Origin of the sequence: Flavobacterium piscis (assembly GCF_031457575.1) — a bacterium.
Lineage (GTDB): Bacteria > Bacteroidota > Bacteroidia > Flavobacteriales > Flavobacteriaceae > Flavobacterium > Flavobacterium piscis_A.
This window is the reverse complement of record NZ_JAVDWQ010000004.1, coordinates 173,015-230,685: the sequence shown is the minus strand read 5'-3', so window position 1 is coordinate 230,685 and position 57,671 is coordinate 173,015. Positions and strand designations below refer to the sequence as shown.

53 protein-coding genes, 1 tRNA gene and 2 pseudogenes (2 of these 56 running past the window's edge) are annotated in these 57,671 nt (G+C 33.3%); 10 read left to right on the top strand and 46 right to left on the bottom strand.

The features are described 5' to 3' along the window. The 3 genes in view from J2W48_RS08085 to J2W48_RS08075 are tightly spaced (each overlapping or abutting the next) and all read right to left on the bottom strand, a layout consistent with a single transcriptional unit that may run on beyond the window. Positions 1-485, bottom strand: partial view of a lipid A deacylase LpxR family protein gene (locus tag J2W48_RS08085; RefSeq protein WP_310280180.1) — the 5' portion only. Its footprint begins 466 nt before the window's first position; only the first 485 of its 951 coding nucleotides appear in the window; its start codon is at positions 483-485; the stop codon falls past the left edge of the window. Then, a complete protein-coding gene (mtgA, locus tag J2W48_RS08080; RefSeq protein ID WP_310280379.1) occupies positions 472-1,248 on the bottom strand; it encodes a monofunctional biosynthetic peptidoglycan transglycosylase in 777 nt (258 codons plus the stop codon). The genes J2W48_RS08085 and mtgA overlap by 14 nt, the downstream gene beginning before the upstream one ends. Continuing rightward, positions 1,245-2,357, bottom strand: coding sequence for an NAD(P)/FAD-dependent oxidoreductase (locus J2W48_RS08075; protein WP_310280177.1), 1,113 nt, complete (start codon positions 2,355-2,357; stop codon positions 1,245-1,247). The genes mtgA and J2W48_RS08075 overlap by 4 nt, the downstream gene beginning before the upstream one ends. Before the next feature lie 289 nt (positions 2,358-2,646). Here J2W48_RS08075 and J2W48_RS08070 point away from each other — a divergent pair. Both J2W48_RS08070 and J2W48_RS08065 read left to right on the top strand, forming a co-directional pair. Beyond that, positions 2,647-4,548: pseudogene (locus tag J2W48_RS08070) on the top strand (S9 family peptidase). A gap of 161 nt (positions 4,549-4,709) precedes the next feature. Continuing rightward, a complete protein-coding gene (locus tag J2W48_RS08065; protein WP_310280176.1) occupies positions 4,710-7,151 on the top strand; it encodes a hybrid sensor histidine kinase/response regulator in 2,442 nt (813 codons plus the stop codon). On the opposite strand, the gene J2W48_RS08060 is transcribed toward J2W48_RS08065, so the two are convergent. The 13 genes from J2W48_RS08060 to pdxA form a co-directional block, all read right to left on the bottom strand. Further along, positions 7,148-8,485 (bottom strand): sigma-54-dependent transcriptional regulator, encoded by a 1,338-nt coding sequence (locus J2W48_RS08060; RefSeq protein WP_310280173.1) that lies wholly within the window; start codon positions 8,483-8,485, stop codon positions 7,148-7,150. The two genes, J2W48_RS08065 and J2W48_RS08060, sit on opposite strands and share 4 nt — an antisense overlap. Before the next feature lie 124 nt (positions 8,486-8,609). Beyond that, a complete protein-coding gene (locus J2W48_RS08055; protein ID WP_310280171.1) occupies positions 8,610-8,906 on the bottom strand; it encodes a hypothetical protein in 297 nt (98 codons plus the stop codon). Positions 8,907-8,928: 22 nt separating this feature from the next. Then, positions 8,929-9,225 carry a PepSY-like domain-containing protein gene (locus tag J2W48_RS08050; protein ID WP_310280169.1) on the bottom strand — a complete coding sequence of 99 codons (297 nt, stop codon included), beginning with the start codon at positions 9,223-9,225 and terminating at the stop codon, positions 8,929-8,931. A gap of 36 nt (positions 9,226-9,261) precedes the next feature. Beyond that, positions 9,262-9,552, bottom strand: a complete 291-nt coding sequence (locus J2W48_RS08045; protein ID WP_310280167.1) for a hypothetical protein — start codon at positions 9,550-9,552, stop codon at positions 9,262-9,264. 28 nt (positions 9,553-9,580) lie between these two features. After that, a complete protein-coding gene (locus tag J2W48_RS08040; RefSeq protein WP_310280165.1) occupies positions 9,581-9,877 on the bottom strand; it encodes a hypothetical protein in 297 nt (98 codons plus the stop codon). 15 nt (positions 9,878-9,892) lie between these two features. Then, positions 9,893-10,222 (bottom strand): hypothetical protein, encoded by a 330-nt coding sequence (locus J2W48_RS08035; protein WP_310280163.1) that lies wholly within the window; start codon positions 10,220-10,222, stop codon positions 9,893-9,895. Between the two features lie 72 nt (positions 10,223-10,294). Continuing rightward, a complete protein-coding gene (locus J2W48_RS08030; RefSeq protein WP_310280162.1) occupies positions 10,295-10,591 on the bottom strand; it encodes a hypothetical protein in 297 nt (98 codons plus the stop codon). A 296-nt stretch (positions 10,592-10,887) separates the two neighbouring features. After that, on the bottom strand, positions 10,888-12,234 hold the full coding sequence (gene accC / locus J2W48_RS08025; protein ID WP_310280160.1) for an acetyl-CoA carboxylase biotin carboxylase subunit: 1,347 nt from the start codon (positions 12,232-12,234) through the stop codon (positions 10,888-10,890). Between the two features lie 115 nt (positions 12,235-12,349). Continuing rightward, the gene (gene accB, locus J2W48_RS08020) at positions 12,350-12,832 is read right to left on the bottom strand and encodes an acetyl-CoA carboxylase biotin carboxyl carrier protein (protein WP_310280158.1); all 483 of its coding nucleotides are present in this window, start codon (positions 12,830-12,832) and stop codon (positions 12,350-12,352) included. Between the two features lie 23 nt (positions 12,833-12,855). Next, entirely contained in the window at positions 12,856-13,854 is a 999-nt protein-coding gene (locus J2W48_RS08015) for a beta-ketoacyl-ACP synthase III (protein WP_310280156.1), read from the bottom strand. 172 nt (positions 13,855-14,026) lie between these two features. Further along, positions 14,027-14,221, bottom strand: coding sequence for a 50S ribosomal protein L32 (gene rpmF, locus J2W48_RS08010; protein ID WP_007137315.1), 195 nt, complete (start codon positions 14,219-14,221; stop codon positions 14,027-14,029). A gap of 9 nt (positions 14,222-14,230) precedes the next feature. Further along, positions 14,231-14,773: a YceD family protein gene (locus tag J2W48_RS08005; RefSeq protein ID WP_310280154.1), complete on the bottom strand. Its 543-nt coding sequence runs from the start codon at positions 14,771-14,773 to the stop codon at positions 14,231-14,233. 106 nt (positions 14,774-14,879) lie between these two features. After that, positions 14,880-15,929, bottom strand: coding sequence for a 4-hydroxythreonine-4-phosphate dehydrogenase PdxA (gene pdxA, locus J2W48_RS08000; RefSeq protein WP_310280152.1), 1,050 nt, complete (start codon positions 15,927-15,929; stop codon positions 14,880-14,882). A gap of 57 nt (positions 15,930-15,986) precedes the next feature. On the opposite strand from pdxA, the gene J2W48_RS07995 reads away from it, so the two are divergent. Next, positions 15,987-16,577, top strand: a complete 591-nt coding sequence (locus tag J2W48_RS07995; protein WP_310280150.1) for a riboflavin synthase — start codon at positions 15,987-15,989, stop codon at positions 16,575-16,577. Between the two features lie 33 nt (positions 16,578-16,610). Here J2W48_RS07995 and J2W48_RS07990 read toward each other — a convergent pair whose 3' ends face one another. The 5 genes from J2W48_RS07990 to J2W48_RS07970 form a co-directional block, all read right to left on the bottom strand. Continuing rightward, complete coding sequence (locus tag J2W48_RS07990; RefSeq protein ID WP_310280148.1) at positions 16,611-16,820, bottom strand: hypothetical protein; 210 nt, start codon at positions 16,818-16,820, stop codon at positions 16,611-16,613. Positions 16,821-16,973: 153 nt separating this feature from the next. Continuing rightward, positions 16,974-17,047, bottom strand: a tRNA-Ile gene (locus tag J2W48_RS07985). A 145-nt stretch (positions 17,048-17,192) separates the two neighbouring features. After that, on the bottom strand, positions 17,193-17,597 hold the full coding sequence (gene mce / locus J2W48_RS07980; RefSeq protein ID WP_310280146.1) for a methylmalonyl-CoA epimerase: 405 nt from the start codon (positions 17,595-17,597) through the stop codon (positions 17,193-17,195). A 29-nt stretch (positions 17,598-17,626) separates the two neighbouring features. Continuing rightward, positions 17,627-19,984, bottom strand: a complete 2,358-nt coding sequence (locus J2W48_RS07975; protein WP_310280144.1) for a hypothetical protein — start codon at positions 19,982-19,984, stop codon at positions 17,627-17,629. After that, the gene (locus J2W48_RS07970) at positions 19,944-20,948 is read right to left on the bottom strand and encodes a hypothetical protein (RefSeq protein ID WP_310280142.1); all 1,005 of its coding nucleotides are present in this window, start codon (positions 20,946-20,948) and stop codon (positions 19,944-19,946) included. Before J2W48_RS07970 ends, J2W48_RS07975 begins: the two co-directional genes overlap by 41 nt. 186 nt (positions 20,949-21,134) lie before the next feature. Between J2W48_RS07970 and J2W48_RS07965 the strand changes: the two genes are divergently transcribed. Beyond that, a complete protein-coding gene (locus J2W48_RS07965; protein WP_310280140.1) occupies positions 21,135-22,826 on the top strand; it encodes an Ig-like domain-containing domain in 1,692 nt (563 codons plus the stop codon). Here the strand turns inward: J2W48_RS07965 and J2W48_RS07960 are convergent. Then, positions 22,823-23,593, bottom strand: coding sequence for a nitrilase family protein (locus tag J2W48_RS07960; RefSeq protein WP_310280137.1), 771 nt, complete (start codon positions 23,591-23,593; stop codon positions 22,823-22,825). The two genes, J2W48_RS07965 and J2W48_RS07960, sit on opposite strands and share 4 nt — an antisense overlap. 376 nt (positions 23,594-23,969) lie before the next feature. Here J2W48_RS07960 and J2W48_RS07955 point away from each other — a divergent pair, with 376 nt between their 5' ends. Together J2W48_RS07955 and J2W48_RS23075 are read left to right on the top strand one after the other, a co-directional pair. Then, entirely contained in the window at positions 23,970-24,683 is a 714-nt protein-coding gene (locus tag J2W48_RS07955) for a family 20 glycosylhydrolase (RefSeq protein WP_310280135.1), read from the top strand. Beyond that, positions 24,646-24,963 (top strand): annotated as a pseudogene (locus tag J2W48_RS23075) (family 20 glycosylhydrolase). The gene J2W48_RS07955 and the pseudogene J2W48_RS23075 overlap by 38 nt, the downstream one beginning before the upstream one ends. A gap of 349 nt (positions 24,964-25,312) precedes the next feature. On the opposite strand, the gene J2W48_RS07940 reads toward J2W48_RS23075, so the two are convergent. The 5 genes from J2W48_RS07940 to J2W48_RS07920 form a co-directional block, all read right to left on the bottom strand. Beyond that, a complete protein-coding gene (locus J2W48_RS07940) occupies positions 25,313-26,326 on the bottom strand; it encodes a hypothetical protein (RefSeq protein ID WP_310280131.1) in 1,014 nt (337 codons plus the stop codon). A gap of 105 nt (positions 26,327-26,431) precedes the next feature. Continuing rightward, entirely contained in the window at positions 26,432-27,178 is a 747-nt protein-coding gene (locus tag J2W48_RS07935) for a succinate dehydrogenase/fumarate reductase iron-sulfur subunit (RefSeq protein ID WP_310280129.1), read from the bottom strand. Between the two features lie 46 nt (positions 27,179-27,224). Then, positions 27,225-27,599: a four helix bundle protein gene (locus tag J2W48_RS07930; protein ID WP_310280127.1), complete on the bottom strand. Its 375-nt coding sequence runs from the start codon at positions 27,597-27,599 to the stop codon at positions 27,225-27,227. 20 nt (positions 27,600-27,619) lie between these two features. After that, complete coding sequence (locus J2W48_RS07925; RefSeq protein ID WP_310280125.1) at positions 27,620-29,620, bottom strand: fumarate reductase/succinate dehydrogenase flavoprotein subunit; 2,001 nt, start codon at positions 29,618-29,620, stop codon at positions 27,620-27,622. A gap of 11 nt (positions 29,621-29,631) precedes the next feature. Further along, the gene (locus J2W48_RS07920; RefSeq protein WP_310280122.1) at positions 29,632-30,297 is read right to left on the bottom strand and encodes a succinate dehydrogenase cytochrome b subunit; all 666 of its coding nucleotides are present in this window, start codon (positions 30,295-30,297) and stop codon (positions 29,632-29,634) included. Positions 30,298-30,657: 360 nt separating this feature from the next. Between J2W48_RS07920 and J2W48_RS07915 the strand changes: the two genes are divergently transcribed. After that, entirely contained in the window at positions 30,658-32,019 is a 1,362-nt protein-coding gene (locus tag J2W48_RS07915) for a hydroxymethylglutaryl-CoA synthase family protein (RefSeq protein WP_310280120.1), read from the top strand. A 450-nt stretch (positions 32,020-32,469) separates the two neighbouring features. On the opposite strand, the gene J2W48_RS07910 is transcribed toward J2W48_RS07915, so the two are convergent. The 7 genes from J2W48_RS07910 to J2W48_RS07880 all read right to left on the bottom strand — a co-directional run bounded on the left by J2W48_RS07910 (position 32,470) and on the right by J2W48_RS07880 (position 37,114). Next, positions 32,470-32,841: a hypothetical protein gene (locus J2W48_RS07910; RefSeq protein WP_310280118.1), complete on the bottom strand. Its 372-nt coding sequence runs from the start codon at positions 32,839-32,841 to the stop codon at positions 32,470-32,472. Between the two features lie 204 nt (positions 32,842-33,045). After that, complete coding sequence (locus J2W48_RS07905) at positions 33,046-33,399, bottom strand: SRPBCC domain-containing protein (protein ID WP_310280116.1); 354 nt, start codon at positions 33,397-33,399, stop codon at positions 33,046-33,048. A gap of 232 nt (positions 33,400-33,631) precedes the next feature. Further along, positions 33,632-34,363 (bottom strand): alpha/beta hydrolase, encoded by a 732-nt coding sequence (locus J2W48_RS07900; RefSeq protein WP_310280113.1) that lies wholly within the window; start codon positions 34,361-34,363, stop codon positions 33,632-33,634. Between the two features lie 88 nt (positions 34,364-34,451). Beyond that, on the bottom strand, positions 34,452-35,018 hold the full coding sequence (locus J2W48_RS07895) for a hypothetical protein (protein WP_310280110.1): 567 nt from the start codon (positions 35,016-35,018) through the stop codon (positions 34,452-34,454). A 107-nt stretch (positions 35,019-35,125) separates the two neighbouring features. Then, entirely contained in the window at positions 35,126-35,968 is an 843-nt protein-coding gene (locus tag J2W48_RS07890; RefSeq protein ID WP_310280109.1) for a tetratricopeptide repeat protein, read from the bottom strand. Positions 35,969-36,009: 41 nt separating this feature from the next. Beyond that, positions 36,010-36,495 (bottom strand): hypothetical protein, encoded by a 486-nt coding sequence (locus tag J2W48_RS07885; protein ID WP_310280107.1) that lies wholly within the window; start codon positions 36,493-36,495, stop codon positions 36,010-36,012. 76 nt (positions 36,496-36,571) lie between these two features. After that, complete coding sequence (locus tag J2W48_RS07880) at positions 36,572-37,114, bottom strand: hypothetical protein (RefSeq protein ID WP_310280105.1); 543 nt, start codon at positions 37,112-37,114, stop codon at positions 36,572-36,574. Between the two features lie 277 nt (positions 37,115-37,391). Between J2W48_RS07880 and J2W48_RS07875 the strand changes: the two genes are divergently transcribed. After that, positions 37,392-38,684, top strand: coding sequence for an aminopeptidase P family protein (locus J2W48_RS07875; protein ID WP_310280103.1), 1,293 nt, complete (start codon positions 37,392-37,394; stop codon positions 38,682-38,684). Positions 38,685-38,857: 173 nt separating this feature from the next. After that, positions 38,858-39,637, top strand: a complete 780-nt coding sequence (locus J2W48_RS07870; protein ID WP_310280101.1) for an alpha/beta fold hydrolase — start codon at positions 38,858-38,860, stop codon at positions 39,635-39,637. Positions 39,638-39,709: 72 nt separating this feature from the next. On the opposite strand, the gene J2W48_RS07865 is transcribed toward J2W48_RS07870, so the two are convergent. Together J2W48_RS07865 and J2W48_RS07860 are read right to left on the bottom strand one after the other, a co-directional pair. Continuing rightward, a complete protein-coding gene (locus J2W48_RS07865; RefSeq protein WP_310280100.1) occupies positions 39,710-40,084 on the bottom strand; it encodes a hypothetical protein in 375 nt (124 codons plus the stop codon). An 18-nt stretch (positions 40,085-40,102) separates the two neighbouring features. Further along, complete coding sequence (locus J2W48_RS07860) at positions 40,103-40,423, bottom strand: roadblock/LC7 domain-containing protein (protein ID WP_310280098.1); 321 nt, start codon at positions 40,421-40,423, stop codon at positions 40,103-40,105. 288 nt (positions 40,424-40,711) lie between these two features. Here J2W48_RS07860 and J2W48_RS07855 point away from each other — a divergent pair, with 288 nt between their 5' ends. After that, complete coding sequence (locus J2W48_RS07855) at positions 40,712-40,861, top strand: hypothetical protein (RefSeq protein WP_310280096.1); 150 nt, start codon at positions 40,712-40,714, stop codon at positions 40,859-40,861. A 322-nt stretch (positions 40,862-41,183) separates the two neighbouring features. On the opposite strand, the gene J2W48_RS07850 is transcribed toward J2W48_RS07855, so the two are convergent. The 10 genes from J2W48_RS07850 to J2W48_RS07805 all read right to left on the bottom strand — a co-directional run. After that, positions 41,184-43,946: a PD-(D/E)XK nuclease family protein gene (locus tag J2W48_RS07850; protein ID WP_310280095.1), complete on the bottom strand. Its 2,763-nt coding sequence runs from the start codon at positions 43,944-43,946 to the stop codon at positions 41,184-41,186. 64 nt (positions 43,947-44,010) lie between these two features. After that, a complete protein-coding gene (locus J2W48_RS07845) occupies positions 44,011-45,474 on the bottom strand; it encodes an OmpA family protein (RefSeq protein WP_310280094.1) in 1,464 nt (487 codons plus the stop codon). A 112-nt stretch (positions 45,475-45,586) separates the two neighbouring features. Then, positions 45,587-46,780, bottom strand: coding sequence for a glycine C-acetyltransferase (kbl, locus tag J2W48_RS07840; protein WP_310280092.1), 1,194 nt, complete (start codon positions 46,778-46,780; stop codon positions 45,587-45,589). A gap of 81 nt (positions 46,781-46,861) precedes the next feature. Beyond that, positions 46,862-50,017: a UvrD-helicase domain-containing protein gene (locus J2W48_RS07835; protein ID WP_310280089.1), complete on the bottom strand. Its 3,156-nt coding sequence runs from the start codon at positions 50,015-50,017 to the stop codon at positions 46,862-46,864. A gap of 82 nt (positions 50,018-50,099) precedes the next feature. After that, positions 50,100-50,696 (bottom strand): lipoprotein signal peptidase, encoded by a 597-nt coding sequence (locus tag J2W48_RS07830; protein ID WP_310280087.1) that lies wholly within the window; start codon positions 50,694-50,696, stop codon positions 50,100-50,102. An 86-nt stretch (positions 50,697-50,782) separates the two neighbouring features. After that, positions 50,783-51,163 carry a TraR/DksA family transcriptional regulator gene (locus tag J2W48_RS07825; protein ID WP_007807070.1) on the bottom strand — a complete coding sequence of 127 codons (381 nt, stop codon included), beginning with the start codon at positions 51,161-51,163 and terminating at the stop codon, positions 50,783-50,785. Between the two features lie 8 nt (positions 51,164-51,171). Further along, positions 51,172-54,573, bottom strand: coding sequence for an isoleucine--tRNA ligase (ileS, locus tag J2W48_RS07820; protein ID WP_310280082.1), 3,402 nt, complete (start codon positions 54,571-54,573; stop codon positions 51,172-51,174). A 213-nt stretch (positions 54,574-54,786) separates the two neighbouring features. Further along, positions 54,787-55,500, bottom strand: coding sequence for a hypothetical protein (locus J2W48_RS07815; RefSeq protein ID WP_310280080.1), 714 nt, complete (start codon positions 55,498-55,500; stop codon positions 54,787-54,789). 10 nt (positions 55,501-55,510) lie between these two features. After that, positions 55,511-56,707 carry a hypothetical protein gene (locus tag J2W48_RS07810; protein WP_310280078.1) on the bottom strand — a complete coding sequence of 399 codons (1,197 nt, stop codon included), beginning with the start codon at positions 56,705-56,707 and terminating at the stop codon, positions 55,511-55,513. A 52-nt stretch (positions 56,708-56,759) separates the two neighbouring features. Then, a protein-coding gene (locus J2W48_RS07805) for an outer membrane protein assembly factor BamB family protein (RefSeq protein WP_310280076.1) crosses the window boundary here: on the bottom strand, positions 56,760-57,671 show its 3' end. 981 nt of this gene lie beyond the right edge of the window; 912 of the gene's 1,893 nt are visible here — the last part of the coding sequence; its start codon lies off the right edge, out of view — the gene reads right to left on this strand; it ends in the stop codon at positions 56,760-56,762.

Below are 57,671 nucleotides of genomic sequence, written 5' to 3'. Positions count from 1 at the left end.
CCCTGAACAGCCAAAGCATTGTGAATTTGATTTTCCCAGCCATAGACCTTTTTATAACCAATAATTTTATGAAATCCCTCCTGCAATTCTTCTCCAAACGAATTTTGCCCCACATATCCCAATTGAAAGTCTGATTTTAAAACCGATTCGCTTTGGTAAAAAAAACTGCGTCCGGTTTCTGCAAAAAGATAACCTGCAAACGGCCGATTATTTATTGTAATAGCCGTTTCATTAATAAATCTGGGATTATAAAGGTACTGCCCGATTCTGAATTCGGTAATTTTTTTCTTGATTTTTTCGTTACTATTTTTAGACAAAAACCGCCAAAAAAACTCTAAACCATTGGTATAATACATATCGTTTTTAGAAGATGTGTATAAGTCATTATCAGAAATAAAACCTATTTCTGTTGTTTTTCCTTGTCCGAAAACTAAAGTCGATGCTAATATCAGAAACGCAATAGAAACTTTTTTACTTCGCATCATAGTTTATTTTTCCAACAGCACGCATTTCACGAACAATTCTTTCTTTACGCCTGTTAATATAACTGGAAGAGCCTGTCGCTTTAAACTTTCTCGGATTTGGCAGTATGGCTGCAATTCCGGCAGCCTGCATTGGTATCAGGCTCGAAGCATCACGACGGTACCAATGTTCGGTAGCGGCATAGGCCCCGTAAACGCCATCTCCCATTTCGATACTATTTAAGTATACTTCCATGATACGTTTTTTGCCCCAGATAGCTTCAATCAAAACGGTAAAATAGGCTTCTAATCCTTTACGGAAATAACTTTTGCCCTGCCACAAAAAAACATTTTTTGCCGTTTGTTGCGAAATCGTACTTCCACCACGAATTCTGCGGCCACGTTCGTTGCTTTTATACGCTTTTTGAAGCGCTTTGAAATCAAAACCATTATGCTTTAAAAAAGTTCCGTCTTCACTGGCAATAACTGCTTTTTGCAAATTCATGGAAATCTTTTCAATTGGTTCCCAGTCATGGTCAAAATAAACCTCTTTTCCTTCAAATTTATTTTCTATTGCACGAATAACCATAAGCGGTGTAAACGGTACCGGTACGTATTTAAAAAATATTACTGAGCCAATCGAAAGCCCGAAAAACCATAAAGTGGCTTTAATAAAAAACCATTTTACTTTTTCTCCAAAAGATTGTTTTGAATTCTTGGAAGTTGCCTTAGGTTTGGGTTTGGTTGTGGTTGTTTTTCTTGGTGCTGGTTTTTTGGTTGCCATTATATTAAATCTGCTAATTCTGTTCCTGTTAAACTGCCTATTGCTACTCCCATTCCGCCTAAACGTACTCCGCAAAATACGTTTTCAGACAGTTGTGTAACAACAGGATTCTTGCTGTTTCCTATTCCCATGATGCCACTCCAACGATGGGCTATCTCGAAATCACGGTTTGGTAAAATTACATTTTTAAGTAAATCTTCCAATTTATTTTGCACAATTTTGGTCTGACCGAATTCGGTTGTCGTTTCTGCTTCAAAATCGAGGTTTCTACCGCCTCCAAGCAAAATTCTGTTTCCTATATTCCTGAAATAATAATAACCTCGATCTATATGAAAAGTTCCTTTAATATCTAAATCCGGAACAGGTTCTGTTATCAACACCTGTGCCCTTGCCGGTTTTACGGCTCCATTGGTCAACGTATTTGCAAATCCGTTGGTGGCGAAAAATATCTTTTTGGAGATAAAACCAAAATCATTGAGTAGCACTTCAACCTGATTTCCTGAATCGGTATATGAAGTTACGGTTTGCTGATTCAAAATTAAAATATTAGCAGCAACAGCTTGTTTTAGCAATTCCTGCATCATATTTCCGGTATCAATTTGTGCTTCAAACGGATTAAAAATCAAATAGTCCTGAATGTTTTCAAAACCAAACCGATCTGCTTGTTTGGTAAAAACGTCTGCTTTAAAAAGTGGATTTAAAATTTCGTTGATAAAAGACAACTTCGACATACATTCGCTAAATCCGCTTTCGTCCTCTTTCAGAAACAATTCATATCCGCCATGCGGCTTAAAATCTATGATAGCATCTCCTAATCTTTTTCGGAGTAATTGTAAACCCTGCCAACGTTTTCCGATAAGCTGTACAACTTCTTCTTCTGAATGGTTTTTCAGGTCATCCATAATTTCCGAAAGACTTCCAAAACAGGCAAAACCGGCATTTTTGGTACTGGCTCCCTGTGGCAGCATTCCTTTTTCCAATACCAGAATTTTGGCTGCCGGAAACCTTTCGCGTAAGCGTAATGCAGCATGAAGTCCTACTATCCCGCTTCCAACAATCGTGTAATCAACATTTGTGAACCAATTTTTTAGTTCCCAATAACTTAATTCCATTTATCAATTTTTTATAAAAATAATGATTTTTTTTACCATTAATAAGTAATATTTCCACCATATAATATAAGTTCATTTAATTCCAGTTGTAAAACTTCAGGATAAATTACACTAATAAAATTCCAAATTCTGCAATAAAACTGGTGCTAATTTTACATAAAGAGATTCATAAAACAGAAGCGGGTTTAATGTTATGTCCCAAGTACATTAACTTATATAGTTCAAATTTTTAACATTTTCCTGCTGAAATATATTTGTACTTTTAACCCACGAAAATTAGAATTTTATTATGAAAAAAGTATTATTTACAACTTTACTAATGATGAGTATAAACGCTATCGGGCAAAATGTTATGTCACCGGAATTGTTGTGGAAATTAGGACGGGTTACTCCACTAGGAATTTCCAAAGATGAAAAAAATGTGGTTTTTAAAGTGTCAACTCCTTCAGTAGAAGAAAACAAATCACATTCTAAATATTACATTTTACCTGTAAACGGCGGGAATGCTACTGAAATCAAAGACACCAAAGAAGTTTTAAAAGACAAAAATATTTCGCCGGACGGAAAATTTTTGGTTTACAATGAAGAAGTAAAAATTGAAAAAGTTTTAGGTAAGGACTTTTATCCGAAGCTGGACAAATCCGAAGTTCAGATTTATGACGGGCTGGATTATCGCCATTGGGATACCTGGAATGAAGGGAAATTCAATCATGTTTTTTATAAAGAAAACAAATAAGGGACTACCGGAACCGATATTTTAAAAGGGGAAATATTTGATAGTCCGCAAAAACCTTTTGGTGGCGACGAAGATTATATCTGGTCACCTGACGGGAAAAGCATTTTGTATGTGTGCAAGAAAAAAGCAGGAACTGAGTATGCAGTTTCTACCAATACCAATATTTATGAATATAATTTAGAGACTCAAAAAACCATCAATAGAACCGAAGATAATTTGGGTTACGATACGGCACCACAATTTTCACCAACCGGAAATTTGACTTGGCTGCAAATGAAACGTGATGGTTACGAAGCAGACAAAAATGATATTATTGTTGAGTTTAAAGGAGTAAAAACCAACTTAACCGCAAATTGGGATGGAACTGTAGATAATTTTATCTGGAGTAAAGATGGCAGAAACGTTTATTTTGTAGCACCTGTTGACGGTACAAAACAACTTTTTGTGGTTAATTTTCCGGGACTGACAAGAATTGCAATTCAGGTTCGCCAATTGACACATGGAGATTTTGACGTAAATGATTTAGTTGGTTTTGCTGGCGATGAAATCATCGTAACGAGAAACGACATGAATCATGCTCCGGAAATCTTTTCTTTTAATTTGAAGAAAAACACCTGGAAACAACTTTCAAATGTAAATACAGATATTTACAAGACATTAGCATTAAGCAAAACAGAGAAACGTTATGTGACTACAACTGATGGTAAAAAAATGCTCGTTTGGGTAATTTTACCGCCAAATTTTGATGCTTCAAAAAAATATCCAACTTTATTATTCTGTCAGGGCGGACCACAAGCTGCATTGACACAATCGTATTCTTTCCGTTGGAATTTTCAATTAATGGCTGCTAAAGGTTATATAATTGTGGCACCAAACCGTCGCGGAATGCCGGGTCACGGTGTAGAATGGAATGAGCAAATTAGCAAGGATTGGGGCGGACAGGTTATGGATGATTACCTGTCTGCAATAGATGATGTTGCCAAAGAAAACTATGTTGACAAAAATCGTTTAGGGTGCGTGGGTGCCAGTTATGGTGGATATTCAGTATTTTATTTAGCTGGAATTCACAAAGATCGTTTCAAGACCTTTATCGCCCATGATGGTGTTTTCAATACCCAAAGCATGTTTGGAACTACGGAAGAAGTTTTCTTTAACAACTGGGATTTTGGCGGCGCATACTGGGAAAAAGACAATGTGGTTGCGCAAAAGACATACACCACTTTTAATCCGGCTACTTTAGTTGGAAACTGGAATAAACCGATTTTAATTGTTCAGGGTGGGAAAGATTTCCGCGTTCCAATCGGTCAAAGCCTGGAGGCATTTCAGGCCGCACAATTAAGAGGAATCAAAAGCAGATTGGTTTATTTCCCTGATGAAAATCACTGGGTTTTAAAACCTCAAAATGCTCAGGTCTGGCAGGGTGAATTTTTTAAATGGCTGAACGAAACACTATAATTTGCAATATCCATATTTTAGCCTAATTTTTTCAGATTAAGAACATTTAATCTTAAAATCTTAGGCTAATTTTATATTAAAAAAAGCTTCAAAATAAAGCAGGGCACATAATTTTACTTATTTTTAAGGCTAACAAAAAAATTAGTTGCAAATCCTGGCTTATGGAAAGCAAAAAAAGTTATACTCCGATTAAAGTACTCTTCAGCTACGTTGCCCTACTGGCGTTATTGGTAACTGTAGGATGGTTTTTATATTCAGAAAACGTAGTCTACAACAAATTAGAAGATAAAATTGCTTTTGAAAAAACCAAAATTCTAAGAGTCAGTAAGCTCTTTTCAAACGTATATAAAACCGAGAGTTTAGCGCGGAAAACGATTCAGACCAACTCCGAAAAAGATTTTAAAAGTTACCTTGTTGAAACTGATTCGCTGCTTTCGAGAATTGATACTTTAAAAAGCATCGTTACAACACAGTATCAAAAAACATTACTTGATAGTGTGACCTATTTTTTGTCTGAAAAAACAGAAAATATCCGACAATTAAAAATTATTAAGAATAAAGCAGACGATGAAGTTTCTGTCAACACGGCTATTGATGAGATTACCAAAATGGAGTTCAAACTTCGAAAATTAGAACTTCAGGATTTTACTAAAAGCCCTAATGATTTAGGAAGTTATCAACGAAATGTACTTCAAAAATATGTTGACTACCTTAATCAGAATATTCCTGATGACAGCACTAATACACTGAGCAAACAAGCATCTGATTCTATTCTGGCAAATTCTAAAAAACTGCTAAGCACAGTAAAAAGAGAAACAGAAAAGAAAAAAGAATCCCTTAATTTTGAAGAAAACAAACTGCTTAAAAATGAAATAGCCATTTCAGATCAACTCCGAAAAGTACTTAGGATTATCGAAAGGGAAATCATCATCAATTCGATAAAAAACAATTCATTAAAGGAAAAATCACTTAAAAAAGTCAATGATATTGTTACAGCAGCAGCTATTGTTGGGTTGTTTTTAACGGTTTTTTTCTCTATTTTAATTGTGAGCGATTACTCCAAATCGCAATTGTATAAAAAACAATTGGAAATCGCCAATTTCAAATCGAAAAACTTACTTAAAAGTCGCGAACAATTAATTTCGACAGTAAGTCACGACTTAAAAACACCATTAAGCACGATTGTAGGATATACGGAACTTTTGGGTAACTCTGACATCAATAACAAACAATCTTATTTCATCAAGAACATTAAAAATTCATCCGAATATATTAGTCAACTGGTTCAGGATTTATTGGATTTTTCTCAAATTGAAGCCGGAAAAATTACGATTGAGAAAGTACCTTTTCTGTTGCCTGAGATTATTGATGGTGTTGCTAAAAATATCCAGACAGTTTACAAACAAAAAACTATTGATCTTATTATTAACATCGATGAAAAGCTAAATCAAAAAATAGTCGGGGATCCGTTTCGCCTGAAACAAATTCTGAGCAATATTATTGGAAATGCCTATAAATTTACGGAAGAAGGATTCATAAAAATCAGTAGCTATTCTTCTGATGATAATCAATTTTTTATTGTTACGATTGAAGATTCAGGTATTGGAATCGAAAAAGAAAATCAGAAATTAGTTTTTGAAGAATTCGCCCAAGCCAATGAAAATATTGAAAAAAAATATGGAGGAACAGGTCTAGGCCTTTCTATTTGTCAAAAAATAATATCCATTTTAGGAGGAAAACTGAATCTGGAAAGCACTTTTGGAAAAGGCAGTAAATTTGAAATTACATTGCCATTATTATTTGACAGCAGTAACCGTTTAACGGAAAAAAAGATAAAGCCACTTAACCCGATTCCTAATAACCTTACTTTTATTGTTATTGACGACGATACAAATTTACTGAATTTGACGAGTGGTGCACTAACACAAGGAAATCATCGTGTCTTATCATTTAACCGGGCTATTGATGCGTTAGAAGCTGTCCAGAACACTGCTTTCGATTTTGTCATTACTGATATCCAGATGCCGGAAATGGACGGATTTCAATTTATTGAAAAAATTAAAAATTTACCTGATTCCGTTTATAAAAACCAGCCTATTATTGCCCTGACAGGCAGAACCGATTTAGATATTTCAATTTATGAGAAAGCCGGTTTTACCACAATAATTAAAAAACCTTATTCTCCAAAAATATTACTTGAGACCATTCATCATATTCTGGACAATACTTTAAGTCCAAATATTCCTGTTCAGGAAACAAAAGAAAAATCTCCCTATGCTTTATATTCATTGGAAAGTTTAAAAGAATTTTTAGGTAACGAGGATAAAGCTTTAAAAGAGGTCCTTAAATCTTTTATTACAAGTACTGAAGAAAATCTAATATCTTTAGAAAACTCTTTTATAGCAGAAAACTATGCTGAAATCAATTCTATTGCACATCGGGCAATGCCAATGTTTAAACAAGTTGAGGCAAATAAAATTGTAGAAATTCTACAAAAATTAGAAGAAGAAAATTTGAAAAATTATGATATTAAAACCCTTTTAGCAGATTTAAAAAACAAAACTGAACAGTTATTTACAACCTTGAAAAGAGAAATACTTTAGTCAATATTGTATTGCTTAAGTTTGTTATAAAGTGTTTTTCTGGTAATTTTCAGCAATTTTGCAGCTTCAGATTTATTATTTTGTGCTCTGGATAAAGCATGAATAATAGTTTCTTTCTCATTTTCGGACAATGAAAAAGTACCGCCGGAATTTTCTTTTTGTACATGAAAAAATTCTGCCGGAAGAACATCACTTTCAATAAAATCCCCTCTGGTCAGCAATGTGGCACGTTTTACGCAATTTTGAAGTTCACGCAAATTTCCCGGCCAATTGTATTTTTGAAAAATAGCAACAACTTCAGGTGAAAATCCGATAATATCCTTATTCAATTGCTGATTGGCTTTGTCTAAAAAATAATCGGCAAAAATCATTAAATCTTCTCCTCTATCTGTCAATGATGGTGACTGAATCGAAAATTCATTAATTCTATGATATAAATCCTCACGGAAATCACCGTTTTTAACTGCTTCACGTAAATCTTCATTTGTGGCTGTTATAATACGGATATCAACATTAATTTCTTTGTTGCTTCCTACAGGTTTTATTTTTCGTTCCTGAAGCGCACGCAATAACTGGATTTGATTTTCATATGAGAGATTACCAATTTCATCCAAAAAAATAGTCCCTCCGTTAGCCGCCTCAAAATAACCTATTTTATCATTTATGGCTCCGGTAAATGATCCTTTTAAATGACCAAAAAACTCGCTTGCGGCTAATTCTTTAGGAATGGCCCCACAATCTACAGCAATAAAACTATTGTTTTTTCTATTACTCTGTTGATGTATACTTTTGGCTATAATTTCTTTTCCTGTTCCGCTTTCTCCAATAATCAAAACCGACATATCTGTAGGACTGACTAATTGTATATGATCTAATAGTTTTTTAGATGCAGTAGAAATCCCTTTAACAAATTCATTTTCTACAGTAGTTCTCTTTATCGCTTTTTTGTTTTCTGCAGGAGGGGTTATAACAGGAGAGGCTTGTAAAGCATTCGTTATAACCAATAAAACCTCGTCTGGATTAAAAGGTTTTGAAATATAATCAGAAGCACCGTTTTTAATTGCTTTTACAGCAGTATTTACATCCGAGTAACCCGTCATTAGTACGATTGGAATTTCAGGATATGACATCTTAAATTCCGACATTAAAACAATTCCATCAGAATCCGGAAGCCTTAGATCTGTCAAAATCAGATCAAAAGATTCTTTTTGCATAGCTAATTTAGCTTCAGCAGCTGAAAAAGCAATGCTAACATCGTATGCTTTTTTGATTAGAAATTTTTCTAATAATTTACAAAACGAAATATCATCCTCTATCAGTAATATCTTTGGCATCTTATTTTTGAGACTTTTTGCTAAAATACCACTATTATAGTAGTATTTTCACAAAATTATGCAAAAAAAAAGAGACTGCCGAAGCAATCTCTTTTCACCAAAAACATAAATCTAATTTACCTAATTATATTTTCAACCAGTTACCTTCGGCATCTGAATAAACTGAAGCCTTTTCGCCTCCTACTGATATGTCTAATTTGTATTCATTATCTTCATTTTTATACGCTTTTTCAAGTACTGCTCCTGGATAAGCTGCTTCTAGTGCTGTTGTTACAGCAGCTGGAACCGCATCTAAGGCTATCTCAGTGAATCCAGTTTGAAAATTCGTTTCCGTTTTTATTGGATCCACATTTACATCTGTTGATGCATAAATTGACAAACTCCCTAGGATTATTGCCGCTGATAAGATTAATTTTTTCATGATATTACTTTTTTTTAATAGGTTACTTTTTAATGATATTTCCTGATGCATCCATAAAAACAGTATACTTTTTATCACCACTTGAAATCTCTAATTTGTATTCTTTCTTTTCATTTACATATGCTTTTTCAAGCTTTGTATTAGGAAAAGATTTTTCTACTGTTGATTTGACAGCAGCCGGAACTTCATCTGATTTCACTTCAGTATATTCATCCTGAATAATTAATGATTGATGGATTAGACCTGTTACCGGAATAGTGGCAGCATTTACTGATAAACTTCCTAAAATGATTGCTGCGGATAATAATAATTTTTTCATGGGACTGTTTTTTTTTTTTGAGATTAAATATTTTAATTATTTATTAAGGATATTTCCTTGAGCATCAGTGTAAACTACCGACTTCACATCTCTAACAATTATCTCAATCTTATATTCTTTTTTTTCGTTTACATATGCTTTTTCCAATTTTACACCTGGATAAGAATTATCCAACGAAGTTTTTATAGCAGCCGGAACTGCATCAACTTCTTTATATTCATCCTGAGTTATAACTAATTGATTCACAGAACCTGTAATAACTGTATTTTTTGCATGCATTGACAAACTTCCCAGAATGATAGCTGCAGATAAGATTAACTTTTTCATAGCAATTTATTTTTAAGGTTAGTCTGATTTATTTTTGAATCCAGGTACCATCAGCGTTAGCAAAAAGAGATCCTACTTTGTCTCCAACCGTAACGTCTAATTTGTATTCTGATTTAGCATTTTTATATGCTTTAGAAAGTACTGCATCAGGATATGCCTTTTTAAGAGCTTCAGAAATTGCCGCTGGCAATTCTTCAATTTTAATTTCTGTATATTCATCCTGAACAGAAATTACCTCTATTGTAGTATTTGGATTTGGAGTGGCTGAGGCAAAGGTAGTTAAACTTCCTAAAACGATTGCGCTTAATAGAAATAAATTTTTCATAATAATGTATTTTTTTTAATATTTATAAATTTTTAAAATAGATTTTATTGGATTATTTTTGAATCCAGGTCCGTCTGCATTTGCAAAAAGAGAACCTACTTTATCACTAACTGTTATATCTAATCTGTATTCTGACTTAGCCTTATATGCTTTTGAAATTAGTGCATCAGGATATGCTTTCTTAAGAGCATCTGTAATAGCACCTGGCACTTCCACAACTTTTATCTCGATATATTCATCTTGAATCGAAATTGTTTTTACGAATGAATTTGTTATTGGTAAAGTTGAAGCAAATGATGTTAAACCTCCCAAAACGATTGCGGCTGATAGAAATAAATTTTTCATCAAAATTATGTGCTAGTGTTCTTACTTTTATTTTAGTATTGCTGATTTGAATTTTCAAAACAAGAGATTTGATTATTTCTGAATCCAGGTTCCGTCTGCATTTGCAAAAAGAGAACCAACTTTATCACCAACAGTTACATCTAGTTTATATTCTGAAGCTGCATTTTTGTATGCTTTTGAAAGCACAGCATCCGGATATGCTTTTTTAAGCGCTTCTGTTACAGCAGTAGGAACTTCCTCTAATTTGATTTCAGTATATTCATCCTGAACAGAAATCATTTTTACTATATTCGTTGAAATTGGAGAAGTTGAAGCAAATGAAGTTAAACTTCCCAAAACGATTGCGGCTGATAGAAATAAATTTTTCATAGTAATGTATATTTAAATTATTTATTATTGTTTTACATATTAGATAATGAAATTATTATACCAAAACACTCAAACAAGACTTAACACATTGTAAAAGCCTGTATTTAAAGCCTTTTAACAAAACAACAATCTATAATTTACTTGTGCCAAGTGTGTAAAAACTTTAAATCAGTGTATAAAAAGTACACACTATAGTGTTATATCAACAAAAAATCCGTCAGAAATTTGAAGTCTGGCGGATTTGAAATAACATTTAAAAAACAAAAGGCTATCGATCTTCGACAGCCTTTATTTATTTATTCTATTGGATTCATTTTAAAAGTATCCATAAATGCAGTTGTATAGTCTCCTGCAATATATCTTGGATCATCCATTAATTGTCTATGGAAAGGGATTGTAGTTTTCACACCCTCAATAACGAATTCATCTAAAGCTCTTCTCATTTTGCTAATTGCTTCTTCACGGGATTGTGCAGTAGTAATTAACTTAGCAATCATGGAATCGTAATTAGGGGGAATTGTATAACCTGAATAAACATGAGTATCTAAACGAACTCCATGTCCTCCCGGCATATGAAGGGTTGTAATTTTTCCTGGGGAAGGGCGAAAATCGTTATAAGGATCTTCAGCATTAATACGACATTCGATAGCGTGCAATTCCGGTAAATAGTTTCTCCCTGAAATTGGAATTCCGGCAGCTACCATAATTTGCTCACGAATTAAATCATAATCAATAACCTGTTCCGTAATTGGATGCTCTACCTGAATACGGGTATTCATTTCCATGAAATAGAAATTTCTGTGTTTATCCACTAAAAATTCTACCGTTCCTGCTCCTTCATATTTAATGTATTCAGCAGCTTTTACAGCAGCATCTCCCATTGCAGTACGCAATTCATCTGTCATGAAAGGCGAAGGTGTTTCTTCTGTCAATTTTTGGTGACGACGTTGTACTGAACAGTCTCTTTCAGAAAGGTGACATGCTTTTCCGTAAGAATCTCCAACAACCTGAATTTCGATATGACGTGGTTCTTCAATAAGTTTCTCCATGTACATTCCGTCATTTCCAAATGCTGCGGCAGCTTCCTGGCGTGCACTTTCCCATGCCTTCAATAATTCTTCTTCTTTCCAGACAGCACGCATTCCTTTTCCACCACCACCTGCAGTTGCTTTTAGCATAACCGGGTAACCAAATTCCTTTGCTAATTGTTGTGTTTGTTCGAAAGACTCTAATAATCCGTCTGAACCTGGCACACATGGAACCCCTGCTGCTTTCATTGTCGCTTTTGCAGAAGCTTTATCTCCCATTCTGTCAATCATTTCAGGAGCAGCACCAATAAATTTGATTCCGTGTTCCTGGCAAATTTTAGAGAATTTCGCATTCTCTGAAAGAAATCCGTATCCCGGATGTATTGCGTCTGCATTAGTAATTTCTGCAGCGGCAATAATATTTGACATTTTCAAATACGATAAGTTACTCGGAGGAGGTCCGATACAAACCGCTTCATCAGCAAACTTAACATGTAAACTTTCGGCATCGGCTGTAGAGTAAACTGCTACAGTTTTAATTCCCATTTCCTTACATGTACGAATTACACGAAGTGCAATTTCTCCTCTATTCGCAATTAATATTTTTTTAAACATCTTTATTTTAATTAGATAATTAGACAATATGATAATTAGATAATTTTAGATGATTAACAAATTTTTCTCGTTGTTGTAAATCAATCTAAAATCTAAAATCTAAAATCTAAATTTTTTATGATGGATCTACTAAGAATAAAGGCTGGTCAAATTCTACCGGAGACATATCGTCTACAAGAATTTTTACAATTTTACCTGAAACTTCTGATTCGATTTCGTTGAATAATTTCATTGCTTCAATTACACAAAGAACATCACCTTTAGCAATTGTACTTCCTACTTCAGTAAAAACTGGCTTATCCGGAGATGGTTTTCTATAAAAAGTACCAATAATTGGAGACTTAATAGTAATATATTTAGAATCTTCTGATGCTGCCTGAGTTTCTGTGTTTACGTTAACAACTACAGGCGTTGCTTGTGCCGCTGTTTGTGGCAATACCTGCTGAGCAGGCAATTGCTGTACATAAGTTGTTTCAGTTGCATTTCCTTCTAAAGTTGTTCTGATGGTAATTTTTACATCATCCATTTCTAACTTTACTTCTGCAACACCCGAATTTGCTACAAATTTGATTAGGTTTTGAATTTCTTTTAAATCCATAATGATTCGTTTTTAGTTTTAATTTATTTTTTATCGTAAGCCCATTTCAGATAGATAGATCCCCAAGTGAATCCTCCACCAAAAGCGGCAAAAATAATATTATCTCCTTTTTTGAATAAATGTTCAAAGTCGCTTATTACTAATGGCAATGTCGCTGAAGTTGTATTACCATATTTTTCAATATTCATTAATACTTTTGAATCATCAAGATTCATTCTGCTTGCAGTAGCATCAATAATACGTTTGTTTGCCTGATGTGGTACTAACCAGTTAACATCTTCGTTAGTCAAACTGTTTCTTTTCACTATCAATTCGCTTGCATCAGCCATATTGGTTACAGCATATTTAAAAACAGTCTTCCCGTCCTGCATAATATTGTGCTGTCTGTTTTTTACGGTCTCTTCTGTAGTTGGTATTAGAGAACCTCCGGCAGGAATTTTTAGAAAATCGCGTCCTACACCATCGCTCCTTAGATATTCATCTTGCAAGCCTAAGCCTTCATAATTTGGTTCGAACAAAACGGCTCCCGCTCCATCTCCAAAAATAATACAAGTTGATCTGTCTGTGTAATCTACAATTGATGACATTTTATCGGCACCAATTAATAATACTTTTTTATATCTGCCTGACTGTACATATGCAGCAGCAGTTGACATTCCGTATAAAAAACTGGAACAGGCTGCCTGTAAGTCGTAGGCAAATGCGTTTGTTGCTCCAATTTCTGTAGCAACATAAACTCCTGTAGAGGCTACCGGCATATCTGGTGTAGCTGTTGCCATTATTATCATATCAATCTCTAAAGGATCAATATTAGCTTTTGCTATTAAATCTTGTGCCGCTTTTATGGCAAGAAATGAAGTTCCTTTATCAGCGTCTTTAAGAATCCTTCTTTCTTTTATTCCAGTACGGGTAGTAATCCATTCGTCATTGGTATCGACCATTGTTTCTAACACTTTGTTCGAAAGCACGAAGTCAGGAACATAAGCTCCAACAGCGGTAATTGCGGCTGTGATTGTATTCATTATATTCTATTATTTCCTTTCAAATATTGCATATCTGAAAAATTTTTAAAAGACTTGAAAATTACAAAAAAAATTCTAAACGCATTGTCGTAAATTTCCTTAAAAAGAAAAGTTATATCCAACAAAAAAACTCTCACATAGTGAGAGTTCTAATATCATTTAAAAAAACGTATTAAGCAACCGCTACAGATTTATCGATAACAACTTGCCCTCTGTAATACATTTTACCTTCATGCCAGTAAGCTCTGTGATATAAATGTGCTTCTCCAGTAATAGGACATGTAGCGATTTGAGCTACAGTAGCTTTATAATGTGTTCTTCTCTTATCTCTTCTTGTTTTCGAGATTTTTCTCTTAGGATGTGCCATTTTACTATATTATTTATCCGTTAATAGTTTTTTTAATTTGTCCCAACGCGGGTCAATATCTTCTTCTTGTTTACTCTCTTCTTTTTGTTCTTTTACAGTTAGTTCATTCAGTTTTGATAAAGCTTCCGTTTGCAAACTTCCATCTTTTACACCTGGATGAACTCGTTTTAGCGGTACCGAAAGTGCAATCATTTCATAAATGTATTGCGACAGGTCTAATTCAAATTCACCATGTGGCAAGATCAGCAACTCTTCATTATCATTATTAAATTCATCTCCAAAACGAACGATGAGTTTCATCTTTCCTTTTATTGGCAAATCAAAATCTTCGCTGGTTAAATCACAAGGCACGTTTACAGTTCCTTTGTGTTTAAAATCCAACTCCAGCATATTGCTACTCTTATCTAAAACTACGTTTACTTTGATATTCGAATTTTGAAATTCATCATAATCAAAGTTCTCAAAGAACTCCTTACTTATTTGATACTCAAAATGGTGTTTTCCTAACTTTAACCCCACAAAAGGAATTAAAAATTCTCTTATTTTGCTCATCTCAACATCAATTTGACCCATTCACATCTAAAACTCAGATATCTGAATTGGGGTGCAAAGATATAAAATTATTATAAAACTAATAATCTTATTCACCTTTTTTTGTTTATAACTGTTTTTCTTTTATTTTAAGAGGTTTTACAGTAATCTCCTCATACTGATGACGAGAACGAAAAACATCAATTGCCAGATAAACAGCTTCTTTAAATGAATTGTAATCTGCCATATCTTTTCCAGCTATGTCGTACGCTGTACCATGATCGGGTGAGGTTCTGACTTTATTCAGCCCTGCAGTGTAATTTACTCCTTTTCCAAATGACAATGTTTTAAAAGGAATTAATCCCTGATCGTGATAGGTTGCTACAATAGCATCATATTTTTCATATTGACCACTTCCAAAAAAACCATCTGCCGGAAATGGACCAAAAACCATTGTACCTTTCTCGAATATCTTTTTCAAAACCGGCTTTAGTATCAAGTCGTCTTCTTTTCCTATTACACCTCCATCACCAGCATGAGGATTTAAGCTCAAAACGGCAATTTTTGGCTTTACAATACTAAAATCCTGAATTAAGGATTTTCTGATTGTTTCGATTTTCCTTATAATTAATTCTTCTGTCAGACACGAAGAAACTTCATTCAAAGGCACATGATCCGTTAACAAACCAACTCTTAGATTATCCTGAACCATCATCATTATCGCATTCCCTTCTAATTCCTGATTTAAATAATCTGTATGGCCGGGAAATTTAAATTCTTCTGACTGGATATTATATTTATTTATTGGAGCCGTAACTAAAACATCAATCTGATCTTCTTTTAAGGCTTTGGTTGCTGCTACAAATGATTTAATTGCATACTCTCCTATCTTCTCATCATTCGCACCTAATTTAATATCAACACTCTCTTTCCAAAGATTAAAAACATTGACTTTTCCAACCACAATCTGATCTAATTTATCTATTCCATGAAACTGAACTGTAGATGTAAAACTTTTTTTTACGAAGGAAAGAATCTTAGCATTTGCAAAAATAACCGGTGTACACAATTCCAACATACGAGAATCTTCGAATGTTTTAAGTATAACTTCGCTTCCAATACCGTTTAAATCTCCAATTGAAATTCCAACAATTATATTTTCTGCTTTTTTATTCATGAGCTCAGGTTATTTATTACTAATTTTGATGTGCAAATTTAGTAAAATAAAACAACAATGTTTACAGGAATTATAGAAACCCTTGGAAGGGTTCATGAAATACAAAAAGACCAAAACAATCTTCATATTACAGTGGATTCTTCTATTACAAATGAATTAAAAATTGACCAAAGCGTTTCCCACAACGGAATATGTTTAACAGTTGTTGCAATAAAAAATTCTTTTTACACTGTAACAGCCATTGAAGAAACTATTTTAAAGACCGCTATTGGCGACTGGAAAACGGGCGATATCGTTAATTTAGAAAGAGGAATGAAACTTGGAGATCGCCTTGACGGACATATTGTACAAGGTCACGTAGATCAAACAGGAACCTGTATCAGGATCGAAGAGGCAAACGGAAGCTGGAATTACACATTTGAATACGACCAAAACCTCAACAATATCACTATAGAAAAAGGATCAATTACCGTAAACGGTGTAAGCCTTACAGTTGTAAACTCTAAAACGAATGAATTTAGCGTTTCAATAATACCTTATACTTATGAAAACACCAATTTCAAAAATTTCAAAGTCGGCACAAAAATCAACCTTGAATTTGATGTAGTAGGGAAATATATAGCAAAACTTTATTCTATAAATAAATAATTCACAACTCTCTTATAAAACAAAAGCTTCAATTTACATTGAAGCTTTTGTTTTTAATTTATATTTATATATTGCATACATACCAAAGGACGCACCCACGATTAACAAAATTACTAAGTTATCATCGATAGGCAATTCAGGAGGACCAGGAGGACACGAAGGACAAGGAGGATCCTGTGCATTAACAACAGTACTTAATAAAAAAACAACTATTATTAAAAATTTGTTCGCCATTATCTTCATACGAAATGCAATTGTTTAAATTTTACTATACAATTTTGAGAAAAACTTTGTTTTATTTTTCACAAACATAAAGTTTGCGCAAATTTATAAACTTTACCCAATAAATCACATTAAAACTAAAAAAGCTTCATAAATAATTACGAAGCTTTTCTGTGGTCCCACCTGGGCTCGAACCAGGGACCACCTGATTATGAGTCAGGTGCTCTAACCAGCTGAGCTATAGGACCGGTTTGAGGATGCAATATTACTACTATTTTTTATTCGCTCCAAATATTTTAAGCCCTGATTTTTATTTAATTTCAAATGAAGCCTTTCTCACTCTAAACACAATTGATTTTCAATGGATTATTTAAAACCCTAAAAAAGCTTTTTCTATTTAATTTCCTGGCAAAGCTCTACCAAAACCCCGTTTGTATTTTTTGGATGCAAAAAGACCACTAGTTTATTATCAGCCCCATTTTTGGGAACCTCATTAATTAGCACAAAACCTTCCTCTTTTAAACGTGCTATTTCTGCAAATATATCATCAACATCAAAGGCTATATGATGAACTCCCTCTCCTTTTTTCTCTAAAAATTTTGCAATGGGACTTTCAGGATTTGTCGCCATTAAAAGCTCTATTTTATTTATGCCTGTCTGAAAAAACGATGTCAAAACACCTTCACTTTCTACTGTTTCAGATTTATAGGAAGGAACTCCTAATAATTTTTCGAATAAAACATTGGCATCTTCAATATTTTTTACCGCAATTCCTATGTGTTCAATTTTGTTTACCATCTATTTTTATTTAAAGATATAACTACAAATCATTGATTAACATATGTATTAAAATAACCGCATTCAGCAATTACATCCTGATAATAGTTAGTATCTGAATAGTCTTTTTTCAAAGTTTTAAAACCACTCCACGCAATAAAATTAACTTTACTACCCTGAATTTCCCACCAACTATTTACTGTGTTAAATTTTTCATTATAATATTGGTTTCGCTCACATTTTGACATTAAATATAAACACTTTGCTTTTTGCTCTTTTGTGGATGCTGCTTCAAATGCTTTTTGATAGTACATTTTAGACACATCACAATTCGTTATCATTTTTTTCATCGAGTCTCTAAATGAATACGGGCTCGATCCGTATCCTACTATATTAATTTCATAAAAAGTCCTTCCGTTTCCAAAATGTGTAATATTATAAAATGCATTTCCAAGCAGCAAACTATTCGTGTACATATCTTCTTTTTGAGCCAATTTATCCTGCATGACTTTTATTGTATTTAGAAAATCAATTTGAGAATATTTCTTTTTTTGATACGCAGTATGATCACAATCATGGCAATCTTTAATGTTTCCATTAAACGGATTTCCTAAAAATTGATTATACTGTACAGAATCTGTTTCTTTCATAAAAGCAATTGCTTCCGGAATTTTATTTTTAAAAGTTGCCTTAACTGACTGAAAAACAATAATATCTTTAAGCTTCAAGCTATAAATTCCGAATGCAATTTTTTCAATTTCGGTTTTATTTGTCTTCGCTAAAAATGCTTTCATATCTAATAAATTCTTTTCATTGTCATAAAAAGAATTTCCTGAACCCCAATATCTATAAGGTGAATCGCTAAACAATTCTTCCATTACAGGATTAGATTTGTACAATGTTGCCAAATAATTTTTACTCCATTGAGCAGCATTTTGATAACGAAACTCCTGCTTTTTATATGTTTTAGGAAGTTCCTGATACAACCAATTCAAATCGACAAGAATTGTTTTTTCGTTTTTATCGGTAAGCTTATCAATCCTGCTCATATTGTTCACAAAACGAAGTAATCTTAATTGATATTTTGCCAGCTCGGTTTTAGGCATTATTTTTTCAGCTTTATCAAAATTAGTATCTGCAGCTTTAAATTCGCCTTTTAATGTTTGTAAATACCCTAAAGCAATATCCCATAAATAAGGCTTTTCTGTATTTTCTGCTGTAGCAATTTTTGATACTAAATCAACGGTTTTTTTATTAAGCTTAGCCTGATTTTCAAGTTTGTTTTCAGCAACTGTTTGTTTGACAACAGGCGCATTATAATCTGCAGATTTGTTTTTTACCTGAAATGAATTATTAATATCCTGTTCTTGCTTGTTTACCAATCTGGTCAGCAAATAATTCAAATGCTCGCTTTTAGCATCTAATTCATATATTTTTTCAATAGACTTAGCCTCGTCTTTATAATAGCCATGAATTGCCCAAAGTGCAGATTTTTCTTTATTATTTTTTGCCATTGCTAAAGATTTATTCCAATCGGCATCATTTTGTGGATGAAAACTATAGGCGGTAACAATTCTCATTTCCGGGCATTTATCAAATACCACAGCATACAAATAATTTGATTCAGCATATTTTTTCTGTTGGTATTTTATTCCTGCCACATAAGAAAGTGCGCGATAATACAATACATTTTTAGGAACCGATTGTTCGGTTTTGTTAAAAAAATCTATCGCTTTTTGTTTATTGCTACTATAAAAATAAGCTTTCAAGGCAAGAAACCAATATCTGTTTTTTAAGAATGCATCTGGAGTCGTATTATAAACATTCTCAATAGATTGAATCATTTTAAAATCATCAAAAGTTTTGGCTACAACAGGATCATAACTCCAATATTCATCCCCGATAGAGACCATTTCTATTTTTTGTGCCAAATATAAAAACTCGATAAAACTCTTGACTTTCGTATCTTTTAAATTGATTTTTTTACCCCATTTTAAAGAAGCCTGATTTTCTGTTTTTGTTTTAAAATAAACATGGAGCTGTGTAATTTCTGTTTTGTTCTGAGATTTTTTTTTATCAGAGTAATATCTTGGCGTAACATCTCCAATTAAAAAATAACTTACTGCTGAAGTATCAACTTTTGATTTCAGATATTCATTCCAGTCTGATTTGATTTTATCATTGAACCTGGAATTATGTCCTGTATCAAAACCAATTCCGTAAAAAATATCACCGGATAAAAAAAGTGGCGAATAGGATTTATCCACAAAAGTTTCTGGTGTAAAATTAGAACTGTAACCAAAATAATCCCAATCGTCTCCACCTCCGCAAGCATAAATTATACCGTAAACAAAAAGTAAAGAAGCGCTAGAAATAAGAAACAACTTGCTTAAAAATATTCTTTTCATAGTTTTTTATATTGAATTCATCTAAATCGTAAAAAATAATTTCGTTTGGTTTTTGAGGACTATTATCATTCAAATCTTCCGCCATTTCTATTAAAGATCCTGAAGAAACTGCTTCGATTTTTAACACATCGTTTTCTTCATAAAATGCTCCATTTTTATAATTAGAATACCTGACTTTAAAAAAATCAGAACTGGTTTGTTCAAAATTCTTATCCTTTCTAAGTTCTGAAACATTCAATTTTGAACGTAATCCAATTACTTTATGATTTCTGATATGAACAGCCCAGGAGTAAACAGGTAATGCAAAATCCAGATGTAAAGGATATTTTTTTAAACTTTTTAAATACCTCTCAGCAATCTTTCTCTCATAAACAGAATTTAAGGAATCTGCAGCAATTGTTCCCATATTATAATACATCAAAACTCCTGAATCAATATTTGGTATTTTAGTTTTTTTAAAATATTTCACCTGATGTAATCGAATGGTTGCTGAGAGTTTTTTATTCGAAAGTTTCTTAAATAATTCAATAAATTTCAAATAATTATCTTTGCTGGCAAGCGTCCAGTCACAGTCAATTTGGATTTCCCGACAAACAATCTTGTTTTTATAATTAATTTCTTCAACCAGTCGAAACGTTTTTTGAGCCAAATCTTCAATATTAAGATTTGATTTCAACATAACTTTATTCTTGATAAAAATTACCGGAACAATATCAAAATCATTCCTCTTTTCCTGAAAACGAATTGGAGTGATCGGGATTGGCTCCTGCGTTTTGGGATGCAGGCCAACATCAAAATACCGAATATAGATTTTACGAACATTATTATCATTCAGAACCTGTTTCTCTTTTTCAGATAATTTAAAAATGGTTTTCCAATAGTAAAATGATATTATGGGTTCCTCTTTTTTACTGCACGAAATCAGCAACAAAAACAATAACGCAACAAAAACATTCTTTTTCAAAACAGGCAAAAATTAAATTCTCGTCAAATGTAAGAAATTATATCCCGTTTATAATTCCCTCCTGTTTTCTTTTTATTAAATTTAAAAAACAAATCAGGGAACTACTTCAAAACCCAATAAAACGATAAAAAATTTCAATTAGAGGAAATATAATTGTTATTTTGTACGACAAAATCAAGAGCTGCTATGTTGAAAAACAACTTCAAATATATTTTTTTATTTCTGGTATTTTTAATGATAAGTTGTGCCAAAAGAGGCAGTATTACCGGTGGCTTAAAAGATACACTGGCTCCCGTTTTAAAGTCAAGTTATCCAAAAAATTTTAGCACCAACTTCAAAGGAGACGAAATTACATTAACATTTGATGAATATGTAAAACTGAAAAACGCCAATAAACAGCTGATTATTTCACCTCCAATGAAAAATCAGCCCATTATTACACCTTCCAACGCCAGTAAATTTATCAACATAAAAATATTAGACACTTTACAGCCTAATACAACCTATAGCCTGAATTTCGGACAGAGTATTGCCGACAACAACGAAGGCAATGCGTATAATCAGTTTAAATATATTTTTTCTACCGGCTCTTACATTGATTCACTTGTACTTGGAGGAAGAATCAAAGACGCATATAATAAAACAGCAGATAATTTTGTTTCAGTGATGTTATATGAAGTAAATGATACTTTTAAGGATTCTGTTATTTATAAAGAAAACCCGCGTTACATTACCAATACCTTAGACAGTCTGACATCATTTCGCCTGGAAAATTTAAAAGCCGGAAAATACCTTCTGGTGGCTTTAAAAGACAAAGGCAACAACTACAAATTCAACCCGAAGGATGATAAGATTGGATTCATAAAATATCCAATTACGATTCCCAATGATACTGTTTTTGAAGTAGAATTATTTAAGGAAACCCTTCCGTTAAAAGTTTTTAAACCTATTGTTGCATCCGGAAACCGATTATTGCTTCCCTACGAGGGGAAACAAAATTTCAAAGATTCAAAACCAAAAATTGTGCTTACCAACAATGATGAGATTTTAGAAACTATTGTAACCCAGTTTCCAAAAAAAGATTCTTTGCAAATTTGGTACAAACCATTGAAGGCTGATTCTCTAGCTCTTGAAGTTAGCAAAGAAAACTATAACAAAAAGTTTGCTTTTAAAATTAAAAATCAAAAAAAAGATACTCTTGGTATTACCGCATTACAAAATGGACTGCTTCACTTTAGAGACCGGTTTACTTTAGAAACAGTAACACCACTGGTAAAATTTGACAAATCGAAAATAAAGTTAATCAATAAGGACTCCGTTGCTGTTGATTTCACTACCGAATACAATGAATTTGAACAGAAATTATATCTTGATTTTAAGAAGGCCCCTTCACAGAAATATAATTTTACTCTTTTTCCCGGTGCATTGACAGATTTCTTTGAAAAATCTAATGACACTCTTTCTTACAAGCTGAGCACCAAAGAGCTGGAAGAATATGGAAATCTTGTGTTAAACTTACAGAATGTAAAACGTTTTCCTGTAATTGTAGAACTGACCAACAAAAAAGGTGATGTTGTCATTGCGAGCGAATATTCTGAAGGTAAAACTAAAATCGAATTTAATCTTCTCCAACCTGAAACATTTACAATTCGTGTGATTTACGACGATAACAAAAATAAAATGTACGATCCCGGTAATTATTTGGAAAAAAGATATGCCGAAGAAGTCAATTATTTTCAAAAACAAGTGGATGTACGTGCCAATTGGGATGTTGATCAGGTTTTCGATCTAAGTATCCAATATGATCCTGAAATTGAAAAGAAAGAAGATGAAAAGAAAAAGAAAGAAGAGCAAACGAGAAAGAAAACTGCTTTTTAGAGAGTCGTAATTTCAAACACGTCTTTATCATTCAGGAAATCTAATTTTTTTCGGGTTTCCAACATTACATTTTTATCTAATTCAACTGTAAAAATTCCTTCGCGTTCCTGTGGTTCCAAAATTGTATGACCTAAAAAATCAACCACTTGCGAATGGCCATTATATTCGTGATTATTAATATCTGTACCCACTCTGTTAACTCCAATTACATAACTCAGATTTTCGACAGCACGGGCTTTAAGCAAAATATCCCATGCATTTATGCGTACTTTTGGCCAATTGGCTACGTATAAAAGCAGGTCATAATTTTCGGTATTTCTGGCAAATACCGGAAATCGTAAATCATAACAAACCTGCAGGCAGATTTTCCATCCCAAATAGTCAACAATTTGTTTTCTGCTTCCGGCTGTATACACTTTATCTTCTCCCGCAAGGGTAAACAAATGTCTTTTATCATAAAATTGAATTTCTCCTGACGGAAAAACAAATACCATTCGGTTGTAAAATTTGTTGTTCTCCGTAACAATCAAACTTCCCGTAATCGCACAATTATGATGTTTTGCCCTTGACTGCATCCAGAGAACTGTTTCTCCCTGCATGGTTTCTGCAACATCTTCAGGACTCATAGTAAATCCTGTAGAAAACATCTCAGGAAGAATTACCAAATCAACATCTGAATCGATTTGATCCATTTGTAATCCTAATTGATTTCTATTTTTTAAAGCGTCTTCCCAATAAAGATCGGATTGAATAAGTGCAATTTTCATTTTTCATAATTTTATATAAAGATAAAAAAGAAGGCTGATTTTTATCTAAAGGCTCCTAACAAAAAATAAGCTGCATTTTTTTGCAAAAAAAAGATTCTATATAAATTAAAAATAACATTGCCCTATGAACAAAAGTCTTTTATTCATTTTCGTGTTTATATATTCGTTGGGAAATGCACAGAATTTCTCCAATAGCAATTCCATTATTCCTGCACCTAATTTTTACAAAGCAACGGGAGACAGTATTCAATTGAACGGTCGGATAAAAGTTATTTTCGAAAAACAATACATACAGTATCAAAGAACAAAAAACAGCCACTATTTTTGAATCTGCCATCAATGCAAATACATCGAATAAAAAAGCAATATTGAAGTTTTGTTTATTGCCAAAAATCCATCTGCATCTTTAAAAAAAGAAGCTTACAAAATTAGTGTTTCATCAAAAAAAATAATCATTACCGGAAGTAAAGAAGGATTATTTTATGCTGTTCAGAGTTTATTGCAGATGCTTCCGAATAGAACAAAAAATCAGGGAGTAAAATTACCTTGTGTTACCATTGAAGACCAGCCCAGATACGGTTACTGCGGATTACACTTAGATGTTTGCCGTCATTTTTTTACAGTTAATGTTATAAAATATTTTATCACAAAAATGTCTAGTTATAAAATAAATAATTCACATTGGCATTTAACCGATGATCAGGGCTGGAGAATTGAGATCAAAAAATATCCAAAATTGACAGAAATCGGATCAAAACGAGCCCAGACTTTAGTGGGGAATAAGTTCGAAAGATTCCCTTATTTTTTCGATGGAAATCCGTACGGAGTTTTTTATACGCAGGAAGAAATCAAAGACATCGTAAAATTTGCCGAAGCACATTACGTAAATATTATTCCTGAAATCGAAATGCCGGGACATGCAACAGCTGCAGTTACGGCTTATCCAAATTTATCCTGCCTTCCGGATCGTCCTTATAAAGTTGTAGAATACTGGGGCGTTTTTGAAGATATATTTTACACCGGAAAAGAGGAAACTTTTACTTTTTTAGAAGATGTTTTTGACAGAAGTTATGGCATTATTTCCGAGTAAATATATTCATATTGGTGGAGACGAATGTCCAAAAACCAGATGAAAACTTTGTCCGAATTGCCAAAAAAGAATAAAGGATTTGGGATTGAAAGACGAACACGAACTACAAAGTTACCTAACAACCCGAATTGAGAAATTTTTAAATGCAAACGGAAGACAAATCCTCGGCTGGGATGAAATGTTTGAAGGCGGACTCGTTCCAAACGCAGCCGTAATGTCGTGGAGAGGAGAATCAGGCGGAATTACTGCAGCAAGACAAAAACATGATGTAATATCATGAACCTGGAACAAGTTCTGTATTTAGAATTACAATCAGGGTTATTCACCACAAGAACCACTAACTGTTGGAAGATTGGTAACAGTTGAAAAAAATCACAACTACAATCCTACTCCTGTTGACAGTTAAACGATTGCCGAACAGAAATATATTATGGGCGTTCAATCTAATCTTTGGTCTGATTCACAAAATCAATATCAGTTATTTTGATCAGATTGGCGGAACTTCCTTAAGTTGTTTTATCAGCAGGAAGGAAAAGAAAAACAGGAGATAAATACTTCGCAGTTGTATTACGAATAAACAAAAAAGCATCAGCCGCTGGTGATGCTTTTCTATGTTTATTCTTTAGAAATTATTTACTAATAGCTTTACTCAGATCTTCAAAATCATCATCCTTTAGATTGTAAGTTGCGGCTCCATAAAAATAATAAGCTGGTGCACCCGTTTTTGCGTTTACAACTTGTAAATATTTGTTTGCGTTCATGCTCACATATCTTAAATAATAGATATCTTCATTATTTAAAATTTTCTTTTCTAAATCCTCGTCTTTTATAAACTGAAACTTATATTTATAGTCTTCAGTAAGCTTTTTAAGATTTTTTTCATCTCTAAGTTTCTCACTAATTTTCCAAGGATTATATTCCATCATATAAGCTTCAGGAATATAAAGTGTAGCTTCTTTTAAATTCTTAATTTCCGGTTTTGTAAAATCATCATAAAGCCCGCAATGTTCACCTTGACTAATAACTTTGTTTATCTGTTGAAAATAGTTTTTTAGCATTCCCAAATTAGTATTTGTAAAACTGTTTTCTGTATACATTCGAGCAAAAAGAATATCCGCTTTTTCATCTGACCTCGCTCTCATTGCATCAGCCAGGAACGCATTATTAACACATAATGGAGCTCTCGCGATATAAATTAAGTTCTCCCTGAAAAGGTCATTTAATTTTCTGTCATACTTTTTATCGTCTGCTTTTAATTTTTTAAATCCCTTATCGAACTTTTCCTTATCTAAAATTCGTATCGCAAGATTGGTATGAACAAACGTAGTTCCTTTTGAAGTTATAATTATATCACCATCAAAATTAGCAATTGAATAGGTTCCATCAGCGTAATCTAACATTTTAGAATCTTTATATTCAACAACTTTAAAAGGAGTTACGGTCCAGACTTCTTTTAAAATCTTTTCATAATCTTCCTTTTTATTTAATTGAGGTAATACAAAAATGGTAGTTGTAGCCTTAAATTTTTCTAACACTCCTTTTTCAAATGCATCGTTTGCACCACGATAGGAAGAAGTTACAGCTACCTGAGCGTAATTCTGAATGCTTAGAGCAAGCATTACAATAAGTAAAATTCTTTTCATTTAGTGTTTTTTTTGATCTATTATTTTTAGATGCCGTAAAAATAGCACAAAAAAACGCATTCAAATTAATGAATGCGTTTTTATATGAACTAAGTTGTATTCTACTTATCCTTTTAAGCTTGCCGTCAAATACTCACGATTCATACGTGCTATATTTTCAAGAGAAATTCCTTTTGGGCATTCTACTTCGCAAGCTCCGGTGTTGGTACAGTTACCAAAACCTTCTAAATCCATTTGGTGAACCATGTTTAGTACACGTTCTGTCGCTTCAACTTTTCCTTGTGGCAACAAAGCATATTGAGATACTTTTGCACCAACAAATAACATTGCTGATGAATTTTTACAAGTAGCTACACAAGCCCCACAACCAATACAGGCAGCAGCATCAAATGATTTGTCTGCGTCGTCTTTATTAATCGGAATTGTATTCGCATCAATTGTATTTCCTGAAGTATTTACCGAGATAAATCCTCCTGCATGCTGAATCCTGTCAAAAGAACTTCTGTCAACCACTAAATCTTTAATTACCGGGAAAGCTTTTGCTCTAAATGGCTCGATAAAAATCGTATCACCATCTTTAAACATACGCATGTGTAATTGACAAGTTGTTACTCCTCTATCAGGTCCGTGCGCTTCTCCGTTGATGAATAATGAACACATTCCGCAGATTCCCTCACGACAATCGTGGTCAAATGCTACTGGCTCTTCTCCTTTATTGATTAATTGTTCGTTAAGAACATCAAGCATTTCAAGGAAAGACATATCCGGTTCGATTCCGTCGATTGGGTAATCAACAATTCCCCCTTTATCCTGGGCGTTTTTCTGACGCCATATTTTTAATGTAAGTTTCATAATTTTGTTATGGGTTATAAGTTAAGAGTTAAACGTCATAGGGCTACTACTCCATTTTTGTCTTAGCTAAATAATTTATATATCCATTTAATATTGCTTTGGTTCTTTCAAACCTTTCTCTAAATTTTTGCAATAAATCTTCTTCAATATAATTCTCATCTAAAGCGGTAATTACCTGATTTAAAAATTCAGTTAATGAACCTCTGGCAATTCTGCAGAACTGAATATTTTCTTGATAATGATATCTTCCAAAACCTTCGGCAATATTATCACTAACAGATCTTGAAGATCGTTTAAGCTGACTTGTTAAGGCATATTTTTCGTCATTCGGAAATTTCGAAAGAATATTTTGAGAAACAAAGATTCTTAATTCACGTGCTGCTTTCCAACATTCTAAATCTTCGAATGACTTTAAACTCATAACCCTTAACTCTTAACTTTTTATTTATAACTACGCTGTACTAATTTAATGTTTTCGTAAACCAGAGGTTCTTTGTGTAATACGGCATCACTTGGTTTTCCTTTGTACTCCCAGGCTGCAACGTATGCAAAGTTTTCATCATCACGAAGTGCTTCCCCTTCTTCTGTCTGGTATTCTTCACGGAAGTGACCTCCACAAGATTCGTTACGGTGTAGGGCATCTTTCGCGAACAATTCTCCTAATTCAAGGAAATCGGCAACACGTGTCGCTTTCTCTAATTCCTGATTAAATTCGTTAGCGCTTCCAGGAACTTTTACGTCTCTGTAAAACTCTTCACGTAAAGCGGCAATTTCTACAATAGCTTCGTTTAAACCTTTTTCATTACGGGCCATTCCTACTTTATCCCACATGATTTTTCCTAATTTCTTATGGAAATAATCTACAGAATGCGTTCCGTTGTTATTGATAAATCTGTCGATTTGATCTTTTACATTTTTCTCAGCTTCAGCGAACTCCGGTAAATCTGTAGAAATTGGACCCATTTTAATATCCGGGGCCAAATAATCTCCAATAGTATATGGCAATACAAAATATCCATCAGCCAAACCTTGCATTAATGCAGAAGCTCCCAATCTGTTTGCTCCGTGATCAGAGAAGTTAGATTCCCCGATTGAGAAACATCCCGGAATCGTAGTCATCAAGTTATAATCAACCCATGTTCCACCCATAGTGTAGTGAACCGCAGGATAAATCATCATTGGTGTTGTATATGGATCTTCGTCAACGATTTTGTAATACATTTGGAATAAATTTCCGTATTTGCTTTTTACGATGTCAGCTCCTAATCTAGTAACCAATGTTTTGTCATTAGCATCTAAACCTTTTACAAAAGCTGCTTCTTTTCCGTAACGTTCAATTGCAGCAGCAAAATCAAGGTAAACTGCTTCACCTGTTTTGTTTACTCCAAAACCGGCATCACATCTTTCCTTTGCAGCACGGGATGCTACGTCACGAGGTACCAGGTTACCAAAAGCAGGATATCTTCTTTCTAAGAAATAATCTCTGTCAGCTTCAGATAAATCGGTTGCTTTTTTCTTTCCTTCTCGAATTGCCTGAGCATCTTCTAATTTTGCAGGAACCCAAATACGACCGTCATTACGTAACGATTCAGACATCAAAGTCAATTTTGACTGGTGATCTCCTGAAACCGGAATACAGGTTGGGTGAATTTGTGTGTAGCAAGGATTTGCAAAAAATGCTCCTTTTTTATGTATTTTCCACGCTGCTGTTGCGTTACTTCCCATAGCATTTGTTGAAAGGAAAAATACATTTCCGTATCCTCCCGAACCAATAACTACAGCATGAGCAGAATGTCTTTCTATTTCTCCGGTAATTAAGTTACGTGCAATAATACCTCTCGCTTTTCCGTCAACGATTACTAAATCAAGCATTTCGTGACGGTTGTACATTTTTACTTTTCCACGACCAATCTGACGGTTCATTGCAGAATAAGCTCCTAGCAATAATTGTTGTCCTGTTTGTCCCTGTGCATAAAAAGTACGGGAAACCAAAGTTCCTCCAAAAGAACGGTTATCCAAAAGTCCGCCATATTCACGGGCCAATGGCACCCCCTGAGCCACACACTGGTCAATAATATTTGCCGAAACTTCAGCCAAACGATGAACGTTTGCTTCACGGGCACGGTAATCTCCACCTTTTACAGTATCGTAAAACAATCTGTAAACTGAGTCACCATCCCCTTTATAGTTTTTTGCTGCATTGATACCTCCCTGTGCCGCGATAGAGTGCGCACGACGAGGTGAATCCTGAAAACAAAATGCTTTTACGTTATAACCCAATTCAGCCAAAGTTGCCGCAGCAGAACCTCCAGCCAAACCTGTACCAACGATAATAATATCTAAATTACGTTTGTTCGCAGGGTTTACTAAATTAATATGATCTTTATAATCTGTCCATTTGTCCGATATTGGGCCATGTGGAATTTTTGAATCTAATGCCATTATAATTGATATTAATTATTGAAATGATGAAATAATGCGATAATCACGAAAAGGGCTGGAACTATAACTGCAAAACCATAACCCACTTTACTTAAGAATCGGGAATATTTATTGTGCATCCCCATTGACTGAAGAGAAGATGCGAATCCGTGCCAAAGGTGAAATCCTAAAAGCACAAAAGAAATGCAGTATAATCCTGTACGGATTGGATCATGAAATTTATGAACTAACTCTCCATAATATCTGGTAGCATTTGGTGCTTCACCTGCAATATATTTGTAGGCAACTTCAGGAAACCAAAAATCATAAAAATGCAATCCTAAGAAAGCCAGGATAACCAATCCGGAAATAATCATATTTCTGGAACTCCAGGAAGCATTTGCAGCCCCGTTGTAATTTGCATACGGAATTGGTCTTGCAGCTCTGTTTTGGATAGTAAGTACAAATCCCATTATGAAGTGGAAAATTACTCCGATTGCCAAAACTGGTTGCATTACATATTGTATTAGCGGATTGTAACCCATAAAGTGAGAAGCCGTATTAAAAACGTCTTCACTAATAATAGAAACAAAATTTAAGGAAACATGCAGCGCTAAAAACGTGATTAAGAATATTCCCGAAAGAGCCATTGCCACTTTCTTTAAGATGGAAGCATTCAATTGTGCAGATTGTGCCATAAGTGTTATAAGTAGTTTGTTTTAAAAAATTAGACAAAAATAAAGCAATTAGACATCAACTACAACCATTTCGTTGTTATTTATAATCATTTTAAAATAGACTACGTATACGTACTTTTACGTATTAAAAAAGCAGATAATACAATAATTTAATATAAAAATTTTCATAAACACAAATAAGAGGTTTTATTTAAGAAAATATACAGCTCCCAAAAAATAACAAAAATTTACTAAATTATTATTTTAATCCATCATTTGATTTATAATCATCAAAAGTGCCTTGAAAAAGCAATTTTTATTGCAGCAAAAAATTGCCATTCCATTTCATAATTTTACCTTTATCGGCTTAAAATTTCAAGAATGAAAACAGGAATTGATGCTATCTCATTTGATGTAGCCAACATACACTTACCCATAAAAACTTTAGCTACTGCCCGTAACATTGAACCCGAAAAATTAGAAAAAGGTCTAGGACTAATCAAAATGACTTTGCCGGACGTTCATCAGGATGCTGTTATTTTTGGAGCCAATGCCTTGACCAAACTAATAATTGACAATCAGATAAACCTTAATGAAATCAGTCGGATTTATGTAGGCACCGAAAGCGGAATCGACAGTTCAAAACCCATCAGTTCTTTCTTAATCAGTTTAATGGAACAAAAATTTGGCGAAGATTCTCTTGCCGAATGCGATGTAGTCGATTTTACTTTTGCCTGTATCGGTGGTGTAGACGCTTTACAAAACTGTATTGATTTTGTAAAACTGAATCCAACCAAAAAAGCGATTGTGGTTACAACAGATTTTGCCAAATACGATTTAAATTCCACCGGAGAATACACACAAGGTGCCGGAGCCTTGGCAATGCTGGTCACTTCCAACCCAAGAATTATTGCTTTTGATGAAAATTGGGCAACGAGTACAAAAGGTGTTTTCGACTTTTTTAAACCGTACAGAAGTATTTCAAAAGAAGCAATTACACAAAATGAAAACAACGATCCGTGGTTTGATAATTTGGAAACCGAAATTGAAATCCATAAAGACCAGCCGGTTTTTGATGGTCAGTATTCGAATCAATGTTATATGGACCGTACACGTTCTGCTTACTTTTCATTTAAGAAACTAAAAAACACAACCGAAACTTTATACAATTCCTGGAATAGTATTATCATGCATCTTCCTTACTCTTTTCAGGGAAGAAGAATGTTATCTGAAATTTATGCTTTAGATCATGCTGATAAAATCATTTCAGAAAATATAGAACTTGCAGATTATCAGAATAAAATTAAGGAAGTTGGAAAATCGGATGAATACAAAAAATTTGTTACCGAAAAATTACAGCCTGCGGAACTGGCTTCGTCTTTAATTGGAAATTTGTACACTGGATCTATTTTCATGGGATTATTATCGACTCTGGCTCATTATTATGATACTAAGCAAGAAGTTGCCGGAACTAAATTCGGATTTCTGGCTTACGGAAGCGGATCAAAATCGAAGGTTTTCGAAGGAACAATTCAACCGGAATGGCAATCGGCTTTAGCCAAAACCAAACTTTTTGAAAATCTGGAAGAAAGTATCGAAATTGGTTTTGAAACTTACGAAAGCCTTCACAAAAAAGAACAAAAACAAAGTGTCCGAACTCCTAAAAACGAATGGGTTTTAGCCCGAATAGAAAAAGACATTCCTAATTTGATTGGGGCTAGATATTACAAATGGGTTGAATAGTTAAATTCCAATTTAAAAATTCAAAATTCCAATAACACAAAACCTTTGGCAAAAGTTTAAACTTTGGCAAAGGTTTTTTTATCCGCAATCTTGTCATTGCGAGGAACGAAGCAACCACACTAACCAGAGTACGCAATGTTATATACGAGATGAGATTGCTTCGTTCCTCGCAATGACCTTCATAATGCTTTTCAATCTTTCTTATCCTGTTGTTCTGTATGAATTTGATTTCCTTTAATAGTTCGATCCTCCATGTTTATTCCATTTGACATTCCGAGCATAAAGGCAGTCATGATTAGAATAAGTTTTCTTTTTATCCAAAGAAGTGGTCGCCTGGATTTCTCCAAACATGTTTTATTTTTGTGTTTATACATTTTGTAAATGATAAATGATTAGACATTATGGTATCATCATTATGCTTTGAATAGCATAAAGCTCAGAAAAAGATTCTTAAGCGTTGTATAAACTTTTATAAGTATTATTTGTAGTGATTGTTTCATTTATAAAAACAGACTGTCTTATAAATGAAGATAGATTTTGATGAAGTTGCTTTTGCAATTTTTGAAGAATCCGAATTTGAAGACTACAAACAACTGAAAATATTAGTAAAAGTACCGGAATTGAAAACGAAGTTTGTACAGGAGAGATGAACTGACCTAAGACATGTATTCGGGAATCCTTAAAATCTAATTCCCGTTTGAGAATTACACAGGAAGATTGGTAATAATCTGCTGATTTAGCCTGAAAACCTAAAGCACCATCATTTACAATCAGGACAAAAGCCAGAAAGAGAGAAAGAAGATATTTTAGATATTTTTTCAATTATTCTGTGTTTACAGGAATTTCCCCAAATTTACTTCTTATTGTTTAAAGTACGATTGTAATGTTTTAAATATTTTAATCAATTATGAATTTCATTTTATCATTTCATTTTTGACAACTCAATTTCGAGTTTATCAAAATTTTCTTCATTTTTATCGACTACAAAAGGTTTTAATTTATTACACTCTTCGGCAGTATCGAAAATCATTTTGAAGATGACTTTTGTAGCATTCTCAGAAACTTCATCAAAAGTAACAGCAACCTGAAAAGCGGTTTTGAAATTCGTTTCCAGACAATAAGACTCGGTTTTTCTACTATTGTAAATTCACATTCATTAAGGTAATTTCCTTTTTCGGGACCGTGCATCATAAAACTCCATTTCCCTCCGGGTCTCAGATCAAATTCGTGAAAAGTATTGGTGAATCCTTTTGGTCCCCACCAATTTTTTAAATGATCCGGATCAGACCAGGCAGCATAAACAACATCTCTTGGTTCGTTTATTATTCTGGTTGTTACAATTTCACGATCAGGTGTTGTTGAAATAATTTCTGATGCCATATTGTATGATTTAAATTAATGTATAATCTGTTTGGTATAATTATAAAAACGTCAATTCGAGTGTTTTTTGTGCAGTGAAACGAAACAAAAAATGTATCGAGAATCGTTTTTAATGATAATTTCTGTTCTCGATACAATTTTCTATCGAAAATCACTCGAACTGACGAAATCATCATCAAAAACTAACTACATCCAACGGGTTAATCTATATCAAAAAATAAAGCTAACCCATTTACCCACTTATAAATTTCAATATCTCTTCTAAAGTTTCCTTTTGCTGTTGCTCTCTGCTAATATTCGCTTTATCGTCTCCCAGCTGAAAACCGTAATAACCAAATTGCGCATGATTGGCTCCTTCAATACGTGAGAATTTTGCTGATGCAGGCAATTTTGACTTGTTCTCAAATATTGATTTTTCGTTTGCTACACCATCATTGGAACCGTAAATTTTCAAAATTGGAATTTCAACTTCCGCAAGTGAAATATCCCTGGGATGAGTAGTTCCAATCAATATCAGCTTATCTATTAATTTGGGGTTTTCATATACAAATTGCGCTGCCATTTTTCCGCCCTGAGAATGTCCTGTCAGAATATAGTTTTTGGTCACATCATTAAAAAGATGTAATTCTTTAGGCTTATTGTATCCTTTGGAAGCAAGCCGCCATGGCATTTTTATTAAATAAACCTGAATGCCGTTATCTGCTATTTTTCTGCAAAGCGGAACATAAGCTTCTGTTTCGACCATGGCTCCGGGATAAAAAATAAAAACGTTTTTGAATTCTTTTTTAGGTGTAAATAAAAAATAGTTGTCTGTATTTTCTATTGTAACCAGATTACTGTTTTGAAAAAGAGATTCATCAACGCCGTGAGATTCATAAGAATAAAACATCCAAAGTGTAAACAGCACTCCAGCCGTTATCCAAATGGTTTTTAAAACCCTCTTAAATGTATATTTCTTTTTCATATAACCTGATTGATATTTAGAAAGTTAAATATACAAATATTAATAATTACAGGGCAATGATTGCAAAATCTCGCTATCGCAAACAATTTTAAACAATTACCACTTGCCTATTTTCTTTTCTGAAAAGAAGCAACACCAGTCCCAAAGAAAAAACAAGACAACTCAACAAAATTAAAATTCCATTTTTTAATACAAAGAATGAAAAGCCTACCAACGGCGCACCAACTATTACCATTAAAGCACTTATTGTATGTGTTTTGATGAAATTTAATGCATGTACCGCCAACCCTACAAAAAGTAAAGAAGGTCCCACAATAACAAACGGAAACAAAATAGATGGTGTATTACTTAAATGTTCGCTCAACGCAGATTTTGCAGTTTCATTGTCTCCATAACTCCACATAATAAAATCGATCGTACAAAGTCCTATGTGAGCCACAACTCCAAAAGCTGTTATCACAGAAGCAACCGAATTTAAGCTGTTTTTTGGAAACACATTATTGAACGACAACAACAAACAAGCACCAATTAAATTAAACCAATGTGCAAAATCAACCGGTTTTTTGAAATACTCAAAAGCAGCACTGTTTGAAAACATAATATAACTTAGAAGAAAAAAGAACAATCCAATTAAGCAAATAGTTTTTGGTTTCATAAATTTTGGCTTGGTGTAAAGACTTGTGGGTTTGGAGTTTTGTTACTGTTGTAAATTAATCTTAAAATTTGGGCACTGATTCTAAATTCACGTTTATCAGGATTCTTTTATTGTTTCAATTCAGTCTTCATTTGTTCGGCTAAAGATTTAATTTTTTCATGACCCATCAAATATGAATTCGCTTCTGTAAACCAACTATTGAAATTTTTAATATCTTTTTTAATATAATAGGCTTGCAAAATGTTATAGGCGTTTTCAGAGTTATAGGTCTTGTCCTTACATTCTTTAAAAACTTTACGGCAAACATTCTCTGCATCCTGTAGATTGCCATTTTTAGTTTCGGCATAAATTAATTCCTTATTTGTATAGGCATCAAGTGGATCCTTCTCCAATGCAATTTTCAGAACATCAACCGCTTTTTGATATTGTTTGAGACAATTATAAGAGAAAGCCAACTCAACACGCAGCCCTTTATAATCAGGATCCATTTTATTTGCTTTTTCAAGATACTCAAGTGCTTTTTCGCATTCATTCCAGCCGTTGTACATAAAGCCCCATTTATAAAGACGCTCTATTGAATTTTCATTTGCTTTATAAAGTTTGAGCCAATCTGGTGTTTTTTGAATATGTAATTCTGTAAATTTTGATTCAGGTATGAATGCCACTAAATTATTATTTGGCTGTAGCCGATATTTCATAGAACTTGTTTTCTCTTTTTTATCCATTATAAATTTGCCGGTTTCATTGATTTTGAAAAACCCTTCATAATCCAATGTTAATCCAGCTTGTTCATCAATATATACAAAACCGAAATTATAATTACCGATACTATCAGCAGGAAAAACAACCCACTTATCTTCACTTTCAACAAATTTTTTGTCAAATTGAAGTTTTTGTGCCGAAAGATTAATTGAGATTATTAAAACAAACAGAGTAAATAGTTTATTCATAGGTGGTTTTAGTTTTGATTAAACATATTTTTAGCAAATTATTATTGTTTTGCAATATTAATTTTTGAGCTTAATATATCATATATTTTCTTTGTTTCTTTACTAACCGTTGACCATTCACCGACAGATTTGTATTCGCACATTAATGTAGTCTGCCTGTCTCGCAATTTTATTAAAACATAACCCCCGTAGCAAGTTACATATTTATCGGTAAACACTGGTTTAGTAATTATTTGGTATGTGTATTTATAAATGCTGTCACGTTCTGAAGCAGTTAAAGAAAATGTTTTTCTCTGAATTGTATCTAATCTATACTTTGCCAAAATACCATTGCCGCTAGTCTTTTTATAAATTGCCGTTTCAAATGATGCGGTATCACTTTCTTTATAAATTATAACTTTTTGAGTTTTGGTATTAATTTCAATATCATCCCAATAAACCTGTTCAGTTTTTTTCTCTCTTTCTGAAAAATTACAGGAAATTAAACAGAAAAAAGAAAGTATTATAAGTGGTTTTATGTAGTTCATTTTGATGATTTTTAGAAAAGTGTATTTTGAATCATTGCGGCACGGATTGCAAATCCGCTATCGAGTTCTTGTCATCTTAGTAAAAGTCAGTATTTAATTGATTAACAAATTCATTTTCTGTCAATTCAAAATCCTTTTGCAATAGAACTAATGTTACATAAACATCATCAATAGTTACTGAGAAACCAATATTAGAATAATGCGACCTCCTATTTTGATCTGGATTAGATTTGATAATATTAAAAGCTTTTCCAACGATATTTTTCAAATTAACAACATTCTGATATTTTTCTTTAATTTTCTGAATTTCAATCATCAGATTTAATAATGATATAGTTGGGACATCTGGCAATGCTTCTTTATCTAAATCATTTTCACAAAATGAAATTTCAGGTGCAGAATCAATCATAATGTATTCTTGCCCCCAAATGAAACCTCCCTCATCACTTTTTACCAATTCCTTTAAATCAAATACAATTTTTTTTACCGAGTTCAAATCAAAATCCGACAAATAACTTGAATTCGCTATCATAGAATCAACTACTCCAATATTTACATCTCTTTGTATCTTGTTTCCCCGACTTGGAGATTGAACAACTATTCCTTTTAAATATTTCATATGACTTCTTTAACATTTCAAGCTTTAAAAACAATATAACAAATAAGCCATTAAAAATACATTTTTTCAAATAAATAAAAACTTATTATGAAGCCTAATCTAGCGTGAGGGATTGAGGCGGTATCCTTTTATGAAGCGACAGCGTAATAAAAGATATAGCCGAAAGCCTGGCCCTTGGGACACGCCCAAACAATATGAAAACTTTAATAAACGTATTTTGTGCTACTTCTTCAAAAATTAGTAATTTTGAAAAATCAAGTCCAATATCCAACTTATTATGAAATATCATCAAATAAACAGCGCTCTTTTTGTAAAAAACCGCAGAAAATTTACGGCAGAAATGAAACCTAACAGTGTTGCCGTTTTCAATTCGAATGACATTTACCCAATTAGTGCCGACAGCACGATGCCTTTTGCACAGCACAGGGATATTTTTTATCTGAGTGGTGTGGATCAGGAAGAAAGTATTTTGCTTTTGTTTCCGGATGCGCCTTATGAAAACCAAAAAGAGATTCTGTTTTTGAAAGAAACCAGCGAGCATATTGCGATTTGGGAAGGTGAAAAACTGACTAAGGAACGTGCTTTTCAGGTTTCGGGAATCAGAACTGTTTACTGGCTGCAGGATTTTCATAAAGTTTTGAACGAAATGATGACGTATGCCGATACGATGTACATCAACACCAACGAACATTACCGTGCAGCTGTTGAAACAGAAACACGCGAGGCCCGTTTTGTAAAATGGTGGAAAGAGAAATATCCGGCACACAATGTGGCGAAAAGCAACCCGATTTTACAACGCATTCGTTCTGTAAAAGAAAGCGAAGAGATTGATTTGATTCAGAAAGCCTGTGATATTACCGAGAAAGGTTTCCGCAGATTGCTTCCGTTCGTGAAACCGAATGTTACCGAATATGAAATTGAAGCCGAATTGATTCACGAATTCATCCGTAATCGTTCTAAAGGTTTTGCTTACACCCCAATTATTGCTTCGGGAAACAATGCCAACGTTTTGCATTATATCGAAAACAACCAGCAATGTAGAGCAGGAGATTTGATTTTACTGGACGTAGCGGCAGAATATGCTAATTATTCAAGCGACATGACGAGAACGATTCCGGTTTCGGGAAAATTCTCTGACAGGCAAAAAGCGGTTTACAACGCTGTTTTAAGGGTTAAAAATGAAGCTACAAAAATACTGACACCGGGAACGCTTTGGAAACAATATCATGTTGAAGTGGGCAAGATGATGACTTCTGAATTATTAGATTTAGGTTTGATTGATAAAGCAGATGTCCAAAACGAAAATCCGGACTGGCCAGCATACAAAAAATATTTCATGCACGGAACTTCTCACCACATGGGATTGGACACGCACGATTACGGATTGCTTCACGAACCAATGAAGGCCAATATGGTTTTTACGGTAGAACCTGGAATTTATATTCCGGCAGAAGGTTTCGGAATTCGCCTGGAAGACAATGTTGTTGTACAGGAAAAAGGAGAACCTTTTAACTTAATGCGCAACATTCCGGTTGAAGTCGATGAGATTGAAACGTTGATGAATTCTTAATCAAGAAGATTATAGAAAAAAGACGGCTGGCAGAAATGCTGGCCGTTTTGTTTTTTTGCCAAGTTCATTTAATTATGAACTGAATAACTAATAACTTTAACTCGAATGAATTTATATTTTTTATATGATTTCTCAATTATTACTTTTGTATATCACACTTTAAAAACGATATTTTGAAAAACATTCTATATAAAAACACTAAAATTTCCTTCACAGATTCTGGTGAGGGCACAGCAATTGTATTTCTTCACGGTTTTCTTGAAAACAAAAAAATGTGGCAGGATTATGCTACTTTATTCTCTGAAAACTATCGCGTGATCACTATTGATTTATTGGGACACGGTGAGTCAGATTGTTTGGGTTATGTCCATTCGATGGAAGACAATGCAAATGCTGTTCACGAGGTTTTGAAACATTTGCATGTAGAAAAAACGATTGTAGTTGGACATTCGATGGGTGGCTACGTTGGTTTGGCTTTCGCCGAATTATTCCCTGCAAAAATCCAGAAATTAGTTTTGCTGAATTCAACTTCCAAAGAAGACAGTGCTGATAAAAAATTAAACAGAACCCGTGCCATCAAAGCTGTAAAACAGAATTATGTAAATTTTGTAAGCCTTTCTATTACCAATTTATTCAGTGAAGGTAACAGGATGCGTCTGGCTGCTGAAATTGAAAAGGTAAAAGAACAAGCGTTAAAAACTCCTCTTCAGGGAATTATAGCTTCACTTGAGGGAATGAAGGTCAGAAAAGACAGGGAAAGTATTTTGAAACAAAATCTTTTTCCGACTTTATTGGTTTTAGGTAAAAAGGATTCTGTTTTAAATTATGAAGAAAGCGTAAAACAAATCGAAAATACTACTGTTGAACTTATTTCATTTGAAGATGGGCACATGAGCCATATTGAAAATGAAGATGAATTAAAAAAAACACTATTGGATTTTTTCAATATTTAAAAATTATTTAAAACGAAAAAGACCGTTCATCAATTTGAAACGGTCTTTTTCTCATTATCGGGGGCAAAATTTTTATAATTTTGAAATTATATCTTTTTTAAACTTTGACAAAATCGCTCTTGTCAAACCTAGATTTGCTTTTTTAGAATCTACTGCTAAGTAAATAAAATATTTACCATCTTCTGAAACATCCAATACATGGATCTGATTGGTTAAGGTGATCAAAATATCATTGATTTTTTCGTTTAAACCCAAAGCTTTAATTGCACTTAATTTAGCTTTAACAACTTCTAAATTATAAGCAGATGCCAATTCAGGATCAAAAGCAGGATCTACAGAAAGTGAACTGTATGACATCCCTGTTTCTATTTCTGTAACTGAGACTGCAATAAAACCGGCAATATTTTCTTTCAGGTCATTTTGAAAGTTTTGTAAAAAATCTGACATAGTTGAATTATATTAAAATTAATTATTAAAAATTGTATCCATTTTACGAAGTAACAGCCCCATTTTACTTAGATCTTTAGAAAGTAAAGCAACACAATTATCATTTTGATCTTTGTTGGCTACCACAATCCCATCATCATTCTTAATCATTAATTGTTTAAGATTTCCATTATTAAGATCTTCTGACATTTCCAGACTCATTTTTAAAATCATTCCAATCATTGCAGCTACATTTCCGTCATATTCCAGATTAACAGACTCAACTAAGATACCATCAATACTAAAAACCAAACCAGAATCAGCCCCAGTCTCTTCTACCAGTGTATTTATATCAATCATAATATGTTTAATAAATCGTTTTTGGATGCGGCAAAGTTATTTTTTTTAACATAGCTACAACTTAAACACCTGTTAAAAAAAAGGGCAAATATAATGGGTCGGGTTACTTTTACCTATCTATCATTTTTTAGTAAAATTAATAATTAGATATACAAAAAAGACGAACATATTAAATGAATACCTTTAAAAATATAGCAACCCTTTCAACAAAATTTAATTATGATAATAACATTTGGGGCTAATTTCGTTTAAAGGAAGTTTTTTATAGCTTTGCAAAAAAATTATTACATGAAAACTGTAGAAGAATTAAGATTTGACCTGAATGTGAAGTTAATGAAATTTAGAAGATTCCGTTTCGAAAATGGGAGTATAAATAGTTATAAAAATAGCCCTGAAGAAAACAAAAAGAAAGGTTTCTTTAAAAGGTTATTCAGCTAATAATTCTTGTGCAAGTTTGTTAAATCCCTTTTTTGAATTAGCTCCTCCCTATCTCCCAAATGATGTGTTTTTCCATCTTTTAACAAAATCAATTTATTCGAAATTTTAATTGAAATTCCATTATTGGCATAAAATAAGTAATCACTTTTACGATACAATTCTTTAAAACCAATACTCCCTAAAAACCCAAAACTCAAAAACATTATAAAAAAATAGCCAAAGCCCCCCAATAAAACGGAAATTGAACAAACAACCAAATTGATGATCAATGTGGATTTAAAGAATTCGAATATGTTGAATAGTTTTCTGACATATTAATTCTTTAAATTTTTTCTTCAAAAGGTAAGGTATCATCCAAAATCTCATTCAACAATAAAACAATTTCATCCAAATAGCTATTCAGAATTTCTTTTGTAACAGTACTGTTCAATTGTTTATCTTCTCTAAAACCGAAAGGTAAAAAGCCGGACTTTAGATTTTTAAAAGAAATAATTCCAACTTCAACCGGAACCTCACCAGCTTCATTTTCAAACATAAAAGCATACGCCAATACCTGAATAATTTTGTCGTTTTTAAGCTCCCTGGTCAATCCTTTCCACGATTTAAGAACAACATTTGTTTTATCAACTTTACCAGTCTTATAATCGATTATTCTGATCTTTCCATTGCGGAGTTCGATCCTGTCGACATTTCCTTTAATTAAGACCGGAAATGGCAATTCCGGATGATGCAATTCACGTTCGAATGTTTTCTCTAAGGCAATAATCTTAAATACATCTCCATTTTTGAGAGAGTCAAATTCCATTTTCAAAAAATTAAAAATATTTCGCTTTGCTACTTCAAAAGCTAAAAGATTACGTCCTTTTTTAATCTCTCCTTCTTTATAAATCAATTTAAATTGTTTCAAGACCTCATCATCCAATAACTTAAAGCAATTAGAAATATCATTTTCCGAAACAAACTTATTTACAAAAGGATCATATAGTGCTTTTAAGGTTTCATGAATAATAGTCCCAAGGGTATTTAATGCAATATTTTCTTCAACCTCCTCAATTTCTCTTATTCTCAGTATTTTTTGGAAGTAAAAATCAATCGGATTTCTAATATAACTCGTTAAAGCCGAAGGAGAAAAACCTGCAACAGCAATTTCCCTTAAACGCTCCATTACCGCTTCTGATTTTGGAATTACTATAGGCTGGTAAGCCGTGGCAGGCAAAACAGGATTATAAATATCAAAAGTAAGATTGTGTTTTGGCTGTTTTTCAACTTCCAATTGCGTAATAAACCTACTTCGTTCACCGGCATCCAATCCATCATTTTCTGTATTATAAATCAGATAGATGTTTTTTGCCCTTTGCAATAAATGATAGAAATGATACGTATAAATAGCATCTTTTTCCTTGAAAGTGGGCAATCCTAATTCACGTTTTACATCATACGGAATAAATGAATTTTGAGATTTTCCAGCAGGAAATTTCCCTTCGTTCATAGAAGTTACAATTACAGTATCAAAATCAAGAACACGACTTTCCAGAACACCCATAATCTGCAAACCATTTAAAGGTTCTCCTTCAAATGAAACTTCTGCAACTTCAATAACCTGTTTGTAAATTGCATACAAAGTTTGAATATTATCTATATGCTTGTGTTGAGAATAATAATTAATCAATTTATTTATGACTTTAAAAATTGCATAAACAAACGCTTTGGCTATCTTTTCTTCTTCATTGTCATTACTTAAATTTTCTTTTATTAAAAGCAAAAGTATCGAGATGTTTTCGAGAACTGAAACAGAACCATTTTCCCATTTTTGAAACAACAAATCAAACAATTTATTTTCGTTTCCCTTCAGTTCAAGAAGCCGCTGATGCGTTATGAAAGTATAATTATTTTCATTAATTATCCTAACCACACCATTTGTTTTCGCATAAGGTTCAATTAACGGATGGGTTAAAATATCCAGAACATCCTTATAATAGAAAACATAACTTTCTCCTTTACGGGAAAGTGTATTTGTGTGCATTTTAAATAATTTAGCAATCAATATCTGTACTGGATTATTTTTCCCGGAATAACCCATAGTAATATTTAAGGCACCAACTGTTGAAGGTAATGCATATAAAACTGGCATCAGTAAATTTTCTTCCCCAAGTATAACAGCAACTTTATCGAGAGATGTTTCTGGGTTCTCGGCTATTATATTTTCAATGATACTCCCTGCTAGTTTAGCCTGACCAATAGTTTTGGGAGTTCCAATTACATGAATGTTTTTTGACTCAGAAAAATCGTCTACAATCCATTCAAATGGATTTGATTTATAATACTTCCAACTTTCTTTAAAACGACGTACGAAAAGTCCTGCATCATGATACGGATCGTTGAGAAAAGCCTGATCTGCATCCCAATAAATTTTGGCCTGATCTGTAGCCAGAAGATACTGCACAATCTTTTCTTCAGCAGCATTTAAAGCATTAAAACCTGCAAAAACAAAGATATTTTTTAAATTGCTATTTGAAAAATGAATAAGATTATTAACTGCTTCGCGATAAATTAGTCCTTGATATCCGATTCGTTTATTTAACAAATGGACGTATAAAGTATCATAATACATAGGTAACAATTTCCAGAAATCAATATAATTCTCTAAAAGCTTTGTTTTATTTTCAACCTCTATTCCCCATTTTTTTATATCTTCAATATCCTTAAGGTAGGACAAAACATGTGATGGCTCTAAAAGATAGCGATCTATTTCATTAAAATCCTGCAGGAGTGTTTTTGCCCAATTGGCAAATAATTCAAAAGATTGTTGATGTTGTTTTTCTGTTACTGACAAATAAACCTCATAAAATTCAAATAATAGTTCTATTGCATCAACAGAACGCACAGAAGCCATATCCTGAACAAACTCTTCAATAGAAATAATATTTGGAGACAGAATTGTTTTGGTAATTTTACTTTTTAATTCTTCAATCAAAAAAACTTTTGCCCTTTTATTAGGCAACACAATAATAATTTCAGAGAATCTATCTGAATAATCATTAATTATGGAAGAGGCAATTTTTTCGAGGAAAGAAGTATTTATCATTTTATAAAAATAAAAAAAGCCATTCAATTAAGAATGGCTTTTTAAAATTATTTAAAAAAGTAAATTACAATTTACCTTCGTATTTAGAACCAATATGTTTGATCTCAGTTCTTCTGTTTTGAGCTTTACCTGCAGCAGTTTTATTAGTTGCAACTGGCATAGATTCTCCAAATCCTTTAGAAACTAAGTTATCAACATTTACTCCTCTTTCGATCAAAGCATTCATAACAGCTGTTGCTCTTTCTTCAGAAAGTTTTTGGTTTAATGCATCAGAACCATCGCTATCAGTGTGTCCTTCAATGCTAAATTTAGCATTTGGATAGTTTTTAAGGATTGCTCTAATTGCATCTAATCTAGCTGGAGTTTCTTTATCTCCTGCTTTGAAAGTTGCTTTTCCTGAATTAAAGTATACCGCTCTAGCCTGAACTCTAAGTTCCTCTAAAACTTCAGTAGTTACTTCTGGACATCCTCTATTGCTAGCTGGACCAGGTACAGTAGGACAATCATCATCTTTATCAACTACACCGTCTTTATCAGCATCAAGGTAAGGACAACCACCGTTATCTCTTGGACCAGCAACTGTAGGACATTTGTCATCTTTATCAGCAACACCGTCACCGTCAGAATCTGGACAACCTTTCAAAGCTGCTAAACCAGCAACATCTGGACAAGCATCATCTTTATCAGCAATTCCATCTCCATCAGTATCAGGACATCCGTTTAATGCAGCTAAACCAAATACATCTGGACAAGCATCACTTGCATCAACAATTCCGTCCCCGTCAGTATCAGGACAACCATTGAATTGTTTCAAACCAGCAACATCCGGACAAGCATCATCTTTATCATAGATTCCGTCTCCGTCAGTATCTTTACCTCCGAATTTGAAAACTAAACCAGCAGTATGTTGAAAGTGAGATGGAGCATCTGGAGTTCCAGAAGCATCAACTCTATCACCACCAACAGCCCATTTGTATCTTGTAGCAAGTTCAAAGCCAACTGCATCAGTAAACCAGAAAGTTAAACCAGCACCTGGATTAAGCGTTCCATAACTACTATCACCGAAGAAAGTATAACCTCCACCAACAGATAACGAAGGATCGATTACATTAGATTTAATCATTTCTTTGAAGCTATATTTAATAGTAGCATCAATTCCATAATACATTAAATCTCCAGGATTAGATACAACCATTCCTCTTGAATCGTGATCTGGAGCCGTTGGATCAAAAGTAACAAATTTATCAATTTTGTTTACAGAACCTTGTAAACCAACTGAAAACCCACTCCCTACATATTTAGACACACCAATATAAGATAAAGAAGGAAGAATATTCCAGTTATCTTTAACTGCAAATGGCTGAGAAAAATGTTGGTTAAAGAAACCGTTTCCTCCACCAGCACTAGTTCTAGTGTCAACGGCATTAACTCCAAAAGAGATAGCCCATGGATTATTACTGTCTTGTGCGTGAGAACTTAAACCCATCACCATCATCACAGCAACAAAAAGTTTGTTAAGATGTTTCATACTTAATTTTTTTAATTACAATTTAGTTAATTACAGACAAAAGTAACACGTAATTTTTTAAATTCAAAATAGATTGTTAAAAAAACCTACAAAAATTTAATTAAAGTGGCAATTATATAACTTTTAACATTTTACCTACTGATTTAAAAGCACTTACAGCTCTGTCTAAATGCTCTTTTGAATGAGCTGCTGACAATTGCACCCTAATTCTTGCTTTTTCTTTTGGAACAACCGGAAAAAAGAACCCAATTACATAAATACCTTTATTTAAAAGTTCGTTTGCCATAATCTGAGATAATTTTGCATCATATAACATCACAGGAACGATAGCAGAATCTCCATCAATAATATCAAAACCCGCCTCTTTCATTGCTTTTTTGAAATAATTAGTATTCCATTCTAATTTATCTCTTAAAGAAGTATCTTTTTCTAAAAGCTCAAATACTTTAATTGAAGCACCCACAATTGCTGGAGCTAAAGAATTCGAAAATAAATATGGTCTTGATCGCTGACGCAGTAATTCGATAATTTCTTTTTTTGCAGTTGTATACCCCCCCATGGCGCCGCCAAGAGCTTTTCCCAGGGTTCCTGTAATTATATCAACCCTGCCCATCACGCCTTTTGCTTCAAGAGTTCCTTTTCCTGTAGCACCAATAAATCCTGCAGCATGGCACTCATCAACCATGACCATGGCGTCATACTTATCAGCCAGGTCACAAATTTTATCCAATGGCGCCACAACACCATCCATGGAGAACACCCCATCTGTCACAATTAGTTTAAAACGGGCACCTGATTCATTGGCTTTAATTAATTGCAACTCCAAATCCTCCATGTTACTGTTTTCATAGCGATAACGGGCTGCCTTACACAAACGAACTCCGTCTATAATAGAAGCATGATTTAAACTGTCTGAAATAATAGCATCGTTTTCTCCTAATAAAGGTTCAAATACACCACCATTGGCATCAAAAGCTGCCGCATACAAAATAGTGTCTTCTGTTCCGTAAAAATCAGCAATCTTTTTTTCCAGCGTTTTATGAATATCCTGTGTCCCACAAATAAAACGTACTGATGACATTCCAAAGCCATGTGTATCCATGGCATCTTTTGCTGCCTGAACAACTTCCGGATGTGATGAAAGCCCTAAATAATTATTCGCACAAAAGTTTAAAACTTTCTCTCCGGTAGAAACAGTAATCTCTGCACCCTGTGCTGAAGTTATTATACGCTCATTTTTAAAAATTCCGTTTTTTTCAATCGCCTGCAGTTCCTTCTGCAAATAATCTTTAATTTTTCCGTACATTTTTATCTTTTTAAAACGTTAAAAATTAATACATTAGCCAAAATTAAGCTACGTAAATCCTTTAACATCTGATTAATTTTATCACAAATTTACTATATCGATTTCAGTTCCTATATACACCAATACCCTTTTTAACACTTTGTATCCTAAATCTTCAATCGCATCCTGATATTCTTGAATTTGCTGTGCATATTTAGGATTTGAAAGACCCGTTTTATAATCCAACAAGTACGCTTCATTATTTTCAGTTAAAACAATTCGGTCTGGTTTTAGGGTTTTACCATGTTTTTGAACAATTGTTTGCTCATTTAGCACCCGGAGGCTGCCATCAAAACAAATACTAATTTCAGGATGGTTTACAATTTCCTCCATTGTTTTAAAAACGGTTTCTTTTTGCTCATAAGTAATTAATCCGTTTTCAAGCGCTTTTGAAATCGCCAGATCAACATCAGATTTATCCTTAACATATGCTAAAATCTCGTGAATTACATTTCCATAAAAAATAGCCTCCTGCTGATGTGTTCCCCACATTAAAGCTTCTCTTTGGGCTATCTTGATATTCTTTGGATTTAAAACTTCTGAAACAACTGGAATTGTTTTCACCAAATCTAATGGTTTGCCCAAAGGAGAAAGTTTCTTTTTATTTCCGAACTCATATTCTAATTTATCCGAATCATAAATTCCTTTATCAATTAAAAATTTAATAAAAAAAGAAGCCATATTACCTGGGTATTCTCCCTCTTTTTTCTCTTTTAAAGTTTGAGAAATAATATACAACTGCTCTTCAGCACGGGTTAGCGCCACATATAAGACATTAATATTATCCAGTAGTTCTTCTTGTTTTTTAAGATTAAAAACTACCGAAGCATTTTCTCCAAAACCTTCAACAGCACTGCTATTATCAACTAAAGCTTTTGGTACATCCAGATTAATATCTTCTGTGTCTAGCCATAATTTATCTTTTGGTTTCCTGCTGTAATCTTCTTCTGCAAAAGGCATAATGACAACCGGAAATTCTAATCCCTTCGATTTGTGAATGGTCATGATCCGGACAGCATTATTTCCTTCCGGAGACGGAATACTGAATTTAGATCCGTTTTTATCCCAGTAACTCAAAAAATCTGCAATTCCGGCTTGGTTTCTGATGTCACGTTCCAAGACAATATCCAGAAAATACTGGACATAGGCGTTCCCTTCCAAAGCCAGAAATTTCGAAATAATAATTTCCACAGCCTCATATAATGATTTCTTTCTAATTGTTTCAAAAGAAAGAGAAACATCGAAAGAAACCAGCCATTTCTCAAATTCACTTTCCTGTTTTTGATTCATTCCCTGCAAAATAAAATCATGGACCGGCATCGAAATTTCTTTACCTGTAGCCAAAAAATGCAAGAAATTAGCCTTAGATTCAAGATCAGCACTATTATGCAAATACTTTAACAAGTGAACAATTAACCTAACTTCAGTAGCATTTTGAATCATTAGTGTTTCTGATGACAAAAGGGGGATATTTTGCTCAGTCAGGTAATTTGCAATGGCGATTCCCTGATCTCTTTTTCGAGTAAGGATCACAATATCTTTATATTCAAAACCTTCACGAATTACATTCTGGATAGTTTTTAACGTTGCCAAAACATACAAATCTGATTTTTCCACAATTTCTTCGTCATCAGCAAAATCATCTTTTTCAATTATTGGAAGAAAAGAAATATTTACATAACCCCCTTTTTTTGAATTTGCATTCTGAAAACTGTGATTTTCATACAAATCCTTATAGTCTTCATTAGAAAATTCAGTTGAAATCAGTTTAAAAAAAGCATTATTAAAATCAATTACTTCACTATAACTTCTATAATTCGTATTGAGATGTTCAATTTTTTTATTTGGATTGTTAAACGGATTAGCATCTTTACTTAATTCAATAAACTGCTCCGCCTTTCCTCCTCTCCACCGATAAATTGATTGTTTCGGGTCACCCACAATCATCAAAGTTCCTTTATTCCCTAAATCATCTTGCCCTGAAAGCGCATTATCAATAAGCGGAATCAGGTTTTGCCATTGCATTTCAGAAGTATCCTGAAATTCATCAATAAAAAAATGTCGATAACGCTCACCTAAACGTTCATAAATAAAAGGTGCTGGCTGATTTTGAATTTCACGATGGATGATCGCATTAAATTCAGAAATTGACAAAATATTTTGCTCCGACTGAATTTTTGCCAATTCGTTGCTAACCGTATTTAATAATGAAAGGGGAGTTATATTTTTTAAAAAAGCTCTGTAAAAATCCCTTTTTTCGAAATTTTTATAAATTCTATCTAATATTTGAAGTAATTCGGGAATAATACCCTCAATTAAAGATTTATCTTTTGCCGTTTTATTGATTGCAATATCATCAGATACATGGAAAGTTTTATTTCTTGGATTGAATTTACCATCACGAATACTTTCTAAATGATTAGGAAAAGTTGCTCTTGAGAATGACTTTAAATCAATACCGTTTTTGTCAATTAAAGCAATAGCTTCAAGTGCAGACTGTTCATTTTCTGACTCCAAATCTTTACAAAGAACCAGCATTTTCTTTTTAATTTCAACAAATTCCTGAATCGACTTATCATGAAAATGTAAAATCTCATTCCGATTATTTTCATTCAAAACCAACCTTCCTGTTTCCAGGATTTCACGCGAAATATCCCAGCTTTTGTCATCATCGGTTTTTTCCATTGTAAAATCGACAAGCAACTTTGTTAAGGTCTCATCCTGCCCGGCTTGTGCAATAATAGCATCAACTGCTTCTATCAATAAATTTTCGGTATCAAGAGTTACCTCAAAAGTCATGGGCAAATTCAGATCATGTGCGAAAGCACGAATAACTTTGTGAGTAAATTTATCAATGGTAGAAATATCAAAGGCGGCATAATTATGAATAAGATGCTTGATGATATTTTGAGATTTTGTTTTGATTTTAATAATGGAAAGTCCGGTCTCCCGGGATAAATCCTCCATTAAATCTATGGCTTTCTCCGATGGTTCTTCCTTAGTAAATTCAGATAAACTCCCAACAATCCGGCTTTTCATTTCATGAACAGCTTTGTTAGTAAAAGTTATTGCCAGGATATTACGATAAGCATCGTTTTTTGGCGAAGAAAGAATAATTTTTAAATATTCTTTAACTAAAGTATAAGTCTTACCTGAACCAGCTGATGCATCATAAATAGAAAAAGACGGACTTTGCATAAGTTTCGTTTTTGTATGGTAAAAATAACATTTCTGCTACACTATACTTCACAAAAACCAAGAAATTGAAAAGTCCTTACTATTAGTGTTTAGGAAATGCCCTTTTATTAAAAACAAGCAAAATTCCAACTCCTGTAGAAATTGCCATATCGGCAACATTAAAAATAGCATTAAAAAATTCAAATTCCCTACCTCCAAAAAAAGGTATCCAGGCTGGCAAATAACCTTTCCATATAGGAAAATAAAACATATCCACTACTAAACCATGAAACCACGTACCATATGGTTCCGGCGAAAAAAGTGTAGCCAATTTACCATGACTGTCATCAAAAATTACTCCGTAAAAAACCGAATCAATTATATTTCCGGCAGCTCCAGCAAAAATTAAGGCAATAGCGACAATTAAATAAGTAGAATGGCGCTTTTTTATTGAATCAGACAACCAATATCCAATTCCGAAAACAGCAAAAATTCTAAAAACTGTCAGAATCAATTTCCCATATTCTCCAGGTATTTTTGTACCCCAGGCCATTCCTTCATTTTCAATAAAATGTATTTTAAACCAATTAAAAACATGAGTTTCTTCACCTAAAACAAAATTGGTTTTTACATAGATTTTAGAAATCTGATCAACAAGTAAAACTAAAAATATAAGGAGATACGCTTTTCGTAATGACATTTTATTGGTTTTGATGGGCAAAAGTAGTAATTTAATCAAAAAAAACGCTCCTAAAGGAGCGTTAATTATTTTGTAACTTATAAAGATTATCGTTGCAGATTCTTAGCTTCAATACTCATTGTAGCATGAGGAACAATTTTCAGTCTTTCTTTACCGATTAATTTACCTGTTACTTTACAAATACCGTAGGTTTTATTTTCTACACGGAATAATGCGTTTTTTAAATCCCGGATAAATTTTTCCTGCCTGATTGCTAACTGAGAGTTTGCTTCTTTAGACATCGTTTCACTTCCTTCTTCAAAGGCTTTAAACGTTGGTGAAGTATCATCTGTTCCGTTATTCAAATCATTCATGTAAGCACTTTTTATTAAATCCAGATCGGCTTGTGCTTTTTGTATTTTATTTTGAATTATCTCTTTGAACTCTGCCAAATCAGCGTCAGAGTATCTTGTAATTTCATCTATCATTGTTTATATTATTTTGAAATTAATATCATTGTTTTAATGTCATCGAACTCAATTTCTGTGCCGTTTTCCAAAACATCCACAAAAACCAAATCATCTGTTAGTGTCTCAGACTTAATATAGTCTTTATTTTTTACAACAGCCTCTTCTAAAAGACCGTTTCTTTTTATCTGAACCTTAATCTTATCAGTAACTTCAAATCCGGAATCTTTACGGATATTTTGAATTCTGTTTACCAATTCCCTTGCGATTCCCTCGTTTTTCAATTCTTCAGAGATTGTAATATCAAGCGCAACTGTTATTCCGTTTGAATTTGCAACCAGCCATCCTTCGATATCCTGAGATGTTATTTCGACATCTTCTAGTGATAAAGTTACGTTATTTCCAGCAATAACAATATCTAACGCGCCCTGCTTATCTAATTGATTAATTTGATCAGCCGAAAAAGACTGTATTTCTTTGGAAATCAGACCCATATCTTTACCAAAACGAGGCCCCAATGCTTTAAAATTAGGTTTAATTTGTTTTACTAAAATACCTGAGGCATCATCCAAAAGCATGATCTCTTTAACGTTTACCTCGGCTTTTACAAGCTCGGAAATAGCTTCAATTTCAGCTCTTTGATTTTCGTCAAGTACCGGAATCATTACCTTTTGCAATGGTTGACGCACTTTAATCATTTCCTTTTTACGCAACGATAAAACCAACGACGAGATGGTTTGCGCCTTCTGCATTTTGCTTTCTAACGTTTTATTAACAAAGTTTTCGACAAATTTTGGAAACTCAGCCAAGTGAACACTGGCATATTGCTCAGTTTGCGTTGAACCAGTTAAGTCTTTGTACAATTTATCCATGAAAAAAGGAGCGACCGGAGCACTTAGTTTACTGATCGTTAGTAAACAAGTATAAAGAGTTTGGTAAGCTGCAATTTTATCATGGGCATATTCGCCTTTCCAGAAACGACGACGGCATAAACGAACATACCAGTTACTTAAATTTTCCTGAACGAAGTCAGAAATCGCCCTTGTTGCTTTTGTAGGCTCATAATCTTCATAACATTCATCAACAAATTTTATTAATGTATGCAATTCAGAAATAATCCACTGATCAATTTCAGGCCTTTCGTTTAACGGGATTTCCGTTTCAGCATATTTAAAACCATCAATATTGGCATATAACGAAAAGAATGAATACGTATTGTATAAAGTTCCGAAGAATTTACGGCGAACCTCAGCAATTCCTTCCAAATCAAACTTTAAGTTATCCCAAGGATTTGCGTTTGAGATCATGTACCAACGCGTGGCATCAGGACCATACTCTTTTATCGTTTCAAAAGGATCTGTTGCATTTCCTAAACGTTTCGACATTTTTTGTCCGTTTTTATCCAAAACCAAACCATTCGAAACCACGTTTTTATACGCTACTTTATCAAAAACCAAAGTTCCGATAGCGTGTAACGTATAAAACCATCCACGAGTCTGATCAACACCTTCGGCGATAAAATTCGCAGGAAAATCTTTATTCTCGTCAATTTTATCTTTGTTTTCAAAAGGATAATGCCATTGTGCATAAGGCATTGCACCAGAATCAAACCAAACATCAATTAAATCGCTTTCACGTTTCATTGGCTGGCCTGAATCCGAAACCAAAGTAATTTCATCAACTACGTTTTTGTGCAAATCAATTAAATCATAGTTTGATTCAGACATATTCCCAATCTCGAAACCTTTAAACGGGTTTTCTTTTTGAAAACCGGCTTTGATAGATTTTTCGATCGCATTGTACAATTCTTCAACAGAACCAATAAGAACTTCTTCTTTTTTATCTTCAGTTCTCCAAATTGGCAGCGGAATACCCCAATATCTGGAACGGGATAAGTTCCAGTCGTTGGCATTTTTCAGCCAATTTCCAAAACGTCCCTCACCAGTAGATTTAGGTTTCCAGTTGATCGTTTCGTTCAAATCGAACATTCTGTCTTTAACATCGGTTACTTTAATGAACCAGGAATCTAGCGGATAATATAACAATGGTTCATCTGTTCTCCAGCTGTGTGGATAACTATGTACGTATTTTTCAACCTTAAAGGCTTTATTTTCTTCTTTTAAACGGATAGCAATTTCAACATCAACAGAACGTTCCGGAGCTTGCCCTTCATCATAATATTCGTTTTTAACATATTTACCGGCTAATTCACCCATGTGGGAAGTAAATTTTCCTTGTAAATCGACTAAAGGAACAGCTGTTCCATTTTCATCCAAAACCAACATTGGCGGCACTTCCGGTTTTGCTTCTTTTGCTACTTTAGCATCATCTGCACCAAAAGTTGGAGCGGTATGTACAATTCCTGTTCCGTCTTCAGTAGTAACAAAATCTCCGGCAATTACCCTGAATGCATTTTCTGCATTTTGATAAGGCAATACATACGGTAATAATTGTTCGTAACGGATTTCAACTAAATCAGCTCCTTTAGCTTCTGCCAAGATTTTATACGGAAGTTGTTTGTCGCCATTTTTTACTTTGTCAAAATCAGCATCATCTTCACTCACGAAAAATCCTTTTCCGAATTGTTTTCCAACTAAATTTTTAGCCAAAACAACATTTACAGGTTCAAAAGTATATTGATTGAATGTTTTTACTAAAACGTAATCGATTTTTGGACCAACTGTTAAAGCTGTATTCGATGGCAATGTCCAGGGTGTTGTCGTCCAGGCCAAGATGTGAATATCTCCAAAACCTTGTAAAAAGCCTGGCAATGTTTCCGGCAATGTTTTAAACTGAGCTACAATCGTAGTATCGGTAACATCTCGATAAGCTCCGGGCTGATTAACTTCATGAGAAGACAATCCTGTTCCTGCTTTTGGAGAATAAGGCTGAATAGTATATCCTTTATACAACAAACCTTTATCGTAGATTTGTTTCAAAAGCCACCAAACAGACTCCATATATTTTGGTTTATAAGTTACATACGGATCTTCCATATCAACCCAATATCCCATTTTTTCGGTCAAATCATTCCATACGTCTGTATAACGCATTACGGTTTTTTTACACGCTTCGTTATATTCTTCGATCGAAATTGTTTTCCCGATATCTTCTTTTGTAATTCCAAGTTCTTTTTCGGTACCTAATTCTACAGGTAATCCGTGTGTATCCCAACCGGCTTTTCTTTTTACCTGAAAACCTTTTTGAGTTTTATATCTGCAAAAAATATCTTTAATCGCACGTGCCATCACATGGTGAATTCCCGGTAATCCGTTTGCTGAAGGCGGTCCTTCAAAAAATACGTAAGGCTCTGCACCTTCACGGGTAGTTACGCTCTTTTCAAATATATTTTCTTTCTTCCAAAAATCAAGAACTTCTGACGCTACCGTTGGCAAGTCAAGTCCTTTGTATTCAGTAAATTTTGTGCTCATTTTATCCTTTTCTTAATCGAGGTGCGAAAGTAAGGAATTTTGAGGAAAATAGATAAAAGATAACAGAAAAAAGAAAGAATCAGAACGATCAGCTATTTTAAAAAAAACTTTTTATAAGCTTTGATTAAAAAAAAAGACTTTATTAAATAAAAAACTGATTGCTTTAAGATATTCCTTAAAACAATCAGTGCTATTTATTATTAAATAATTTACTTATTTAAACCCTCCGAAATAAACTTCTTTCATGAAAATCCTATTCCCAAAAACAGGATTTACTTCAATTTTTTCTCTTAGTTCCTGATAAAAAGTTTCACCATTAAAATCCTCAATTTCATAGTTTATTTTATGAGGAATTTTTCCGGAGTTTAATGCTGCAACAGGACGATAATCTCCAAAAAGTTTTCTTTCAAAAAAACTCTTATTTCCGTTATCAAATTCTGTTTTTTCAGTAGATACGATATTAAAATTTTCCTTGTCAATAAAAACATGATAATCTGTTTTTGGAATTGTTCTGTTACCTGTACTTAATGTTTTTTCAAAATAATTCAGGTGATAGCACATTCTTCCTTCATACATTTCATCTTCTAAAACTTCAAAATTATTCCATAAATCAAGCCTTAAATCTGTAAGAAAGTTTACCAAATCAACATTCTTGGACAAGTTGCTGTAATCATAAGCAGATAATTTTGCCCATTTTGCGTTTACACCACTTTCGCGATCGTCATGACTCCATGCTTCAGGCCCATTAACAATTTCATAATAAGTTTCAGGCATTTTTTTTCGAAGAAGATAATTTGAAGTTGTTGCCCACTTTTCTTCTGTTTGCGGTATATTATTTCCTTCAATTTTGAGCTTAGAAAATAAATGCGCTTTTTCAACTTTCTTTAATGCATCACTACCGCCTAAATTAGCTATTATTTTAGCCAATAAATTAGGATTAAGCTGATAGGGGTATTGAATCCAGCATATTAAATCGTTGCATTCTTGTTTTCTCAACATTTGCTTCTCTATTTGCCTTTTCAATTTCCCACTCTGCATCCTGTTGTTCTATTTTTTCAAAGAAAGCGAGCCTTTTTTCTTCTTTTTCTTCAGCAATTTTAAGTCCTAATTTTTGAAGATCTACAAAACGGGTTGTGTGACTTCTAATTTTTTTATCGGCAAAATTGGCATTATTTACTCTTTTAATGATTGAAGAACCTCTGGAGTCTTGTTTATCATTTTCTACAAGTAAATTTGCATACAGTAATGTTTTTTCTTTATTTTCAAGCAAAAAATAAGTTTCTGCTAAATTGTTTGTTACGATGAACCGAATGTTTTCATTTACAGGCGAAGGCGGGTATTTAACCAACAAACTTTCCAGATATTGCAAATGTGGTGTCAGTAATTTTTCATCTAAACCTTTTTCAAGAGTAACTTTCTCCATCTGAGAAGTGATTTCGTTTTCAAATGCTAACATTTGATTATATTCAGAATGTCCTTTTGAAGTTACAAATTCAAACTTTATTTTAGATTCGCCTATCGTATACTTTAATTTGTAGTTAAGATAGTTTTGTATTGAGTGGACAGAACCGTAGACCATTACATCTAAACCTAACTCTTCAGCAGTGTAACTGCCATTTTTCTCTGCCTCGGCTATTTTTTTATTATTTATATCTATTGCTGCTCTCAACTTATCCTTTTGAGAACTAACACCAATTGTATACGATTCTACAGTATTGAAATCTTCAGATAACAATACTTTATCAGCACATTTCGCTTCCAGTTTTATCTTTACACTGTAATTAGAAAATGCGTGAAATTTCCAGTCATTATTCTTTTTATCAAATGTACTATCGATTTTTGTTGCTTTATACTGTGGCAGTTCGATAGTTAAATAAATTCTTAGCTTTCCGTTTGCAGGATCTTTTATAAACCCTTCTATATTAAAATAATGCTTCTTCAATATAGCCTCTTCTTGTATTAACTGCTTATCCATTTGATAAAAAGTGGTTTGCGTTAATGCATTATCAAGAACAGGAAATTCTGAATACTCAATTACGGGTATATAAAATTTCTTCTTTTTTGAGTTTATTTTTTCTTGTGCCTGAATTGCACCAATTACAAGCAAAGCGATTAAGAGTACTATTTTTTTCATAGGCATAAAAAAACCACCAGAATAAATTCTGATGGTCTTGAGTTTTAAATTCTTATTTTTTATTAAAAATCTGAATAGACTTATCAGAAACATAAAAAATATTCTGAGTTGCCGGGTCAATTTCATAAATTGGTTTATTATTGTTGAAAATAATTTTGTCAACCTCAACTCCGTCTGCTTTGTTAACTTTAACCAGAACTTTTTCTCCTGTATCTGCTTTTGCAAAAATATAAGAGAAATCTCTGTTCTGTTTCATTGCATTGAAACGAGAATTAAATTTAGCCGCTACTATCCCAAGAGCTGCTGAACCGGCAGCATAACCTTTTGCCTGATCCTGATTAGTCTTATCTTCCTTTTTTATAACTGTCGATCTCATGTTTCCTGAAGAATCACGGTATGTCATTGTTAATTCAGCACCTTTTATATCACTCACTACTGAACCAACACCTAAACCAATGCTTCCTGCAATTGCAGCGCTTTTTATAAGACGTCTAGTGCCTTCACCTGGTTGTGTATAAATTTTGTGGTATTTTATTGTTCCATCCATGTTAACCCCCATTACTTCAACCGGGCCTGAAAGTACAACTCCCCAAGGAAATTGCTCGATACTGTTTAGTTCCTTTTCTTTCTTAACATTTACTTTAGCAAAAGGCTCTGGCTTATCGCTTATACTTGGATCAAATTTGTATAATTTTTCATCATTGTACACCAGGTAAGAATTTGTAGCTTCATCATAAGTTGGTAAAACCGGACGGTTTTTATCAAAATTAATATTACGTTTCCAAAGCTTGATACCGGTTTTGTAATCAACCATGTTTCCGTAAGTGCCTGTAAGATACATTACTTTTTCACCTACTTTTCCTAAATAATAAATTGGATCTTCTTTATCGTCAGAAATTTCAATGAATTTTTTCCAAAGCTTTTCTCCGTCCTTATTAATTAACATCATTTCATTTTCAGCCAC

What these genes read in the sequence shown, in the direction of transcription:
- J2W48_RS08075 (WP_310280177.1), bottom strand. Translation starts at nt 2,357, where the DNA reads ATGGAATTAAGTTATTGGGAACTAAAAAATTGGTTCACAAATGTTGAT.
- J2W48_RS07850 (WP_310280095.1), bottom strand. Translation starts at nt 43,946, where the DNA reads ATGATAAATACTTCTTTCCTCGAAAAAATTGCCTCTTCCATAATTAAT.
- J2W48_RS07960 (WP_310280137.1), bottom strand. Translation starts at nt 23,593, where the DNA reads ATGAAAATTGCACTTATTCAATCCGATCTTTATTGGGAAGACGCTTTA.
- J2W48_RS08045 (WP_310280167.1), bottom strand. Translation starts at nt 9,552, where the DNA reads ATGAAAAAGTTAATCTTATCTGCAGCTATCATTCTGGGAAGTTTGTCA.
- J2W48_RS08030 (WP_310280162.1), bottom strand. Translation starts at nt 10,591, where the DNA reads ATGAAAAATTTATTTCTATCAGCCGCAATCGTTTTGGGAAGTTTAACT.
- J2W48_RS07825 (WP_007807070.1), bottom strand. Translation starts at nt 51,163, where the DNA reads ATGATAGATGAAATTACAAGATACTCTGACGCTGATTTGGCAGAGTTC.
- J2W48_RS07975 (WP_310280144.1), bottom strand. Translation starts at nt 19,984, where the DNA reads ATGAAAAGAATATTTTTAAGCAAGTTGTTTCTTATTTCTAGCGCTTCT.
- J2W48_RS08065 (WP_310280176.1), top strand. Translation starts at nt 4,710, where the DNA reads ATGGAAAGCAAAAAAAGTTATACTCCGATTAAAGTACTCTTCAGCTAC.
- accB (WP_310280158.1), bottom strand. Translation starts at nt 12,832, where the DNA reads ATGGATTTAAAAGAAATTCAAAACCTAATCAAATTTGTAGCAAATTCG.
- J2W48_RS07845 (WP_310280094.1), bottom strand. Translation starts at nt 45,474, where the DNA reads ATGAAACATCTTAACAAACTTTTTGTTGCTGTGATGATGGTGATGGGT.
- ileS (WP_310280082.1), bottom strand. Translation starts at nt 54,573, where the DNA reads ATGAGCACAAAATTTACTGAATACAAAGGACTTGACTTGCCAACGGTA.
- J2W48_RS07965 (WP_310280140.1), top strand. Translation starts at nt 21,135, where the DNA reads ATGTTGAAAAACAACTTCAAATATATTTTTTTATTTCTGGTATTTTTA.
- J2W48_RS07835 (WP_310280089.1), bottom strand. Translation starts at nt 50,017, where the DNA reads ATGCAAAGTCCGTCTTTTTCTATTTATGATGCATCAGCTGGTTCAGGT.
- J2W48_RS07830 (WP_310280087.1), bottom strand. Translation starts at nt 50,696, where the DNA reads ATGTCATTACGAAAAGCGTATCTCCTTATATTTTTAGTTTTACTTGTT.
- J2W48_RS07860 (WP_310280098.1), bottom strand. Translation starts at nt 40,423, where the DNA reads ATGATTGATATAAATACACTGGTAGAAGAGACTGGGGCTGATTCTGGT.
- J2W48_RS08035 (WP_310280163.1), bottom strand. Translation starts at nt 10,222, where the DNA reads ATGAAAAATTTATTTCTATCAGCCGCAATCGTTTTGGGAGGTTTAACA.
- J2W48_RS08015 (WP_310280156.1), bottom strand. Translation starts at nt 13,854, where the DNA reads ATGAATACAATCACAGCCGCAATTACCGCTGTTGGAGCTTATGTTCCT.
- J2W48_RS07875 (WP_310280103.1), top strand. Translation starts at nt 37,392, where the DNA reads ATGAAATATCATCAAATAAACAGCGCTCTTTTTGTAAAAAACCGCAGA.
- rpmF (WP_007137315.1), bottom strand. Translation starts at nt 14,221, where the DNA reads ATGGCACATCCTAAGAGAAAAATCTCGAAAACAAGAAGAGATAAGAGA.
- kbl (WP_310280092.1), bottom strand. Translation starts at nt 46,780, where the DNA reads ATGTACGGAAAAATTAAAGATTATTTGCAGAAGGAACTGCAGGCGATT.
- J2W48_RS07895 (WP_310280110.1), bottom strand. Translation starts at nt 35,018, where the DNA reads ATGAAACCAAAAACTATTTGCTTAATTGGATTGTTCTTTTTTCTTCTA.
- accC (WP_310280160.1), bottom strand. Translation starts at nt 12,234, where the DNA reads ATGTTTAAAAAAATATTAATTGCGAATAGAGGAGAAATTGCACTTCGT.
- J2W48_RS07930 (WP_310280127.1), bottom strand. Translation starts at nt 27,599, where the DNA reads ATGAGTTTAAAGTCATTCGAAGATTTAGAATGTTGGAAAGCAGCACGT.
- J2W48_RS07915 (WP_310280120.1), top strand. Translation starts at nt 30,658, where the DNA reads ATGAAAACAGGAATTGATGCTATCTCATTTGATGTAGCCAACATACAC.
- J2W48_RS07925 (WP_310280125.1), bottom strand. Translation starts at nt 29,620, where the DNA reads ATGGCATTAGATTCAAAAATTCCACATGGCCCAATATCGGACAAATGG.
- J2W48_RS07940 (WP_310280131.1), bottom strand. Translation starts at nt 26,326, where the DNA reads ATGAAAAGAATTTTACTTATTGTAATGCTTGCTCTAAGCATTCAGAAT.
- J2W48_RS07810 (WP_310280078.1), bottom strand. Translation starts at nt 56,707, where the DNA reads ATGAAAAAAATAGTACTCTTAATCGCTTTGCTTGTAATTGGTGCAATT.
- J2W48_RS07885 (WP_310280107.1), bottom strand. Translation starts at nt 36,495, where the DNA reads ATGAACTACATAAAACCACTTATAATACTTTCTTTTTTCTGTTTAATT.
- J2W48_RS07995 (WP_310280150.1), top strand. Translation starts at nt 15,987, where the DNA reads ATGTTTACAGGAATTATAGAAACCCTTGGAAGGGTTCATGAAATACAA.
- J2W48_RS08055 (WP_310280171.1), bottom strand. Translation starts at nt 8,906, where the DNA reads ATGAAAAAATTAATCTTATCAGCGGCAATAATCCTAGGGAGTTTGTCA.
- J2W48_RS07865 (WP_310280100.1), bottom strand. Translation starts at nt 40,084, where the DNA reads ATGTCAGATTTTTTACAAAACTTTCAAAATGACCTGAAAGAAAATATT.
- J2W48_RS08060 (WP_310280173.1), bottom strand. Translation starts at nt 8,485, where the DNA reads ATGCCAAAGATATTACTGATAGAGGATGATATTTCGTTTTGTAAATTA.
- mce (WP_310280146.1), bottom strand. Translation starts at nt 17,597, where the DNA reads ATGGTAAACAAAATTGAACACATAGGAATTGCGGTAAAAAATATTGAA.
- pdxA (WP_310280152.1), bottom strand. Translation starts at nt 15,929, where the DNA reads ATGAATAAAAAAGCAGAAAATATAATTGTTGGAATTTCAATTGGAGAT.
- J2W48_RS07935 (WP_310280129.1), bottom strand. Translation starts at nt 27,178, where the DNA reads ATGAAACTTACATTAAAAATATGGCGTCAGAAAAACGCCCAGGATAAA.
- J2W48_RS07890 (WP_310280109.1), bottom strand. Translation starts at nt 35,968, where the DNA reads ATGAATAAACTATTTACTCTGTTTGTTTTAATAATCTCAATTAATCTT.
- J2W48_RS07905 (WP_310280116.1), bottom strand. Translation starts at nt 33,399, where the DNA reads ATGGCATCAGAAATTATTTCAACAACACCTGATCGTGAAATTGTAACA.
- J2W48_RS07900 (WP_310280113.1), bottom strand. Translation starts at nt 34,363, where the DNA reads ATGAAAAAGAAATATACATTTAAGAGGGTTTTAAAAACCATTTGGATA.
- J2W48_RS07920 (WP_310280122.1), bottom strand. Translation starts at nt 30,297, where the DNA reads ATGGCACAATCTGCACAATTGAATGCTTCCATCTTAAAGAAAGTGGCA.
- J2W48_RS08050 (WP_310280169.1), bottom strand. Translation starts at nt 9,225, where the DNA reads ATGAAAAAATTATTATTATCCGCAGCAATCATTTTAGGAAGTTTATCA.
- J2W48_RS08040 (WP_310280165.1), bottom strand. Translation starts at nt 9,877, where the DNA reads ATGAAAAATTTATTTCTATTAAGCGCAATCGTTTTAGGAAGTTTAACT.
- J2W48_RS07990 (WP_310280148.1), bottom strand. Translation starts at nt 16,820, where the DNA reads ATGAAGATAATGGCGAACAAATTTTTAATAATAGTTGTTTTTTTATTA.
- J2W48_RS08005 (WP_310280154.1), bottom strand. Translation starts at nt 14,773, where the DNA reads ATGAGCAAAATAAGAGAATTTTTAATTCCTTTTGTGGGGTTAAAGTTA.
- J2W48_RS07855 (WP_310280096.1), top strand. Translation starts at nt 40,712, where the DNA reads ATGAAAACTGTAGAAGAATTAAGATTTGACCTGAATGTGAAGTTAATG.
- J2W48_RS07880 (WP_310280105.1), bottom strand. Translation starts at nt 37,114, where the DNA reads ATGAAATATTTAAAAGGAATAGTTGTTCAATCTCCAAGTCGGGGAAAC.